The sequence below is a fragment of the Cryobacterium sp. TMS1-13-1 genome (assembly GCF_004403125.1).
In the GTDB taxonomy this organism is placed as follows: Bacteria; Actinomycetota; Actinomycetes; order Actinomycetales; family Microbacteriaceae; genus Cryobacterium; species Cryobacterium levicorallinum.
On the sequence record NZ_SOGX01000008.1, the window covers coordinates 1 to 56,385 of the forward strand.

At 65.4% G+C, this 56,385-nt stretch carries 52 protein-coding genes and 2 pseudogenes (1 of these 54 only partly in view); 34 read left to right on the forward strand and 20 right to left on the reverse strand.

What is annotated here, in order from left to right; genetic code table 11:
• Positions 1–545: 545 nt before the first annotated feature.
• On the reverse strand, positions 546–1,382 hold the full coding sequence (locus tag E3T31_RS06840; protein WP_134468092.1) for an SDR family NAD(P)-dependent oxidoreductase: 837 nt from the start codon (positions 1,380–1,382) through the stop codon (positions 546–548).
• A gap of 60 nt (positions 1,383–1,442) precedes the next feature.
• Here E3T31_RS06840 and E3T31_RS06845 point away from each other — a divergent pair, with 60 nt between their 5' ends.
• Positions 1,443–2,594 carry a cation:proton antiporter gene (locus tag E3T31_RS06845; RefSeq protein ID WP_134468093.1) on the forward strand — a complete coding sequence of 384 codons (1,152 nt, stop codon included), beginning with the start codon at positions 1,443–1,445 and terminating at the stop codon, positions 2,592–2,594.
• Here the strand turns inward: E3T31_RS06845 and E3T31_RS06850 are convergent.
• The 3 genes from E3T31_RS06850 to E3T31_RS06865 form a co-directional block, all read right to left on the reverse strand.
• Complete coding sequence (locus E3T31_RS06850) at positions 2,591–2,992, reverse strand: DUF3592 domain-containing protein (RefSeq protein WP_233195416.1); 402 nt, start codon at positions 2,990–2,992, stop codon at positions 2,591–2,593. The genes E3T31_RS06845 and E3T31_RS06850 overlap by 4 nt on opposite strands.
• Before the next feature lie 475 nt (positions 2,993–3,467).
• Positions 3,468–4,184, reverse strand: a complete 717-nt coding sequence (locus E3T31_RS06860) for a GntR family transcriptional regulator (RefSeq protein ID WP_166788414.1) — start codon at positions 4,182–4,184, stop codon at positions 3,468–3,470.
• A gap of 121 nt (positions 4,185–4,305) precedes the next feature.
• On the reverse strand, positions 4,306–6,084 hold the full coding sequence (locus E3T31_RS06865) for a gamma-glutamyltransferase family protein (protein ID WP_370304351.1): 1,779 nt from the start codon (positions 6,082–6,084) through the stop codon (positions 4,306–4,308).
• Between the two features lie 267 nt (positions 6,085–6,351).
• On the opposite strand from E3T31_RS06865, the gene E3T31_RS06870 reads away from it, so the two are divergent.
• Both E3T31_RS06870 and E3T31_RS06875 read left to right on the forward strand, forming a co-directional pair.
• The gene (locus E3T31_RS06870) at positions 6,352–7,128 is read left to right on the forward strand and encodes a sulfite exporter TauE/SafE family protein (RefSeq protein ID WP_134468096.1); all 777 of its coding nucleotides are present in this window, start codon (positions 6,352–6,354) and stop codon (positions 7,126–7,128) included.
• A 35-nt stretch (positions 7,129–7,163) separates the two neighbouring features.
• Positions 7,164–8,057 (forward strand): amidohydrolase family protein, encoded by an 894-nt coding sequence (locus tag E3T31_RS06875; RefSeq protein WP_134468097.1) that lies wholly within the window; start codon positions 7,164–7,166, stop codon positions 8,055–8,057.
• Positions 8,058–8,078: 21 nt separating this feature from the next.
• Here E3T31_RS06875 and E3T31_RS06880 read toward each other — a convergent pair whose 3' ends face one another.
• Both E3T31_RS06880 and E3T31_RS06885 read right to left on the reverse strand, forming a co-directional pair.
• Positions 8,079–8,840 (reverse strand): SDR family NAD(P)-dependent oxidoreductase, encoded by a 762-nt coding sequence (locus E3T31_RS06880; RefSeq protein ID WP_134468098.1) that lies wholly within the window; start codon positions 8,838–8,840, stop codon positions 8,079–8,081.
• A 55-nt stretch (positions 8,841–8,895) separates the two neighbouring features.
• Entirely contained in the window at positions 8,896–9,894 is a 999-nt protein-coding gene (locus tag E3T31_RS06885; RefSeq protein WP_134468099.1) for an acetamidase/formamidase family protein, read from the reverse strand.
• Positions 9,895–10,203: 309 nt separating this feature from the next.
• Here E3T31_RS06885 and E3T31_RS06890 point away from each other — a divergent pair, with 309 nt between their 5' ends.
• From E3T31_RS06890 to E3T31_RS06905, 4 genes and pseudogenes are all read left to right on the forward strand, one after another.
• Positions 10,204–11,325: a Fic family protein gene (locus E3T31_RS06890; protein ID WP_241977720.1), complete on the forward strand. Its 1,122-nt coding sequence runs from the start codon at positions 10,204–10,206 to the stop codon at positions 11,323–11,325.
• Between the two features lie 493 nt (positions 11,326–11,818).
• The gene (locus E3T31_RS06895) at positions 11,819–13,225 is read left to right on the forward strand and encodes a DUF6421 family protein (protein ID WP_134468100.1); all 1,407 of its coding nucleotides are present in this window, start codon (positions 11,819–11,821) and stop codon (positions 13,223–13,225) included.
• Complete coding sequence (locus E3T31_RS06900; protein WP_174844857.1) at positions 13,225–13,890, forward strand: SDR family NAD(P)-dependent oxidoreductase; 666 nt, start codon at positions 13,225–13,227, stop codon at positions 13,888–13,890. The genes E3T31_RS06895 and E3T31_RS06900 overlap by 1 nt, the downstream gene beginning before the upstream one ends.
• Before the next feature lie 110 nt (positions 13,891–14,000).
• Positions 14,001–14,884: pseudogene (locus E3T31_RS06905) on the forward strand (ABC transporter ATP-binding protein).
• On the opposite strand, the gene E3T31_RS18275 reads toward E3T31_RS06905, so the two are convergent.
• Positions 14,874–15,032 carry a hypothetical protein gene (locus tag E3T31_RS18275; RefSeq protein ID WP_241977763.1) on the reverse strand — a complete coding sequence of 53 codons (159 nt, stop codon included), beginning with the start codon at positions 15,030–15,032 and terminating at the stop codon, positions 14,874–14,876. The pseudogene E3T31_RS06905 and the gene E3T31_RS18275 overlap by 11 nt on opposite strands.
• Between E3T31_RS18275 and E3T31_RS06910 the strand changes: the two are divergent.
• The 4 genes and pseudogenes from E3T31_RS06910 to E3T31_RS06925 all read left to right on the forward strand — a co-directional run bounded on the left by E3T31_RS06910 (position 14,968) and on the right by E3T31_RS06925 (position 19,315).
• Positions 14,968–15,826 (forward strand): annotated as a pseudogene (locus E3T31_RS06910) (ABC transporter permease). The gene E3T31_RS18275 and the pseudogene E3T31_RS06910 overlap by 65 nt on opposite strands.
• Before the next feature lie 31 nt (positions 15,827–15,857).
• On the forward strand, positions 15,858–16,940 hold the full coding sequence (locus E3T31_RS06915) for a low specificity L-threonine aldolase (RefSeq protein ID WP_092447941.1): 1,083 nt from the start codon (positions 15,858–15,860) through the stop codon (positions 16,938–16,940).
• Positions 16,937–18,622, forward strand: a complete 1,686-nt coding sequence (locus E3T31_RS06920; RefSeq protein WP_134468101.1) for a long-chain-fatty-acid--CoA ligase — start codon at positions 16,937–16,939, stop codon at positions 18,620–18,622. Before E3T31_RS06915 ends, E3T31_RS06920 begins: the two co-directional genes overlap by 4 nt.
• Before the next feature lie 102 nt (positions 18,623–18,724).
• Positions 18,725–19,315, forward strand: a complete 591-nt coding sequence (locus tag E3T31_RS06925; protein ID WP_134468102.1) for a nitroreductase family protein — start codon at positions 18,725–18,727, stop codon at positions 19,313–19,315.
• Here the strand turns inward: E3T31_RS06925 and E3T31_RS06930 are convergent.
• The 3 genes from E3T31_RS06930 to E3T31_RS06940 are packed head-to-tail and all read right to left on the reverse strand — an operon-like array spanning position 19,312 to position 23,105.
• Positions 19,312–19,782: a hypothetical protein gene (locus E3T31_RS06930; RefSeq protein ID WP_134468103.1), complete on the reverse strand. Its 471-nt coding sequence runs from the start codon at positions 19,780–19,782 to the stop codon at positions 19,312–19,314. The genes E3T31_RS06925 and E3T31_RS06930 overlap by 4 nt on opposite strands.
• A 32-nt stretch (positions 19,783–19,814) precedes the next feature.
• A complete protein-coding gene (locus E3T31_RS06935) occupies positions 19,815–20,864 on the reverse strand; it encodes a zinc-dependent alcohol dehydrogenase family protein (RefSeq protein WP_134468104.1) in 1,050 nt (349 codons plus the stop codon).
• 60 nt (positions 20,865–20,924) lie between these two features.
• The gene (locus tag E3T31_RS06940; RefSeq protein ID WP_134468105.1) at positions 20,925–23,105 is read right to left on the reverse strand and encodes an ATP-dependent Clp protease ATP-binding subunit; all 2,181 of its coding nucleotides are present in this window, start codon (positions 23,103–23,105) and stop codon (positions 20,925–20,927) included.
• Positions 23,106–23,375: 270 nt separating this feature from the next.
• On the opposite strand from E3T31_RS06940, the gene hisC reads away from it, so the two are divergent.
• The 7 genes from hisC (at position 23,376) to E3T31_RS18280 (ending at position 28,769) form a co-directional block, all read left to right on the forward strand.
• Entirely contained in the window at positions 23,376–24,443 is a 1,068-nt protein-coding gene (gene hisC / locus E3T31_RS06945) for a histidinol-phosphate transaminase (RefSeq protein WP_134468106.1), read from the forward strand.
• Between the two features lie 71 nt (positions 24,444–24,514).
• Positions 24,515–25,510 carry an ABC transporter substrate-binding protein gene (locus tag E3T31_RS06950; RefSeq protein WP_134468107.1) on the forward strand — a complete coding sequence of 332 codons (996 nt, stop codon included), beginning with the start codon at positions 24,515–24,517 and terminating at the stop codon, positions 25,508–25,510.
• A gap of 13 nt (positions 25,511–25,523) precedes the next feature.
• Complete coding sequence (locus E3T31_RS06955; RefSeq protein WP_134468108.1) at positions 25,524–26,423, forward strand: ABC transporter permease; 900 nt, start codon at positions 25,524–25,526, stop codon at positions 26,421–26,423.
• A 7-nt stretch (positions 26,424–26,430) separates the two neighbouring features.
• Positions 26,431–27,222, forward strand: a complete 792-nt coding sequence (locus E3T31_RS06960) for an ABC transporter ATP-binding protein (RefSeq protein ID WP_134377852.1) — start codon at positions 26,431–26,433, stop codon at positions 27,220–27,222.
• A gap of 267 nt (positions 27,223–27,489) precedes the next feature.
• On the forward strand, positions 27,490–27,735 hold the full coding sequence (locus tag E3T31_RS06965) for a CopG family transcriptional regulator (protein WP_134442346.1): 246 nt from the start codon (positions 27,490–27,492) through the stop codon (positions 27,733–27,735).
• A complete protein-coding gene (locus tag E3T31_RS06970; protein ID WP_241977721.1) occupies positions 27,729–28,076 on the forward strand; it encodes a type II toxin-antitoxin system PemK/MazF family toxin in 348 nt (115 codons plus the stop codon). The genes E3T31_RS06965 and E3T31_RS06970 overlap by 7 nt, the downstream gene beginning before the upstream one ends.
• Before the next feature lie 567 nt (positions 28,077–28,643).
• A complete protein-coding gene (locus tag E3T31_RS18280; protein ID WP_241977722.1) occupies positions 28,644–28,769 on the forward strand; it encodes a type II toxin-antitoxin system PemK/MazF family toxin in 126 nt (41 codons plus the stop codon).
• A gap of 25 nt (positions 28,770–28,794) precedes the next feature.
• Here the strand turns inward: E3T31_RS18280 and E3T31_RS06980 are convergent, their stop codons facing one another.
• Genes E3T31_RS06980 through E3T31_RS06995 form a run of 4 tightly spaced genes read right to left on the reverse strand, consistent with a single transcriptional unit; the run spans position 28,795 to position 32,029 of the window.
• On the reverse strand, positions 28,795–29,565 hold the full coding sequence (locus E3T31_RS06980; protein WP_134468109.1) for an alpha/beta fold hydrolase: 771 nt from the start codon (positions 29,563–29,565) through the stop codon (positions 28,795–28,797).
• A gap of 8 nt (positions 29,566–29,573) precedes the next feature.
• Positions 29,574–29,897, reverse strand: coding sequence for a biotin/lipoyl-containing protein (locus E3T31_RS06985; RefSeq protein WP_134468110.1), 324 nt, complete (start codon positions 29,895–29,897; stop codon positions 29,574–29,576).
• On the reverse strand, positions 29,890–30,972 hold the full coding sequence (locus E3T31_RS06990; RefSeq protein ID WP_134468111.1) for an alpha-ketoacid dehydrogenase subunit beta: 1,083 nt from the start codon (positions 30,970–30,972) through the stop codon (positions 29,890–29,892). Before E3T31_RS06990 ends, E3T31_RS06985 begins: the two co-directional genes overlap by 8 nt.
• Positions 30,965–32,029 carry a thiamine pyrophosphate-dependent enzyme gene (locus tag E3T31_RS06995; RefSeq protein ID WP_134468285.1) on the reverse strand — a complete coding sequence of 355 codons (1,065 nt, stop codon included), beginning with the start codon at positions 32,027–32,029 and terminating at the stop codon, positions 30,965–30,967. Before E3T31_RS06995 ends, E3T31_RS06990 begins: the two co-directional genes overlap by 8 nt.
• A gap of 258 nt (positions 32,030–32,287) precedes the next feature.
• On the opposite strand from E3T31_RS06995, the gene E3T31_RS07000 reads away from it, so the two are divergent.
• From E3T31_RS07000 to E3T31_RS07015, 4 genes are all read left to right on the forward strand, one after another.
• Positions 32,288–32,803 (forward strand): Lrp/AsnC family transcriptional regulator, encoded by a 516-nt coding sequence (locus E3T31_RS07000; protein ID WP_134468112.1) that lies wholly within the window; start codon positions 32,288–32,290, stop codon positions 32,801–32,803.
• Between the two features lie 184 nt (positions 32,804–32,987).
• A complete protein-coding gene (locus tag E3T31_RS07005) occupies positions 32,988–36,428 on the forward strand; it encodes a DEAD/DEAH box helicase (protein WP_134468113.1) in 3,441 nt (1,146 codons plus the stop codon).
• 169 nt (positions 36,429–36,597) lie between these two features.
• On the forward strand, positions 36,598–37,920 hold the full coding sequence (locus tag E3T31_RS07010) for a glycosyltransferase 87 family protein (protein WP_134468114.1): 1,323 nt from the start codon (positions 36,598–36,600) through the stop codon (positions 37,918–37,920).
• On the forward strand, positions 37,917–38,510 hold the full coding sequence (locus tag E3T31_RS07015) for a histidine phosphatase family protein (RefSeq protein ID WP_134468115.1): 594 nt from the start codon (positions 37,917–37,919) through the stop codon (positions 38,508–38,510). The genes E3T31_RS07010 and E3T31_RS07015 overlap by 4 nt, the downstream gene beginning before the upstream one ends.
• A 113-nt stretch (positions 38,511–38,623) precedes the next feature.
• On the opposite strand, the gene E3T31_RS07020 is transcribed toward E3T31_RS07015, so the two are convergent.
• The 5 genes from E3T31_RS07020 to dnaK form a co-directional block, all read right to left on the reverse strand.
• Positions 38,624–39,790, reverse strand: coding sequence for a class I SAM-dependent methyltransferase (locus E3T31_RS07020; RefSeq protein ID WP_134468116.1), 1,167 nt, complete (start codon positions 39,788–39,790; stop codon positions 38,624–38,626).
• A 75-nt stretch (positions 39,791–39,865) separates the two neighbouring features.
• The gene (locus tag E3T31_RS07025) at positions 39,866–40,282 is read right to left on the reverse strand and encodes a heat shock protein transcriptional repressor HspR (protein ID WP_134468117.1); all 417 of its coding nucleotides are present in this window, start codon (positions 40,280–40,282) and stop codon (positions 39,866–39,868) included.
• Positions 40,283–40,284: 2 nt separating this feature from the next.
• The gene (locus E3T31_RS07030) at positions 40,285–41,286 is read right to left on the reverse strand and encodes a DnaJ C-terminal domain-containing protein (RefSeq protein WP_134468118.1); all 1,002 of its coding nucleotides are present in this window, start codon (positions 41,284–41,286) and stop codon (positions 40,285–40,287) included.
• Positions 41,279–41,917: a nucleotide exchange factor GrpE gene (locus tag E3T31_RS07035; RefSeq protein WP_134468119.1), complete on the reverse strand. Its 639-nt coding sequence runs from the start codon at positions 41,915–41,917 to the stop codon at positions 41,279–41,281. Before E3T31_RS07035 ends, E3T31_RS07030 begins: the two co-directional genes overlap by 8 nt.
• 9 nt (positions 41,918–41,926) lie before the next feature.
• Positions 41,927–43,801 carry a molecular chaperone DnaK gene (gene dnaK / locus E3T31_RS07040; RefSeq protein ID WP_092447963.1) on the reverse strand — a complete coding sequence of 625 codons (1,875 nt, stop codon included), beginning with the start codon at positions 43,799–43,801 and terminating at the stop codon, positions 41,927–41,929.
• Between the two features lie 205 nt (positions 43,802–44,006).
• Here dnaK and E3T31_RS07045 point away from each other — a divergent pair, with 205 nt between their 5' ends.
• The 3 genes from E3T31_RS07045 to E3T31_RS07055 all read left to right on the forward strand — a co-directional run bounded on the left by E3T31_RS07045 (position 44,007) and on the right by E3T31_RS07055 (position 47,268).
• Complete coding sequence (locus E3T31_RS07045; RefSeq protein WP_134468120.1) at positions 44,007–45,317, forward strand: MFS transporter; 1,311 nt, start codon at positions 44,007–44,009, stop codon at positions 45,315–45,317.
• Between the two features lie 220 nt (positions 45,318–45,537).
• The gene (locus tag E3T31_RS07050; RefSeq protein ID WP_134468121.1) at positions 45,538–46,518 is read left to right on the forward strand and encodes a Gfo/Idh/MocA family protein; all 981 of its coding nucleotides are present in this window, start codon (positions 45,538–45,540) and stop codon (positions 46,516–46,518) included.
• A gap of 69 nt (positions 46,519–46,587) precedes the next feature.
• Positions 46,588–47,268 carry a FadR/GntR family transcriptional regulator gene (locus E3T31_RS07055; RefSeq protein ID WP_134468122.1) on the forward strand — a complete coding sequence of 227 codons (681 nt, stop codon included), beginning with the start codon at positions 46,588–46,590 and terminating at the stop codon, positions 47,266–47,268.
• Between the two features lie 6 nt (positions 47,269–47,274).
• On the opposite strand, the gene E3T31_RS07060 is transcribed toward E3T31_RS07055, so the two are convergent.
• Positions 47,275–47,940, reverse strand: coding sequence for a transaldolase family protein (locus E3T31_RS07060; RefSeq protein WP_134468123.1), 666 nt, complete (start codon positions 47,938–47,940; stop codon positions 47,275–47,277).
• 131 nt (positions 47,941–48,071) lie between these two features.
• On the opposite strand from E3T31_RS07060, the gene E3T31_RS07065 reads away from it, so the two are divergent.
• The 9 genes from E3T31_RS07065 to E3T31_RS07105 form a co-directional block, all read left to right on the forward strand.
• Positions 48,072–49,043 carry a ribokinase gene (locus tag E3T31_RS07065; RefSeq protein WP_134468124.1) on the forward strand — a complete coding sequence of 324 codons (972 nt, stop codon included), beginning with the start codon at positions 48,072–48,074 and terminating at the stop codon, positions 49,041–49,043.
• A gap of 4 nt (positions 49,044–49,047) precedes the next feature.
• Positions 49,048–49,920 (forward strand): GntR family transcriptional regulator, encoded by an 873-nt coding sequence (locus tag E3T31_RS07070; protein ID WP_134468125.1) that lies wholly within the window; start codon positions 49,048–49,050, stop codon positions 49,918–49,920.
• A 72-nt stretch (positions 49,921–49,992) separates the two neighbouring features.
• Positions 49,993–50,580 (forward strand): glucose-6-phosphate isomerase family protein, encoded by a 588-nt coding sequence (locus tag E3T31_RS07075; RefSeq protein WP_241977723.1) that lies wholly within the window; start codon positions 49,993–49,995, stop codon positions 50,578–50,580.
• The gene (gene xylB, locus E3T31_RS07080; RefSeq protein WP_134468126.1) at positions 50,577–52,076 is read left to right on the forward strand and encodes a xylulokinase; all 1,500 of its coding nucleotides are present in this window, start codon (positions 50,577–50,579) and stop codon (positions 52,074–52,076) included. The genes E3T31_RS07075 and xylB overlap by 4 nt, the downstream gene beginning before the upstream one ends.
• A complete protein-coding gene (locus tag E3T31_RS07085; RefSeq protein ID WP_134468127.1) occupies positions 52,076–53,032 on the forward strand; it encodes an NAD(P)-dependent oxidoreductase in 957 nt (318 codons plus the stop codon). Before xylB ends, E3T31_RS07085 begins: the two co-directional genes overlap by 1 nt.
• 2 nt (positions 53,033–53,034) lie before the next feature.
• Positions 53,035–53,688, forward strand: coding sequence for a bifunctional 4-hydroxy-2-oxoglutarate aldolase/2-dehydro-3-deoxy-phosphogluconate aldolase (locus E3T31_RS07090; RefSeq protein ID WP_134468128.1), 654 nt, complete (start codon positions 53,035–53,037; stop codon positions 53,686–53,688).
• Complete coding sequence (locus E3T31_RS07095) at positions 53,685–54,599, forward strand: shikimate dehydrogenase (RefSeq protein WP_134468129.1); 915 nt, start codon at positions 53,685–53,687, stop codon at positions 54,597–54,599. Before E3T31_RS07090 ends, E3T31_RS07095 begins: the two co-directional genes overlap by 4 nt.
• A complete protein-coding gene (locus E3T31_RS07100; RefSeq protein WP_134468130.1) occupies positions 54,596–55,549 on the forward strand; it encodes a phosphotriesterase in 954 nt (317 codons plus the stop codon). The genes E3T31_RS07095 and E3T31_RS07100 overlap by 4 nt, the downstream gene beginning before the upstream one ends.
• 86 nt (positions 55,550–55,635) lie before the next feature.
• Positions 55,636–56,385 carry the 5' portion of a LacI family DNA-binding transcriptional regulator gene (locus E3T31_RS07105; protein WP_134468131.1) on the forward strand. 213 nt of this gene lie beyond the right edge of the window, so the window shows 750 of its 963 coding nt (coding positions 1–750); the start codon lies at positions 55,636–55,638; its stop codon lies beyond the right edge, outside the window.

Sequence of the window (56,385 nt, forward strand, 5' to 3'; positions counted from 1 at the left end):
CCCGGCTGGGGAGTGTCGCCGCTCTGGCTCATAGAAGAAGTGTACCAAAACCCGAGGCCCAAGTCGAGAGATTCTCAGATATGTTTGGATTTATGTGCGAATATGCATTCGGGCAGACCCCGCGTTCTCGAGACCGGCTCAGGCCAGTCCATGGCGGTCTCGGCAAGCTCAACCAACGGCAGTAGCCGGGGTCTCCAGACCGCTCGGAGCGGGAGTTGGCGGGCTCGGCGGGCTCGGCGGGCTCGCCCAGAATGGTCGAGTTCCGCAGACCGGTCGCCGTGAGCGATGGCACGCTCAGCACCGAAAGACGGGGGCTTCGAGGCCACGGGCGGTCCGCGTCGCCCGATGTACCGCACGGGAGCGGGCGCAATGAGGCTGGGGCCCGGTCCGTCAACGTGGTCACCTTCCTGCTGGAAGAGTGACAACAATGGGAGTGCGAGTGCCCCAGCTGCAAAGAGCAATATTCAGCTTTCTGCGCCGTGCAAACTTAATGTTTGTCGAAATTCACACTATCTTCGGCGATCTCGCGCGGCGAACGGGGGCCACTACCCGCGACCGACCCACCGATCCATCGAGCGGTACACGCCGAAGGCGCGACCGGCGACGGTGTCCCAGGCTGCCAGCGGCAGCACGCCGCGCAGCACCTTTGACAGGCTGACCGTCCAGGGCAACAGTAGCTGCGGCTTGCCGGCGAGCATGGCCCGCCAGACCCGATCGACGACATATTCCGGGGTCATCAGCGGGGTGAGCAGCGGCCCGCGCGCGCCCTCGAACATGCCGGTGTCGATGTAGCTCGGGCAGACCGTGGTGACCTTGACGTGGCCGTGGCCCTGTTGCACGAGCTCGAGCCGCAGCGAATCGCTCCAGCCGATCAGGGCGGCCTTCGAAGCGGCATAAACGCTCATGCGCGGGTTGCTGAGGGTGCCGGCGGCCGACGCGATATTTACGATGCGTGACTCACGCCATCCGCTCGCAATCATGGCCGGGAGAAACTCTCGGGTGATGTACATCGGGGCGAGCGCGTTGATCTGCATGGTGGGGCGAGTGTCTGCGCCGTTGTCGTGCTCCCAGAAATATTTGCCACGCACGATTCCGGCGTTGTTGATGACGACGTCGGGGTTGCCGATCTCGGTGCGCACGCGCTGTGCGGTCTGCGCGATGGCGCCGAGATCGGCGATATCCACGACGTAGGGCGCGATCCGGGTGAGCCCGTTGGAGCGTTCCGTCAGGAGGGCAGCAGTTTGGGCGAGCGCAGCACCGTCGCGGTCCCAGAGGATGACGGCTTTGGCCCCCTCGGCAACGCAGCGTTCGGCATACAGGCGGCCCATGCCGCTGGCTGCTCCGGTTATCAGCACGTTGGCTCCGGCGACGGTTCGACTCATACCCCCATCATGCCGTCTGCAGCAGTACTACGCTCGATCTAGCAACAGGAGGAGGCGCGGATGGACTTTCAAACCCTCGCGATCATCTCCGTGGTCGCGTTGCTCGGGCCGCTCCTGGCGATGCCGCGCCGTTGGAATATCCCGGTCGTCATTGGCCAGCTCGCCGCCGGCGTCATCGTCGGTCGAACCGGCTTCGGCCTCGTCGAGGCCGCCGACCCCACTCTGACCCTGTTAGCGGATGTCGGATTCGCGTTGATCATGTTCGTGGCCGGCACGCACGTGCCGGTTCGTACCGGCGCGATTCGCGCGGCGCTCTCGGCGGGCCTGGTGCGGGCGATTCTCGTCACGGTCTCGGCGAGCGCCCTCGGCGTGGCCATCGCGATGATGTTCGGAACGAATCACGCACCTCTGTATATAGTGCTGCTGGCTTCCTCGTCGGCCGCGCTCGTGCTGCCACTCATCCACTCCCTGGGGCTGCGCGGGCGCTCGATGCTCGAACTCACGGCACAGGTTGCGATCGCGGACATCGCGGCCATCGTGGCGCTGCCCCTGGCCATCGACCCGCCGGATGCGGGCCGCGCGGCGCTCGGCGCCGCCCTGATCGCGGCGCTGGCCGTGGCCTTGTACCTCTTGTTGTCCCGTTTGGAACGAAACGGCTCCCGCGCACGGTTGCACAAGCTCTCGGCGAAACGCAAGTTCGCCCTCGAGCTGCGCATCCAACTGGCCATTCTGTTTGCCCTCTCGGCGGTGGCCGTGTTCAGCCATGTCTCGGTCATGCTCGCCGGTTTCGCGTTCGGGCTCGCCGTCGCAGCGGTCGGCGAACCGCGCCGCCTGGCCCGCCAGCTCTTCGCCCTCGCCGACGGATTCTTCGGCCCTCTGTTCTTCGTCTGGCTCGGCGCTTCGCTCGCGCTGCGCGACCTGACCGACCACCCGCAGATGATCGCCCTCGGCCTGACACTGGGCCTGGCGACCCTGCTGACCCACGCGACCACCCGGGTGCTGGGCCTGCCCCTGTCGTTCGGACTACTGTCGGCGGCCCAGCTCGGTATACCGATCGCGGCCGCGACGATCGGTACCCAGCTGCACGTGCTCGCCCCCGGGGAAGCGGCGGCGCTGCTGCTCGGCGCACTCGTGACCATCGCGGTGACCGCGGCGGCGAGCGGATGGGCGCGGCCGCGCGCAGCATCCGCTGCCGAAAAGACGGTCGGTTAGACGAACATCAGCACGATGCCGGTCACGCCGGCGAGCACGCCGATGCCGAGCAAGACCAGGCCGATCAGGCGCAGGCCCTTGCCGTCGAGTTCGGGGTCGTGTGTGCGGCAACGCTCGGGGTGGCGGTTGCGAAACCACACACGCACGTCGTCGCCAGGCACTAGGTGGTGCGTCTCGTGCGTGTCGGCCGGGCATTCGTGTACATCGCCGTCGCCATCAAACCAGCGGATGACCGTGGCCGGCCCCGACGCGGCGATCACCGCGGTCGTGCGGGTCCAGCGGCCGCTGATGCCGCGCACGGACAGGCCGACAATGTAGAGCAGCGCTCCGATGATGAGGCCGACGAGGGTGAGGATCTCGCTCATGATGCCGGCGAAGTCGAGAGCGTGCACTGTCACCGCCGTCCGTTTATTGTTGTGTTCCTGGCTCCAGAGTAACGTTTGACGCCCCGACCAGGCGGCAGTCTAGGCATGAAACCATGCGATTCGGGCTGTTTGTACCCCAGGGCTGGCGACACGATCTGGTCGGAATCAAACCGGCCGAGCAGCGGGCAACCATGAGCGGTCTGGCCGCCCACGCCGATGCCGGTACCTGGGAATCCATTCGGGAGAGATGGGCATTGGAGCTGTCTGGGACGAGCACGAGTGGCGAGCCTATGGTTACGGGGTTTCCCCGACCCGGCGAGTGCCTGGCCCGCCTCGACGAGGGCGTGCAAATCGTAAAGCAGGCCCGGACCACCGGAGCGTCAAACTCTCGCAAATATCCGATAAATGGAGTGTTGGGGACAATGCTGATCTGCAGTGTGTTCCTCGTGTGACCTCCTTTCGCCGGGAAAAATAGGCCTGCTGCGCGCTCTTGTCACGGTTGCGCTGGCTAGTTGGGTAGGCCAGTGCCATCCACCGTGTCTTGGTGATCACGGATCGTCGCTGCGGTCTGCATGACGTGAGCCATCATGCACACCGCTGCCCGGTCGCCGTCGTGGTCGCGCAGCGCCTCGTAAATCTGGCGGTGCTGGTCCCACGAACCGGCGGCCCGGGTCACGACGACCTGGTAGAAATACCAGCGAATTCGTCGTTGCAGCACCCCCAGCATTCGGGCAATCACCGAGTTGTCAGCGGCCTCCACGACAATATTATGAAACCGGTCGTTCAGCTCTAGCAGGTGTTTGGCGTCCTGGGCCGCGATCGCCGCATCACCATGCCCCAGCAGCTCCTGGAGCCGGGCTAAATCGACGTCTGAAATATTTTCAGCGGCCAATCGTGCGCAGTCGCTTTCCAACAGTGAGCGGGCGTGGAAAACCTCCTGCACTTCCTTGTCACTGGGGGCGTGCACGAAGGCACCCTTCTTGCCCGCCCGATGTTCGACGAATCCGTCGTGCACGAGCCGTTGAATGGCCTCACGCACCGGGTTTCGGCTCACGCCCAGCTGCCTGGCGACTTCGTCTTCACGCAGGTGGGAACCCGGTGCGATGACACCGTCGACAATGGACTCTTCCAACACCTCGTAAACCCGTTCGCCCAGGGTTTGGGCGGCTTTCAGCAAGCCGAGAGTGCGCAACTCATCCCCTTTCGACTCTAAGACATCCCACACTTCAACTACTCCTCTTCGGCCATTCCTCCGTAGCGGACCGCCAGCTGCCGCCGTCCGGCGCGCACAACATTTGTTGATTATGCCGCAGTTCTCGGGGCGCCTCGTTCAGTGCCCCGTGCGACTAGCGCCCGACGGCGTAGCCCTGGTTGCCCCGAGGGTTGGCCGCAGCCTTAAGCCAGCCGCCATCGCGCGCCACAGCGCTCACTCGCCCTTCGGACCACGGCTCACCGACCACGACGACGTGACCGCGATCCCGCAGCTCGTCAAGCACGGCCGAATCAAACCGACTCTCCAGATAGACCTCGGCTGGATGCGCATCCCGCGGGAAGAAGGAGTTGGGCATGTGCGTGGAGTGAAAACCGGGGGCATCGATACCCTCCTGCAGATTCATATCGCCGTGCACGAGGTTCAGGAAGTAGTTCAACGACCATTGATCCTGCGCGTCGCCGCCCGGGGTTCCGAACGCGAGCCAGGGCTTGCCGTCGCGCAGGGCGAAGGACGGCGTCAGCGTGGTTCGTGGGCGAGCGCTCGGGCGCAGTGAGTTCGGCAGACCTTCCTGGAGCCAGAACATTTGAGCGCGGGTGCTGAGGCAGAAGCCCAAAGCGGGGATCGTTGGGGACGATTGCATCCAGCCGCCACTGGGCGTGGCCGAGATCATCATCCCGTTGGCATCGACCACGTCGACGTGGCAGGTGTCCCCCCGGGTCTCCCCCGATTTGGCGATCGTCGGCTCGCCGGATCCGATCAAATTCTCATATCCGGCTGGAGATGCCGGGTAATGCGGCAGTCGTGCCTGGGCGCCGCCGGGGTTGCCGGGGCGGAGTTCCACGGAGGCCGTGTCGGTGATCAGCAGGCGACGCTGCGCGTTGTATTCCGGGCTGAGCAGAGCCGCCATGGGCACGTCGGTGAAATTCGGGTCGCCGTACCAGGCCTCGCGATCGGCAAACGCGAGTTTGCAACTCTCCAGGATGGTGTGCACCCAGTCAGCGGAGCCGGGTCCCATCGCGGTCAGATCGAAGCCTTCGAGCAGCGCCAGTTGCTGCAGAAAGACGGGTCCCTGCCCCCAAGGGCCCGTCTTGCAGACGGTGTAGTTGTGATACTCGTAGGTGAGCGGCTGTTCCACCGTCGGCTCCCACCGGGCCAGGTCGTCGGCGGTCAACAGCCCCCGATGACGCTCCCCCGAGGTATCCATCACCTCGTTGTCGGCGCAGAAGTCACCGATGGCTTCGGCGACAAAACCGCGGTACCAGCAGTCCCTGGCCGCGCGGATTTGCGCTTCTCGCGACCCGCCGGCAGCTTCGGACTCCGCGACTATCCGGCGCAGGGTCGCGGCCAGCACAGGATTCCGGAAACAGCTTCCGGTTGCGGGCACCTGTCCGCCCGGCAGCCAGGTCGCCGCCGAGGTGGGCCACTCGGCCGTGAACAGTTCCTGCATCGCTTCGATGGCAGCGGATACCCGTTTGAGCAGCGGATGTCCCTCCTCGGCATACTGGATGGCCGGTTCGAGCACCTGGCGCAGCGTCATGGTGCCGTGCAGTTCCAAGAGGAGCGTCCACGCCCCAAAGGCACCCGGCACGACCGCGGGCAGCAGGCCCGTCCCCGGCATCACGTCCAGGCCCAACCCGGTCACGGCCTCGATCGTTGCCGCAGCCGGCGACACGCCCTGACCGCAAATGGTGGATACCTGCTGGTCGGTTTCCGACCAGACCAAAATCGGAACCTCGCCACCGGGTCCGTTGAGGTGCGGCTCAACAATTTGCAGCACGAAGCCGGTGGCTACGGCGGCATCGGCGGCATTGCCGCCGCGCTCGAGGATGCTCATTCCGGTGGCCGAGGCGATCCAGTGGGTGGAGGCCACCATGCCGACGTTTCCGACGAGTTCAGGACGGGTTGTAAACAAGATTCGTGTCTCCTTGGCTGATGCGCGGTGCGCCATTTTCTGCGGTGACGAGGTGGCAGGCGCTCTGATGTTCGGGGCTCGTTATGCCGAGCAGAAGCGGCACCTCGGTTCGGCAGCGATCTATCGCAACCGGGCAACGGGCGTGGAACGGGCATCCATTTATTTCTTCGGTCGGACTCGGCAGGTGGAAGGAGTGAAATAGTTCGTCTGTTGTCTGGATACTGTATACGGTATAGAGACAGATCGTCTACGAATAGGACAGCACCCATGGAAATTGAGATAAGCCTGCTCAATGGCTCGATTATCTTCGTGGCGGGGATCGTGGCCGGAATCATCAACGTGGTGGCTGGCGCGGGCACGCTGATCACTTTTCCGACCCTGCTCGCCCTTGGCATCCCTCCGATCACCGCGAATGTGTCGAACACCGTTGGCCTGGTACCGGCCTCCGTCACTGGCGCCTATGGCTACCGTCGCGAGCTCCAGGGGCAGTGGCGCGCCGTGGGGCTCATGGCCATCTTCTCCGCCATCGGCGGGATTGTCGGCGGCGTCCTGCTGCTGGTTCTGCCGGCATCCGCATTCTCCATTGTCGTTCCGTACCTGCTGCTTCTTGCCGGTCTGCTCTCCGCAATACAGCCGCGCATCGCGCGATTCGTGCGGCGCAAATCCGACGTAGCCCATGCCGACACCCGCCCGGTGACGATTGGTCTTATCCTTGGCGTGCTGGCGACCGGCGTGTACGGCGGCTATTTCGGTGCAGCCCAGGGCGTTGTACTTCTGGCCCTCCTCGGGATTCTCTGGTCGACCGACATGCACCGCGCGAACGGGGCCAAGAACGTTCTGGCCGGTGTCGCCAACGTCGTGTCGGCGGTAATCTTCATCTCCAGCGGCACGGTCGATTGGATGATTGCCCTCCTGATCGGCGTCGGCTCGGCCCTCGGCGGCTGGCTCGGCGCCAGAATCGGGCGGCGCCTGCCGGCCCCGGTGCTGCGCACGATTCTCGTGATCGTCGCGCTGACGGCCGCGGTCGTGCTGCTGGTCACCTAATTACTTCGGTCAGGCAATCTGACACACTGGGTGCAATGAGTCTCCATGACAATGAGGTGCCGGCCTGGTGGCGGGGGCTAGGCCTGCCCGGGCTGGTCGACCTGCACACGCATTTTCTCCCCGAGCGGATGCTGCGGCGCGTCTGGGCTCATTTCGACGAGATCGAGCCGCTCATCGGCCACCCGTGGCCGATTCGGTACCGCGAGGACCAGGAGTCGCGGCTCGCGACGATTCGCCGGCTCGGCGTGCGACGCTTCACCGCGCTGTCCTATGCGCATCGTGCCGGGATGGCGGCTTCCCTGACCGATTTCTCACTCGATCTCGCGAAAGAGCATACCGACTGCGTTCCGAGCGCCACGTTCTACCCGGAGGAGGGCGTGCTCGACCAGGTGCAGTCCGCCCTCGACCGCGGCGCCCGCGTGTTTAAAATTCACGCGCAGGTCGGGGCTTTTGATCTGCGCGAACCGATCCTCGACCCGGTTTGGGGGCTGCTCGCCGACGCCGCGATTCCGGTCGTGATCCATGTCGGCAGCGGGCCGGTGGCCCGGCCGGGGATCACCGGGCCGGACGCGCTTGCGGGAGTGTTGGCGCGGCATCCGCTACTCACGGCGGTCGTCGCGCATCTGGGCGCCCCGGAATACGGCGAGTTTCTCGATCTCGCCGAGCGGTATCCCTGGGTGCACCTCGACACCACGATGGTGTTCACCGACTTCTTCGAGCAACTCGCGCCGTTCAACCCCGCCCTACTCTCGCGGCTGGCGGACCTGCCCGACCGCGTGGTGCTCGGCAGCGATTTTCCCAACATTCCATACCCGTATGCGCACCAACTGGAGGTGCTTGAACGTCTGCGCGACCGGGAGCCGCGACTCGACGACGACTGGCTACGCGCCGTCTGCTGGTACAACGGCCTGCGCCTGATCGGCGAGTAGTTCGGTAACAAACTCAGGACGTTAAAATTGGATTCCGCGGGTGAGCGCACCATCGATCAGCAGGTTCGCGCCCGTTGTTCGGCTCGACACCGGGCTGGATAGAAACACGACGCTCGCTGCAATCTCCTGCGGCGTGCCCATGCGACCGGTCGGGTTGAGCCCTACCGCCTCGGTGAAGAACTCGGCGTCGCTGGTCTCGAGGCTCTCCCAGACTCCACCCGCGTGGTACGTATTGCCCGGTGAAACCGTATTTGCACGGATTCCTTTCGCTGCAAGCTGGTAGGCGACACCGGCAATGTAACCGATGATGGCCGTCTTCACCGTGCCATACGGACCGCTCGCGAAGTCCACCTCGCGGCCGGATACGCTCGACAACGCCACTATCGACGGCGCGGTGCTCTGCTCCAGAAATGGGATCGATGCCTTCACGAGGTTGACCGTTCCCATCAGATCGACCTCGATCGAGTCCGTCCAGTTGGCCGCCGTATCTGGAATGGCGAGGGCGCTCACGTTGCTCACCACCATGTCGATGCCACCGAAGCGCTTGGCGGAGTCGGCAACCCATCGCCCCAGAGCCTCGCTGTCGCGTACGTCGAGCACCGTGCCGACGACAGTGGCTGGGCCATTGGCGAATTCGGATTCGGTAGCGGCGACTTCCGCCGCACTGCGGGCACAGAAGGCAACGTTGGCGCCCTCGGCAACGAAGGCATCGACGATCGCGCGCCCGATGCCCTTCGTGCCGCCGGTGACGAGTGCGGTTTTTTGGGCGATGCGCAGATCCAAGGTGGGTCCTTTCGGTGATGCGGGTTCGGAGCGAGTGAGAAAGTCTCGGAGCAGGTCAGCGGATGGCGGCCCGCTCGCGCAGGTCGCGGTGCATCCCGTCGAAAGCGTGAACGGTGGGGAATAGCGATTTGCGCACCTTCACGACGACGCTGTAATTGGGGTCGACCACGTTGGCAATGGGTGCCTCGGAGGTCTGGCTGAGCAGTTGGTAGGCATCCATTTCGTGCAGATCGAAGAGCTCGCTGAGCCAGCGGATCATCTCGAGCTGAGCGATCCGCCAGGAATCTTCCATGGGTCGGGACGAGCCGACGACCATCCAGTAGTCGTCGGTTTCCAGGCGCGGCCATAGCGGAGCGCGGCCCTTGATCAGGTCGACCAGAATGACGGAGTTCATTGCACCTTCGACGGCGGTACCGCAGCTCTCACCCTCGCCCTGCCGGTAGTGACCGTCGCCGATAGAGAATAGAGCGCCCTCAACGTTTACACCGAGAAAGACGGTGGTGCCGGGCTTGATCTCGGGGGTATCCATGTTGCCGCCAAAACGCTCGGGCACGAGGGAGGAGCGCACCTCGCCCCCTGATGGGGCTACTCCCACCGTGCCGAGCATGGGTGCGAGGGGCAGTGCTACCTCAAAATCGCTAAAGCGGGATTGGAAGCCGACGGTGCCGGCCAGCGTATCAACCTCGTAGATCCAGGTAGCTTCGGGCAGCGCCTGTTGCAGCATGGCGGTACGGTCGGTGCTCGTCATGCCGCCAAAGAAGGGGATGGCAGCCGAGGCTCCCCAACTGCGCGCCGGGGTGAGATCAATGATGTGAATGGCCAGGGTGTCGCCCGGTTCGGCCCCGTCCACGTAGAAGGGGCCGGTCTGCGGGTTGAGGTAGCGAAAGTCGAGCACGTGGCTGGCGACGTCGCTGACGCTCGTCAGTGCGTGGTTGAACGCGTCCTCCGACCAGAGGTTGAGCAGGGTCCCTGGCCGCACCCGGTGGCTGGGCGCCGCGCCGCCGAAGGTGTACACGAACTGGCTGCGATCCGGGCGAAAGTCGAGGGAGTCCATAATGCAGCTTATCGCGGCGATATATGCCCACGTCGTCACCATATGCCGATACCTGCATGGCGTGCGTTGGCGGCGGTCGACCTGCTTCAATCCGCGGCGGGGAGTAGAAAATCGCTCAGACCGGATGCCCCGCCGACGACGTAATACCCGTCGCCAGAGTCGGTCCCACCCATGAGCACGTCCCGCGCGGCGCGTTAGTCGGCGCGCTGCTCGCGGGTGGTCGGTTGAGTACGTCAATATGATCGAGTGCGTCCCGCCCCGCCTGGCCGACCACAACATTCGAGTTGCGGCCGTGGGAGCGATCAGGGGATGAGGTTGGTTCTCGTCGCCGCATCCGGGCCCTATAGGGCCACGGTTCCCCCACTCATCGAGGACCTTCCGACGACCCTGCCCGCTGATCTAGTTGCGCTTTCCGACGATGCGGGGCGAGAACTGACTCGCTTCGATGCCGAGGTGGGCACCTTGTCCGCCCCGTTCTCGTCGATACTCCTTCGCACCGAGAGTGCATCCAGCTCTGAGGCGGAAAACCTCACCTCCAGCGCCAAGCAGGTGGCCCTGGCTGAAATCGGTGACGCATCCTCCGGCAATGCGAAGCTTGTTGTCGCAAACGTCGCCGCGATGCAAGCTGCCATCGCTTTGGCCGACGGCTTAAACCTCGAAGCCGTTCTCGCCATGCACCGTGCGCTGTTGGAGAAGTCGAATCCCCTAATTGTCGGACGCTGGCGGAACGAGCAAGTGTGGATCGGCGGTGGTTCAATTTCTCCGCACAACGCCTCGTTCATTCCCCCGCACCAGGACCGAGTCCCCGAATTCATGGATGACGTAATGAAGTTCGTGCGTCGCAGCGATCTCCCTGTGATCGCGCAGGTCGCGATAGCGCATGCTCAGTTCGAAACCATCCATCCCTTCCCCGACGGCAACGGTCGTACCGGGCGCGCCCCAGTGCAGGGGATGCTGCGCGCAGGCGGCGTCACCAAAAACGTGACCGTCCCAGTCTCCGCCGGTCTCCTCGGCGACACCGAGGGCTACTTCGCTGCACTCACTGCTTATCGCAATGGGGATGTGCGTCCGATTATCGAGACGATTGCGGAAGCCGCGTTCGCTGCCGTTATAAACGGTCGCAGGCTGGACAAGGAAATCACGTCGATCACCGCCGGATGGGACGCAACGGTACAAGCGCGCAGCGACTCCTCTGTGCATGGTCTGAAAATCCTGCTGCTGCGGCAGCCGATCGTAACCATCGCGATAGTCTGCCGCGAGCTCGGAGTCAGTGAACCAGCCGCAGACACCTGCATCAAAAAGCTCGTCGATGCCGGCATCCTGTCTCAGTCGACAGCAGGCCGACGCAATCGCCACTGGCAGGCGACAGAACTCCTGAACGCGCTGGACGATTTCGGTGCCCGCGCACGTCGTCAACGCTTGGGAAACTGAGGGCTCAGATTTCGCAGTACGTGTCGCGCGCGGAACTCACGACTCCCCTCTGGCTTGCTCCGCGCGATAGAACGGGACCTCGAAGGGATTCTGGGGAAGGGGTGACTCCGGTGAGCTACACAGTACAAGTCACACGCGAGGGAGGCCGAAGCTCGGGCGATGGTCACCGACACGTCCGAACGCGCGGTCGAACTGGCCGACGCAGGTTATTCGATTCGCAATATCGGACGCCTCCTCGGCATCACAAAGGGCCGCGTTTCCCAAATCGTCCCCGGCAGGCCTATCAGAGCCTGAGTACGCACGCTCCACTCCGGTGCACGGCCACGTCGGCATGAAGTGCGCGCACGCGAGCGGAACGTCGATTCTCGGCGCCCAAACCCGGCATGAGCGACGATTTGTTGCGAAAAATCGCAAGAAAACGCCGCTCTGCGCCCGATATTCTGAAGGAGCACGCCCGCCGCAATTGCGGCACTCACGCGAATCGGAGGTTCCCATGTCGATATCTGTTGAAAAAACACACGTAGCTAACGCTCTGGTCGGAGAGCCCGAGGTTCTCGAAGACGGCGTCGATCTCGCCCAGCATCCGTCCTGGCTCGACCTCAAGGCCGCGGCGACCTCGCTACAGGGCCTGCAGTCGCAGGACGGCTCGATTGCCGACGCCGCGCGGCATGCGGATGCTGACGTCTCCGTTTCGCGCATCACCGCCGCGATCACCGACCTCGCGCCGCGCTTCACACACGATTCCACCTATCTCGAAGCCCTGATCGTGGACTTTGGCCGCTGGGCCGCTGAAGGATTCGGCGTGCCCGACTTCTACGACTCCCTGATGGCTTTTCAGCCGCAGCAGCACCGCATCAACGGGCTGCGCCACCTCGTGGTCTTCCCGATGTACACGCAGAACGGCAGCGCCAACCGCCTGGTCGAAGCCGTGCTGATCGAGGTCATCTGGCCGGAATTCATCGGTGAACTCGAGGCCGGGTACACGAACAAATTGTTTGTACCGATTCGTTTTCTCGATTTCACCCCGGGGTACGACACCAACTCCGCGGTGTTGTTTCCCGAGACCGTTGCGATGCGCGAGATTCCCACGTTCACCTGGGGGGCGATCTTCGCCGACCGCGAAGCCGCCCGTTTTCGCCGGGTCGTGCGCGCGGCCGCCGAGATCACCCGGCTCGAGTTGCCAGCCGATGCGGCTCTGCTGCTCGACGACCAGCACCTCACCGAGGAGACCTTCGTGATGTGGGATCTCATCCACGACCGCACCCACATGCGCGGAGACCTGCCGTTCGACCCGTTCATGATCAAGCAGCGCATGCCGTTCTTCCTCTATTCGCTCGAGGAGCTGCGCTGCGACCTGACCGCCTTTCGCGAATCGGTCACGATCGAGCGCAGCGAACTCGCCAGCCCCGAGGCGCGTCGGCACGCGAAACTGGTGCAGTACGCGGTCATCTTCGACCGCATCTTTCGGTTCGCGATCACCGGCAACCGGGTGCGCAACTATGACGGCCTCGGCGGGCAGCTGTTATTCGCCTGGATGCACCAGCACGGGGTGCTGCACTGGACCGACACGCGGCTCACCTTCGATTGGGAGGCCGTGCCCGAAGTGGTCATCGCACTCGGAGCGCAGGTCGACGAGCTGTACTGGGCGTCGATCGACCGACCGAAGAAGGCGCACTGGCTCGCGGCCTACGAAATAATCTCGAAGACGCTCACGCCGAATCCGGCGTCGACCTGGGCCCGCGGGCTGCCACTCGAGGTGCTCGCCGGCGCCCCGAAGGGCTACACCGACCAGGTTCTCGACGACGAATTTCCGCTGTCGATGTTCTTCGAAGCGCTGGAAAAGAAAATGCGCACGGTCATTGAGTCGACGGCCGGTATCACCGCCAGCGCGGTCGACTGATGAGTGCCAGTCTGGCCGTCGCTGGCCGAACCGTGCTCATCGCCGGGGCGACCAGCACGGCCGGCCTGGCCGTTGCCTCGTCACTAGCGGATGCCGGCGCGCGCGTCGTCGCCGTCGGCTCCAATCTCGCCCGCCTCCAGTCCGTGCTCGCGGTCGCGCCCGAGGCCGCGCTCTACGAGTGCGACCTCACTGACTTTGCCGCGGTCACCGCGCTGGCCTCAGCGATCGGCCCGATCGACGGGCTGATTCACCTGGTAGGCGGATGGCGCGGCGGCGGCGGTTTGGCCGGTCAGACCGACGCGGACTGGGATTTTCTGCACTCGCACGTGGTCACCACGCTGCGCAACACCACCCGGGCGTTCAACGCCGACCTGCTGGCCTCGTCGGCCGGACGGCTCGCGATCGTGTCGAGCGTGTCGGTGGACCAGCCTTCAGCTGGCGGCGCGAATTACGCGGCCGCGAAGTCCGCGGCCGAAACGTGGGTACGCGCGGTCGGAGCGGGGTTTGCGAAAGCCGGGGTCACCGCCGCGGCTGCGATCTTCGTCGTACGTTCGCTGGAGGGACTCGAAGCCGAGCTGGCTACCCGGGTGACGGGGCTGTGGGACGAGGCAGCGGCATCCGTCAACAACAGCCGGGTCCTGCTCAAGGCCGACACCGAAACCTAATGCTGTGAAACACAGGCCGCGCTGCCGAAACCGGCGCACGCGCCGGCCGGCGGATGTGTCGCGCCGGCCGCCCGCGCTACCGTGAAGTCACGCACAACGAAGGGGCGGGCATGCTCGACATTCGGGGAGCCACTAAGAGCTACGGAACCCGGCAGGTGCTCAGTGACGTGAGTTTCACCGTCGGGGACGGCCGCATGACCGGCTTTATCGGCGCGAACGGGGCCGGCAAGACCACGACGATGCGCATCATTCTCGGTGTGTTGTCGCCCGACTCGGGCACCGTGCTCATCGACGGGGTTCCGGTTACAGCGAGTGATCGCCGCCGGTTCGGTTACATGCCCGAGGAGCGCGGCCTCTACCCGAAAATGAAGGTCGCCGAGCAACTCGTCTACCTGGCGCGTCTGCACGGGCTGTCACCGGCATCCGCTCGCCACAACGCCGCAGCCCTGCTCGAGTAGCTCGGCCTCGGCGAACGGGCCGGCGATACCGTCGAGTCGCTCTCGCTCGGCAACTAGCAGCGCGCCCAGATCGCCGCCGCGCTCGTGCACGACCCCGAGTTTCTCGTGCTGGACGAGCCGTTTTCCGGTCTTGACCAGCTCGCCGTCGAGGTGGTCATGAGCGTTCTCGCGGGTTACGCGGCGCAGGGCGCGCCCGGCTGTTCTCGTCGCACCAGCTTGACATCGTCGAACGGCTCTGCAACGACCTCGTCATCATCGCCGAGGGTGAAATTCGCGCCAACGGCTCCGGCGAGGCCTTGCGCGACCAACACAGTCACCCCCGGTTTGAGATTCGTACCGCGGGCAACATCAGCTGGATCCGTTCGCAGCCCGGCATCACCGTCGTCGTCTTCGACGGCGATTACGCCGAATTCGAGGCAGAAACGGATGCCGCCAGCCAGGCGGTCCTGCAGCACGCGATCACGCTCGGCGCGGTTCACACCTTCAGCCAGCAGAGACCCAGTCTCGCCACCATCTTCAAGGAGGTCATCGCATGAGCAACGCCACCCGCCCGGTGCACACCGCGCCCACCTTCGCCCAGAGTGTCTGGCTGGTTTCCAACCGCGAGATCGCGGCGCGGCTGCGCAGCAAATCGTTTCTGATCGCGACCGGCATTTTGCTGCTCATCTCGATGGGCTCCGTCATCGTCGGCAGCATTATGAGCCAGAACACCAGCCTGACCAAGGTCGCCGTGGTCGGCGCCGGGCGAGGTTCTCGGCGCGCTCAGCGTGAACCCCGAACTTGCGATTCTCGAACCGGCCGAGCAGGACGGTTTTCTTGCGTACCTCGTGGCGATCGGCTTTGGAATCATCTTTCTCATGTCCGCGACAACCTTCGGCGCCACGATCGAGCAGAGCGTCGTCGAAGAGAAGCAGACCCGCATCGTGGAGATTCTCCTGTCAACGATTTCGGTGCGGACCCTACTCGCCGGAAAGGTGCTCGGCAACAGTCTGATGGCGTTCGCGCAGATCGTCTCGATCGGCTTGTTGGTCTCGATCGGCCTGGCGGTGACCGGGCAACGGGTGCTGCTGGCCGACGTCGGCCCGGCGATCGTGTCGTTCGCCGTGTTCTTCGCCTTCGGCTTCGTGCTGCTCGCCGCCCTCTACGCTGCCACGGCATCGATGGTGTCCCGGCAGGAAGACGTGGGATCAGCGACCTCGCCGGTGTTGTTCCTCGTGATGATCCCGTATTTCATGGTGGTTTTCTTCAACGACAACCCGCTCGTGCTGGCGATCATGTCGTACGTGCCGTTCTCAGCGCCGGTCGGGATGCCGGTGCGCATCTTCCTGGGCCAGGCCGAATGGTGGGAGCCGGTGCTCTCGCTCGTCGTGCTCGCCCTGTCGACGATGGTGGTGATTCTGATCGGGTCGCGCATCTACTCGAACGCGCTACTGCGTATGGGTGCCCGCGTCTCCCCGCGCGAGGCTCTGCACAAGTAGCGGCATCCACTTCGTGCAGACGGCCAGACGAATGCGGGAGGATGGAGGGGTGACCCAACTCCATGATCTTTCGTCCCGCGGTTTCGCCTCCGACAATTACTCCGGCATTCATCCGGAGATTCTGGAGGCGATGACCCGGGCCAATGGCGCCCACCAGGTCGCCTACGGTGAAGACGTCTACACGGCCCGGCTACAGGAGGTCTTCGTCGAACAGTTCGGCGCTGGCGTTGAAGCGTTCCCCGTTTTCAATGGCACCGGCGCCAACGTCACCGGGCTGCAGTCAATGCTGCCACGCTGGGGCGCCGTGATCTGCTCGGCCACCGCGCACATTCACACTGACGAGGGCGGCGCCCCCGAACATGTCGGCGGCTTCAAGCTGCTGCCGGTCGTGACCCCCGACGGCAAGCTGACCCCGGAGCTGATCGACCAGGAGGCTTGGGGCTGGGGCGATGAGCACCGCGCCCAGCCGCTCGTCGTCGCGATCACCCAGACCACCGAGCTCGGCACCGCGTACACCGTCGACGAGGTGCGCGCCATCGCCGATCACGCCCACTCCAAGGGCATGACGCTGCACATGGACGGCGCCCGCATCTCCAACGCCGCCGCCAGCCTGGGAGTGCCGCTGCGCGCCTTCACCCGCGACGCCGGCGTCGACGTGCTCAGCTTCGGCGGCACCAAGAACGGCATGATGCTCGGTGAGTGCATCGTGGTACTGAACCCATCGGCATCCACTGGTCTGAAATTTCTGCGCAAGTCCAACATGCAGCTCTCCAGCAAGATGCGGTTCGTCTCGGCGCAGCTCATCGCGCTGCTCGACGGCGACCTGTGGCTGCGCAACGCCAGCCACGCCAATGCCATGGCGGCTCGGCTGCGCGGCGCGCTCGAGACCGAACTCGCCCAGGGAACCATCACCGGCCTCAACTTCAGCCAGGCCACCCAGGCCAACGCCATCTTCGCCACCCTGCCCGACGGTGTCGCCGACCGGCTGCGCGAATCCTTTCGCTTCTACGACTGGGATGCGTCCAAGAACGAGGTGCGCTGGATGTGCGGCTTCGACACGACCGAAGACGACATCGACCAGTTCATCGCCGCCATCACCCGAGAACTGTCATGACTTTCAAGGATCAGCCCTGGCTCGCCTCTTACGCGCCCGGCGTTCCCGGCACCATCGACGAGACCACCGAAACCCTCACCGAGATGATCGAGGCCTCGGTCGAGACCTTCGCGTCGAACATTGCGTTGGATTTCTTCGGCGCCACGACCACCTTTGAGCAGCTCGGTGAGCAGATCTCCCGCGCCGCCAACGGCCTGCGCAAGCTCGGCGTGAGCCCGGGTGACCGAGTGGCCCTCGTGCTGCCGAACTGCCCTCAGCACGTCGTGGCGTTCTACGCGGTGCTGCGCCTCGGCGCCATCGTGGTTGAGCACAATCCGCTCTACACCGACCGCGAGCTGCGCCACCAGTTTGAAGACCACGGCGCCAAGGTCGCGATCGTCTGGGACAAGGTCTACGACGCCGTCCGTGCTTTTCCCAGAGATATGGGCATAACGGATGTCGTCACCATCGACCTCACGCGCGCCATGCCGTTCTCGAAACGGCTGGCCCTCAAGCTGCCGATCAGGAAGGCCCGGGACGCTCGCGCCTCCCTCACCGCCGGGCCCGGAAAGGGCGCGATCAGCTGGGACTCCCTCGTCGGAACCCGCAAGCTGCATGCCTCGCATCAGCGCCCACTGCTCGAGGACACCGCCGTTTTGCAGTACACGAGCGGCACGACCGGCACCCCCAAGGGCGCCATTCTGAGTCACTACAACCTGCGCGCCAACGCCGCCCAGGGCTCCGCCTGGGTGGCGGGCCTACGGCCCGGCGAGGAAACCGTGTACGGCGTGCTGCCCATGTTCCACGCCTACGGCCTCACGCTGTGCCTCACCTTTGCGATGAGCATCGGTGCCCGCCTCGTGCTGTTTCCCAAGTTCGACGAGAAGCTCGTGCTCGACGCCACCAAGCACGCACCGCCCACCTTCCTGCCGGCGGTGCCGCCGATCTACGACCGCCTGGTCACGGCCGCTGCGAAGAAAAAGGTGAGTCTCGCCGGCATCCGTTTTGCTATTTCTGGTGCCATGAACCTGCCGGTGTCGATCGTGGAGCGCTGGGAGAGCGCGACCGGCGGGCTCTTGGTCGAGGGCTACGGCATGACCGAGGCGTCGCCGATCGTGGCCGGCAACCCGATCGGCCCGAGCCGCCGCCCCGGAACGGTCGGCGTGCCCTTTCCGAGCACCGACATTCGCGTGGTCGACCCGGAGGACCCGACGGTTGAGCGCGGCTTCGAGGAGGAGGGCGAGCTGCTCGTGCGCGGTCCGCAGGTGTTCTCGGGCTATTGGGACCGCCCGAGCGAGACCGCCCAGGTGTTGCTGCCCGGCGGCTGGCTGCGCACCGGCGATATCGTGCGGGTCTCCGCCGACGGCTTCATCACCGTCGTCGACCGGATGAAGGAACTCATCATCACCGGCGGATTCAACGTGTCGCCGTCTGAGGTCGAAGAAGCCCTGCTCTCGCACCCCGACATCGTCGATGCTGCCGCGGTCGGCCTGCCGAGCGCGAACGGCGGCGAAGACGTCGTGGCCGTGGTCGTATTGGCTGCCGGTGCCGAACTCGACGTGGCCGCGGTGCGCGAGTACTGCCGCACCCGGCTCTCGGCATACAAGGTGCCGCGCCGCATCGTCGAGGTCGACGACCTGCCGCGCAGCCTCCTCGGAAAGGTGCTGCGCCGCGAGGTGCGGGGCCGGCTGCAGGGCAAGTAGACCGGTCGGGCTCGGTCGCCCCGGAATAGTGTGCGGGCGGCAACGTTGTAGCGAGTGGGTCAGCGACGCCCCGCCGATGTTTCTCGTTCAAAGGATTCGCCCATGACCCTCATCACCAACACCTCGCGTCGCGCCGACACCGAGTCGCCGCTCATCGAGATTCTGGCCGAGCGCTGGAGCCCCCGCGCATACGACAAGACCGCGGTCATCGACGAGGCCACCCTCACGACCGTGCTCGAAGCGGCCCGCTGGGCTCCGTCGGCGAGCAACATCCAGCCGGCTCGGTTCATTGTTGCCCGCCGCGGCTCGGCGAGCTTTGCGAAGATCAACGATGCTCTCATGGGCTTCAACAAGGCGTGGGCCGACACGGCATCTGTTCTGATCGTCAGCGTGGCGAAGCTGTCGATCGATGAGACCCGCGAGAACCCGTGGGCACGCTACGACCTCGGTCAGGCCGTTGCCCACCTGTCGATCCAGGCCCAGCACGACGGACTGCACACCCACCAGATGGGCGGATTCGATGGTGCAGCCATCGCCGCAGCGTTCAACCTCACCGAGGATCAGGCCGTCGTCACCGTCACGGCGCTGGGAGTGCTTGGCAATGCCGACGATCTCACCGCCGAGCTGCGCGAACGCGAAATTGCCCCGCGCAGCCGCAAGCCCCTCACCGAGCTGCTGCTCGTCAACGACTAGCTCGCAGCGCGTGGCCCACGGAGTAACAGCGTCGGAACCAACGAACCGACAATGATCAGGGCCGTGAGCCACGCGAGGTGTACGTCGAGTGGGAACGGCCAATACATGGTCACCCCCACGCCGGCAAGGGTGACAACGAGCGCCCCCAGGGCCGGCCCCCAGACTCTCCGCCACGCCACCACGAGGGCGGCGGCGGGTAGCCAGTAGGCGACTTGGCTGCCCGCGCCCATGCCCCGAACCATGTCGGCCGGTGCCAGCAGAAACGACACGGCATCGACCCAGGGCCCGAAGAACATCGCGGCGCAGTGAAAAACCAGTGCAAGCCCGCTGACGAACGCCACCACAGCCCCCAGCAATCCCACGCGCACCGAACGTTCTCGCAGCAGCGGGTGCCCCACCACGAGCCGCAAAATCGCGGAGGCGATGGCGATGGCCAGTAACCCTCCCCAGAGGAACGGTTGGTTCACAATTGTCCCTCCAGAGCGGGCCAGACGGTGGGTCAGGGGCGGAGCAGCACCTTAATAGCGCGGCGCTCGTCCATCGCGGCGTAGGCCTCGGCCACCTCGGCCAGCGGCAGCTGCAGGTCGAAGACCCGGCCCGGGTTGATCTGGCCGGAGAGAACCTCGGGCAGCAACTCCTCGACATAGCTGCGAACGGATGCGACACCACCGTTCACGCCCACGTTTGTTCCAAACAGGGTGCGGATCGGCAGTTCGGCGCCGCCGTTGGGTACGCCGACGTAGCCGACCATTCCGCCGGGGCGAGCCGATCGGATGGCCTGGTCCATGGATTCCTGGGTTCCGACGCACTCGAGCACACAGTCAGCGCCGACGCCGTCGAACAGGGCCTGCACGGCGGCAACGCCCTCATCGCCGCGCGCCTCGATGATGTCGGTCGCACCGAATTCGCGGGCGACGGCCTGGCGGTCGGCGTGGCGGGACATGGCCACGATGCGGCTCGCGCCGAGGCGCTTGCTCGCGAGAATGGCGCAGAGTCCAACAGCTCCGTCACCGACGACGACCACGGTGCTGCCCGGCTCCACGCCGGCCGAGACGGCCGCGTGGTGTCCGGTGCCCATGACGTCGGCGAGGGTGAGCAGGCTCGGAATGAGGTCATCGCTCGGAACTGTCGGTGTGGCAACGAGCGAACCGTCGGCGTGGGGAACACGCACGCGCTCGCCCTGGGCTCCATCGGCGAATCCGCCGAGCTGGTCGTCCGCGCCCCACCAGCCGCCGTTGAGACAGGAGGTGCTCACACCGTTCTGACAGTTGACGCAGGTGCCGTCGCAGTCGTAGAAGGGCGCAATGACGAAGTCACCGACCTTGACGGTCGAGACGTCGGGACCGATGGCTTCGACGATGCCGACGAATTCATGGCCGATCCGGTGCGGTTCCTTGGTGGGGGCGATACCCCGGTACGGCCACAGGTCTGACCCGCAGACGCAGGCCGCAGTCACGCGAACGATGGCGTCGCCACCGGTCGAGAGTACGGGTTCGGGAACTTCTTCGAGGCGAACATCCCGTTCGCCATAAATCACAGTTGCGAGCATGAATTAAGCGTAACCCGCGACTCTGAACATCTCCCTTTTACACGCGAGAGCGGGAATCGGCTAGAGCAGGTCCTCCTCGAGGGGAACGTCCAACAGCGCGGGGGCGGATGCGACGGTGAGCGAGTCGCCGTCGGCTTCCAGACCCACGAGCACCGTGTCGCCGTCGCGAATCTCCCCGGAAAGCAGCGCCCGGGCCAGGCGGTCGTCAATCTCACGCTGCATCAGGCGCCGCAAGGGACGCGCGCCGTAGATCGGATCGTAACCGCGTTCGGCCAGCCAGCGGCGGGCATCCGGTGTCACTGCCAGCTCAAGGCGACGCTCCGCCAGGCGCTTCTGCAGCCGGTCTACGTCGAGCTCGACGATTTCGCCAAGCTCATCGGTGGTGAGCGAGGAGAACACCACGATGTCGTCGAGCCGGTTGACGAACTCGGGCTTGAAGGCCTGCCGCACGAGGCCTTGCACGGCCTGTTCCTTCTGCTCCACCGACAGGGTCGGATCGACCAGAAACTGCGAACCAAGGTTCGACGTGAGCACGAGGATTGTGTTGCGAAAATCCACCGTGCGACCCTGGCCATCGGTGAGGCGGCCGTCGTCGAGCACCTGCAACAGCACGTCGAATACCTCGGGATGCGCCTTCTCCACCTCGTCGAACAGAATCACCGAGTACGGGCGACGCCGCACGGCCTCGGTGAGCTGGCCGCCCTGCTCGTAGCCGACGTAGCCCGGAGGAGCTCCGACCAGGCGCGACACCGAGAACTTCTCGCCGTATTCACTCATATCGATGCGCACCATGGCTTTTTCATCGTCGAACAGAAACTCGGCGAGCGCCTTGGCGAGCTCGGTCTTGCCCACACCGGTCGGGCCGAGAAAGAGGAACGATCCGGTCGGTCGGTCGGGGTCAGAGATTCCGGCGCGTGAACGCCGCACGGCGTCGGCGACCGAGCGCACCGCCCGCTTCTGCCCGATCAGACGGTGGCCGAGCTCATTCTCGAGGTTCAGCAGCTTGTCGGTTTCGCCCTGCAGCAGGCGGCCGACCGGAATGCCGGTCCAGGCGGCGACGACAGCGGCGATGTCCTCGCTCGTGACCTGGTCGTTGACCATGCGCGGTCCGACCGATTCTTCCTTCTCGGCAGCGGCGAGCGCCCGTTCCATCACCGGAATATCGCCGTAGAGCAGCCGAGACGCCTTTTCGAGGTCGCCTTCCCGCTGAGCCCGGTCCGATTCGATGCGCGCGGTGTCGAGCCGCTCGCGCAGTTCGCCGACCCGGTTGAGCGAAGCCCGCTCGTTGTCCCAGCGCGCCTGCAGTTCTTTAAGGCTGGCCTGGCGCTCGGTCAGATCATCGCGCAGTTTCACGAGCCGCGCTTTCGAGGCGTCGTCCTTCTCCTTCTTCAACGCCAGCTCTTCGAGCTTGAGCCGGTCGACGCTGCGGCGCAGCTCGTCGATCTCCACCGGCGAGGAGTCGATCTCCATGCGCAGCCGACTCGCGGCCTCATCGATCAAGTCGATGGCTTTGTCGGGCAGCTGGCGGGCGGTGATATACCGATTCGAGAGGGATGCCGCGGCCACGAGGGCAGAATCGGCAATCGTCACCTTGTGGTGGGCTTCGTAGCGCTCCTTGAGCCCGCGCAGAATGGCGACGGTGTCTTCGACCGAGGGTTCGTCGACGAGCACCGGCTGAAAGCGGCGCTCGAGCGCGGCATCCTTTTCAATGAATTCGCGGTACTCGTTGAGGGTCGTAGCGCCGATCAGGCGCAGTTCGCCGCGGGCGAGCATGGGCTTGAGCATGTTGCTGGCCGCGACGGAGCCCTCGCCGCCGCCCGCGCCCATGAGCGTGTGCAGTTCGTCGACGAAGGTGATGATCGCTCCGTCGGCGTCATTGATCTCCTTGAGCACGGCCTTGAGCCGTTCCTCGAACTCGCCGCGATACTTGGCGCCAGCCACGAGGGCGGCCAGGTCGAGCGAGACCAGCTGTTTGTCCTTGAGCGAGTCGGCAACGTCACCGGCCACGATGCGCTGGGCCAGTCCCTCGACCACGGCGGTCTTGCCGACGCCGGGTTCGCCGATCAAGACCGGGTTGTTCTTGGTGCGCCGGGTGAGCACCTGGCTGATCCGGCGAATCTCGGCGTCGCGCCCGATCACCGGGTCGAGCTTGCCGCTGCGGGCGATGTCGGTGAGGTTCACCCCGTAGAGCTCGAGGGCCGTCTTGGCGTCTTGCTGCGGTGGTTGCTGACCGGCTTGCATGAGCTGTCTCCTCTAAAGTTGAGCCTTGCTGGCTCAAGTTTAGTCCCCCCAGGCTGACCGCCGAAATAGGTCGCCGAAAATTACAAAACTGAACAACTTGTTCGGCCAAGCCCGCTGAAAACCAGTCAGATAGTGCAGTTTGTGACGTGCTGATTGGTCGAATTGTCAAACTTCTGCTGCATCACTACGCTCTAAACCAGACCCGTCATTGCCGACGCTTTACTCGACGCGCATGTCTGGCACACCCGTCCCGAGTGAGGTTGAAAAGTTATGGTGCAGCAACGCGAAGCCATCAGCAGACTGCCCGCCTACAAGCAGGGCGCCGCAGCGGGCGATTCCGGAGCGTTCAAGCTCTCCTCGAACGAGAACCCGTTTGCGCCGCTCGCCTCGGTGACCGAGGCAATCGCATCCGCTCTCGGGGAGATTCATCTGTACCCGAGCATGGCCGTCGCCGAAGTCACCGACCGTATTGCGGCCCGGTTCGACGTCTCGAGCGACAACGTGGCCTTCGGTGCCGGGTCGGTCGAGGTGCTATCCCAGATCATCCACACGAGCGCCGGGGCCGGTGACGAGGTCATCTTCGCCTGGCGGTCATTCGAGGCTTACCCGATTCTGGTGCAGGTCGCCGGTGCGACGCCGGTGCCGGTCGCGCTCACGAGCGATGAGTGCCACGATCTGAACGCTATGGCCGATGCCATCACCGCGCAGACGCGACTGATTTTGGTCTGCAACCCCAACAACCCGACCGGCGCCTTCGTCACCAGCGAGGAACTGCACGCCTTCCTGGCCCGGGTCCCCGAGAACGTGCTGGTCGTCATCGACGAGGCCTACGTGCACTTCAACCGTGACGCCTCCTCCGCTGTTGGCATTGATTTCTTTCGCCGTTACCCCAACGTGGCCGTGCTGCACACCTTCTCCAAGGCGTACGGCCTGGCCGGCCTGCGCATTGGCTACGCGATCGCGCCGACCGCTGTTGCCGCGAACCTGCGCCGAGCGGCCCTGCCGTTCGGCGTAACCGCGCTCGCCCAGCGCGCGGCCCTCGCCTCCCTCGACGCGGAGGCCGAGCTGACCGTGCGCATCGACCAGATCGTCGCCGAACGCACCCGGGTGCTCGGGTCATTGCAGGCGAGCGGATGGCGCGTAACCGACTCGCAGGGAAACTTCGTCTGGCTCCGCACCGGCGACGACACCGACCGGGTGAACGTCGTGTTCATCGCCGAAGGCATTCTGGCCCGCGCTTTCCCCGGCGAAGGCCTGCGCGTGACGATCGGCACGACCGAGCAGAACGACCGCTTCCTGGCCGCCGCCGCGGCAGCCCTGGCGCCGGCCACCGTCTAACACCCCCTCACCGTTCGGCCGCAGGTTCCCGCGCGCCGTAGCAGCATGAATTCAAAGGAGAATTTCCCAGCATGAAACACACTAAATCCCTGTCAGCCCTCGCCCTCGTTGCCGCCGGCGCCCTCGCCCTCAGCGGCTGCGCGGCCAGCGAGCCGGCAGCATCCACTGCAGATGACATGATCACGATCGGCATCAGCCAGATCGTGCAGCACCAAGCACTCGACGACGCCCGGGAGGGCTTCAAACAGGCCTTTGCCGACGCCGGCTACGTCGAGGGCACCGACATCGCCTTCGACGAGCAGAACGCGCAGGGCGAGCAGGCCACCGCGAGCACCATCGCAGCCAAGTTCGCCGCCGACAAGGTCGACCTCGTGCTCGCGATCGCCACGCCCACCGCGCAGGCCGCCGCTCAGACCATCATCGACATCCCCGTACTGTTCACCGCGGTGACCGAGCCGGAAGAAGCCGGACTGGTCGAGAGCTGGGAGAAGCCGGGCAGCAACATCACCGGCACCAGTGACCTGAACCCGGTCAAGGAGCAGCTCGAACTGATTCAGGAGATTCTGCCTGACGCCCAGTCGGTCGGCATCATCTACAGCTCGGGCGAGGTCAACTCCGACGTGCAGGTTGAACTCGCCAAGGAAGCAGCGAAGGACCTCGGCCTGAGCATCAAGGAAGCCACCGTCACCAACTCGAGCGAGGTCGCCCAGGCCACCGAGTCGCTCGGCGACGTCGACGCCATCTACATCCCCACCGACAACCGCGTCACCGAGGGCCTTGAAGCCGTCATCCAGTACTCCGAGGCGAACCAGATTCCGCTGTTCGGCGCCGAAAACGGCCAGGTCGAGCGTGGCGCCATCGCGACCTACGGCATCAGCTACACCGACCTCGGCTACCAGACCGGCCAGATGGCCATCCGCATCCTCGAAGACGGCGAAGACCCCGCCGATATGCCGGTCGAGACCCTCGACACGATCGAGTTCATCCTCAACCCGGCCGCTGCCGAGCGGATGGGAGTGACCCTCACCGAGGAACTCATCGCCAAGGCCGACCGAATCATCGAGTAGAAGGACTAACCAGATGAATGCGGCTCTCGAACTCGGCCTGCTCTACGGAATCATGGCGTTGGGTGTCTACCTGACGTTTCGAATCCTCAACTTTCCCGACCTCACGGTCGACGGAAGTTTCACGACCGGGGCCGCGGTTGCCGCGTCGCTCATCATCAATGGCGTGCCCGCTCCCCTCGCCACCCTCGCCGGGGCGGCGTCGGGAGCGGTGGCCGGCCTGGTCACCGGTGTGCTTTACACCAAGGGCCGCATCGACGGCCTGCTCGCCGGCATCCTGACGATGATCGCGCTGTGGTCGATCAACCTGCGCATCATGGGCAAATCCAACCTGCCGCTCTTGCGCGAAGACACCCTGATGACCCCGCTGCGGGACGCCGGTCTGCTCGGCGGAGCCTGGAGCATCCTGATCTTCGCCGTCGCCGCCCTCATCATCAAATTTGCCATCGACTGGTTCCTCAGTACCGACCTCGGCCTGTCGATTCAGGCGACCGGCAATAACGAGCAGATGATCCGCAGCCTCGGCGTCAACACGCACCGCACCACGATTCTCACCCTCGCGATCTCGAACGGGCTCGTCGCGCTCTGCGGCGCGCTCATCGCTCAGTACCAGGGCTTCGCCGACGTCAGCATGGGCATCGGCCTCATTCTGGTCGGACTCGCCTCGGTCATCGTCGGCCAGGCCGTCTTCGGCCGGCGCACCATTTTTCTCGCCTCCCTCGCCGTCATCGGCGGCGCCGTCATCTACCGCCTGGTGATCTTCTTCGCTCTCGGCGCCGGGCTCAACCCCAACGATATGAAGCTCATCTCAGCGCTGCTGGTCGTCGCCGCACTGCTGCTGCCGCGCTGGGGCTTCCTGAAACGCGTGCCCTCGCTGCGCCAGATGCGTTCCGCCGCCGCAGTGAAAGCGAACTAGGAGTCTCATGCTGCTCATCGAGAACATCACCAAGACCTTCTTTCCCGGCACGGTCAACGAACGCGTCGCCCTCAACGACGTGTCACTGCAGCTGAACACCGGTGATTTCGTCACCGTCATCGGCAGCAACGGCGCCGGAAAATCCACCCTGCTCAATATGATCAGCGGCAAACTGCCGATCGATTCCGGCGACCTGTCGATCGACGGCAGTTCAGTCAAGCGGATGCCCGACTACGCGCGAGCCGCGTACGTCGGCCGCGTCTTCCAGGACCCGATGGCCGGCACAGCGCCCGACCTGAGCATCGAGCAGAACCTGGCGCTCGCGCTTCGCCGTGGCAAGCGTCGCGGGCTGGCCTGGGGCGTCACGCACAAGCGTCGCGAGTTCTTTCGCACCGAGCTGCTCTCGCTCGAACTCGGCCTCGAAAACCGGCTCAAGGCCCGGGTCGGGCTGCTCTCCGGCGGCCAGCGCCAGGCGCTGTCACTGCTCATGGCGAGCTTCACCCAGCCGCGCATCCTGCTGCTCGACGAGCACACGGCCGCGCTCGACCCGCAGCGGGCCGAACTGGTCACGACCCTCACCGAGAGCATCGTCGCCAAGCACCACCTGACCACGCTCATGGTCACCCACAACATGGAACAGGCGCTGCGCCTTGGTAACCGGCTCATCATGATGCACGAGGGCCAGATCATTCTCGACGTCGACGCCGAGCGCAAGGCCACCATGACCGTGCCCGACCTGCTCGCCGAGTTCGCGAAGATCAAGGGCGCCTCCCTCGACGACCGGGCGCTGCTCGGGTAGCTTGCGAGGATAAGGAGCGCCGACCCGGCCCTGCGGAATTGCGCAGGCCGGTCGGCGCTTCGTGGGTCAGGGACTCAATCGCGGCTGGCGCGGCGGCGTCTGAGCCGGACAGGCGGTCTATAACGACCTTGGTGACGACGAGCAGGCCGTGGTCCGGTTGGACCTCCAGCGCATCTTTACTGGCACACCATTTTGAGCGGATGCAGTCCACCAGATTGAGCACCACGCGTCACACACGAAGACGGTATGACGGGTTATACTTGCGTCATGAAGACTGCGATCTCGGTTCCCGATGGCGATTTCGAGCGCTTCGAGCGCATCGCGGGCAAGCACGGCATGAACCGGTCGGAGTTCTATCGACTCGGCGCGCAGCGCCTGGCCGACGAGCTTGAGGGTGGCTCCGAGCTGACGGCAATCGCTGACGCGGTGCTGGCACGAACGGGACAGCCTTCCGGAGACGGAGCGTTCCTGCGTGAATCTGAGCGCCTGATCCGCGAAAAGTCCGAATGGTGACGGCGCGCGGGGATGTCGTCTGGGTCGATTTCGGGTCGTCCCGCGGCTCCGAACAGGCGAAAGTTCGCCCTGCGGTCGTTGTTCAGGAGGACTGGCTGTTGGCCACGAACATCACCACGGTACAGGTCGTCCCGTTGACGTCGAACACGGGACTGGAAGCATTCCCGGGGAACGTCCTGATACCCGCCGAGGCCTCCGGACTTGAGAAGGACTCCGTCGCCATTGTCTCTCAGGTCGGTCCAGTCAGCCGGGAATTCCTCGACCCCTATCCCGCCGGGCATGTACCTGCGTACCTGCTCGCCGAGATCGGCGCGGGCATTCGCCTCGCACTCGGTTTATAGAGCCAGAACGCCCCGCGGCGGCTAACTTAGCCGTCTGACTGAATGCCCTTCGGGCAATTCGCCGCCGCAGAACCCAGGCTATGAGCGACCAGAGCGCGATGGCTTCGCTGATCAACACTCCCGCTATCCGCAATCCCGGTGTCGTCAGCGTAAGTGCGAACAGGGTGCAGAGAGCGAACCGTGGTGGAGCCACGTGCTGTGGTACGGCGCCAGAGTATCCGCATTCACCCGGCGCCGTTCACAACTGCGGATACTTGTGGATCATCAGCTGAACGATGGCACGGGAGACGAAACGAACTCAAATGTGCAAGTTCTCTTGGAGTACAAACTGTTGCAAGACTTCGCTCACGATACGCACTGACCTAGAATCCGGAAGACGTCGCCGCTTCTCGCAAACTTGCGGCCGAGATGGACGCTCTTCGTGCGTGGCGACCTCTACCGTCTGAAGACGCCTAGTGACCCTCGTGGACACGAGCAAACTGGGGCGCGGTTCGCTGTGGTCCTGCAGTCCGACGAGGTGAGGCGTCATTTCGCCCCGAGGTCGAAATCAACGGCACGAAGACCAGAGTGTTGGTCGAGCAACTGACAGCGGTCAATCAGGAAATCCGGCTGGGTGAGTTCGCCGGTCGTTTGAATGGCTCGAAAATGCGCGCCATAGACGCGGCTCTGCAGAACCTGCTGGGTCTGGACTGACCGCTCGTTGCGGGGGGGCGTTCCGCTACGACTGGTAGCGGGCGAGAAACTCGATCGCGGCCTGCTTGAAGGCGCGCGAGCTCACCGCGTTCATGTGGGTGCGGGCGGGCAGCCACAGCATCTCGGAGTCGACGGCGAGCGCCGCGAGCTCGGCCGTGCCAGTCGCGAGCACGTCACGGTCCCCGGTGACGAATAGAAGGGGCCGCGAGGGAACGGATGCGCCCGGCTCGAACCGTTCCCCCTTAATCGCAGCGACCAGCCGCAGCAGGGCGGCGGTGTTGGCACCGGGTGCGAGCTGCATCAGGGTCATCAGCGAGGCGGTCGACTCGTGCGCGATCTCACTGGAATCCGACAGAAACAGGGCGGCAGCGTCGAGATCGAAGTCGGCGAGCGGATCCTCGGCACTCATTCCGCCGAGCACCGCGCGATTAACCAGGTCGGGCCGCTCGGCGGCGAGTTCCCAGACCAGGCGGGATCCGAGCGAGTAACCAACCAGGTCGACGCCGGATGCGGGCTGGCCGGCCTCGCGGGGCCGGGCGCCGGCCAGGGTGAGCACCTCGAGAACCGCCGCGCGCAGGCGGCTGGGGGCGTACGCATCCGTTTCGGTCGGTGCAGCGCTTGCGCCGTGACCGAGCAGATCGATGGTGATGACGCGCCGGCCGGCGCTAACGAGGTCACGCACCCAGCCGGTCGCCTCCCAGTTGAGGGTGGTGGACGAGGCGAAGCCGTGCACGAGCAGCACCGGGGCAAGGCCCGCGTCGAGTTCGGGTTCGTGCTGGCGCCAACTGGTGAGCATGTCTAGTCCTAGTCGAGAACGGCGGTGAGGCGCACGCGGCGTTTCGGCGCGGCCTCGGCCGGCACGGTGCCCACGATTCCGGCGGAATCGTCGGCGACCTGAAAGGTGATCAGCGGTGTATCGACGAGCACCACGTCGCCGGGTTCGCCGTGCAGCGTGAGCACGATGCCAGCGATCGGCGAGGGCAGTTCCACCGATGATTTCGTGGTCTCAACCTCGACGAACGGCTGGTTGCGTTCGACCTGGTCGCCCACCGTGACGAGCCATTCGAGCACGGTCGCCTCGAGCAGTCCCTCACCGAGATCGGGCAGGGGAAATGAGATTTCAGCCACGGCGGTACTCCAATACACGCTGAACTCCGAAGAGAATGCGGTCAATGTTCGGGATGTACTCGTCTTCAAGATCGCCAGACGGGTACGGCACGTCGAAGCCGGTCACGCGCTCGACCGGCGCCCGCAGCGTGTCGAAGCAGCTCTGCGAGACGAGCGCGGCCACCTCGGCGCCGAGGCCAATGGTGCGCGGCCCCTCGTGCACGACGATGGCGCGACGCGTGCGTGAAACGGATGCCGCCAGCCCCGCTTCGTCGATCGGCTTCAACCAGCGCAGATCGAGCACCTCGAGTTCGATGCCATCTTCCGCGGCCAGCTCCGCCACCTGGAGGCAGCGGGAGACCATTGAGCCCCACGCGATGAGGGTCGCGTGCTTGCCCGGGCGGGCGATCACCAAGCCCTCGAGGGAGGCGCGGCCGGTGAGCGGGCCATCCGTCCCCCCGGAGATGCCATCACCGACCACGTTGTCGACCAGGTTGACCCCGGCCTTGTTCCAGTAGCGCGCCTTGGGCTCCATGAAGATGACCGGGTCGGGCATCGAGACGGCGTGCTTGAGCAGGTGATAGGCCTGCTGCGGGTTGGCGGGCGACACAACCTTGAGCCCTGGCACGTGCGCGAACAGCGATTCGAGGCTCTCACCGTGGTGTTCGGGGGCGCGGATGCCGCCAAAGCTCGGCACCCGCAGCGTCACCGGCATCGGCAGGCGTCCGCGGCTGCGATAGTTCATGCGGGCCAGCTGGGTGATGATCTGGTTCACCGCCGGGTAGGCGAAGCCGTCGAACTGCACCTCGGGGATCGGGTGAAAACCGGCCATGGCCAGCCCAATCGCGGTGCCGAGAATGCCCGATTCTGCGAGCGGGGTGTCAAAGACCCGGTTCGCGCCGAAGCGCTGCTGCAGGCCGTCGGTGACCCGAAAGACTCCGCCGAGCACGCCAACATCTTCACCGAAGATGAGGGCGCGCTCATCCGTTTCGAGAATCTCACCGAGCGCCCGGTTGATGGCCTGCTGCATGGAGAGCTGCAGGAGCGGGGTCTCCCGTACACGTTCAAGGACGGCGCCGTTCATAGACTCAGACATGCTCGGATTCCTCTCTCCACTGGCGCGCCTGGGCGCCGAGCGTCGGGGTTGATTCTTGAAAAACGAAGTCGAACATTTCGCTTCCGGGGCGGCTTTCGAGGGCCACGACACCGTCGCGAATCTCGTCGGCACGCGCCTGGGCGTCGGCGTCAGCCGCGGCGAAGAAGGCAGAGTCAGCCACGTTGTCGGCCAGCAGCACCGCGCGAAACCGGCTGAGCGGATCTTCGCCGCCGTCGGCTTTCTCGTCCTCGAGGGTGCGGTAGCGACCGGGGTCGTCGCTCGTGGAGTGCGGACCGCGCCGGTAGGTCATCGCCTCGACCACGACCGGGCCGAGGCCCGCGCGGGCGTGGGCGACCGCGCGTCGGGTGGCGTCCAGCACGGCGAGCACGTCGTTGCCGTCGACCTGCACGGCTGGCATGCCGTAGCCGGCAGCGCGTGCGGCCACCGAGCCGCCGGCCACCTGCTGTTCGGTCGGCACCGAGATGGCCCAGCCGTTGTTCTGCACGAAGAACACCACCGGCGCCTTCAGAATGGCGGCGAAGTTCATGGCCTCGTGCACGTCACCCTGCGAGCTCGCGCCGTCGCCGAGAAAGGCCAGGCCCACGCCGAGGCCGGTTGTTGAACCGGATGCCGCACCGCCCGTTGCCGCAGCCGTCCCGTTCAGGGTCTGCCCGTGCGCCCAGCCCACCGCGTGCAGAACGGATCCGCCGACAACCGCTTGAAAGGGCGCGAAGTGGGTGGCCCCGGGGTCGTAGAGCCCGCCGTGCCAGATCGCTTTGTGGGTCGACATGTACTCGACCATGTTCACGCCGACCGTGTAGGCCACGCCCATCTCGCGGTAGGTCGGAAAGATGAAGTCCCGGGTCTTATCGACGCCGAAGCCGGCACCGACCTGGGCTGCCTCCTGGCCGAGCATCGGCGCGTAACCGGGAATGAGACCCTGGCGCTGCCACGCCACGGCATCGCGGTCGAGCTGACGCACGTTCGCCAGCATCCGATACAGGTCGCGCAGCTGATCCGGGGCGAGGTCGCCGACATCCGCACTCTGCATCTGCATCTGCATCTGCCCTGAACGCAGGGGAAGGGTGTCGAGGGCGCGAGTCGCCATGCTGGCTCCTTCTGATCGTTGACTGGGCGGGCTACAGCAAAGTTAGTGACTTTGCCGAGCGTCTGCCACAGTGACCATTTGAAGTGCACACTCTGTGAATAATTGTGTGCATTTTCGACGAAATACCATACAGTTGGTATACCCCCCCCCCCCCCNCCCCCCCCGCTCGGCAGCGATGCCCGACCGGACCACCGAAAGGTCACGCTCATGGATGTCGACTCGCTGGATGCCCGACTCGTCACACTGTTCTGCGAGCGGCCGAAGCTCTCGGTGCTCGAGGCCTCGCGGCGGCTCAAGGTGGCCAGGGCAACCGTGCAGGCCAGGCTCGACCGGCTGATGAGCCGCGGGGTGATCAAATCCTGGGCGCCGACCCTGAACCCGAGCGAGTTCGGCTACCCGGTCACCGCCTACTGTTCGCTCACCGTGCGGCAGGACTCTGGCCACGCGGTTGTCGTTGCGGCCCTCGCCAAGATTCCCGAGATTCTGGAGTTGCACACGGTCTCCGGCGACAGCGACATGCTCGCCCGGGTCGTCGCCCGGTCGAACGCCGACGTGCAGCGCGTGCTCGACCTCATCGTCGCCACCCAAACGGTCGTGCGCTCCTCGAGCGTGATCGTGCTGCAGACCCACATCGAGGCGCAGGCCCTCGCCCTGCTTCAGGCCACTGCCGCCGGCACTATCTCCACTCCTGGCACGCCGATGCCGCCCGTCGATCGTGGCTAATTCAGGATAATTTCGGCGAGCGACCCCGCGGCTTCCGAACCAATGCGGCGCAACTCCCCCGGCTCAGGAAATTTCCTGAATTAGCCACCAGGCAGCCCCGTGAGACACCACGCTGAGCTGAGCCACTCAGGCTCGCGTGAGACAATGAGGGTTGGTCCCTTTTTCTTACGGAGCTCCCTCACCTATGGCCCATTCCCTCAGCACTCACGAGATCGCCCGCATCGTCGGCAGCCAGTCGTTCTCGCGCGGTGAACGGTACGCCCGCAACGGACACGTCACCGAACAGTCCTGGGCCCCGTCGGGAACACACCTCACCGGACGCGTGAGCGGCACCAGTCCCCAGCCGTACACCGTGCTGGTCTCGTTCACCCTCAATGCGGCCGGCCAGGCCGTTCGAGCCAGCGGAACGTGCACCTGCCCGATGGGCAGCAACTGCAAGCACGTCGCCGCCCTGCTGCTGGCGAGCCGCAGCACGCCCGCGGAGCTGAATGCCGAGCGCGCGGCGTCCAACGTGCGTACCATCGGCGACCGCCGCACCCCCGTCTTCGAGTCGACCTTCGTGCCGGCCGCGTATCAGCCGCCCACCCCAGCCCCCGTCGTTCCCATTCGCCCGCCGGTCCCGGCCTGGCGCGCCGCCCTGGCCCCGCTCGCGAAGCCGAGCGGCGCCGAGACGGTCACGAGCACGGCCCTCGCGCTGCAATTCGACCTGCTTGATCCCGCCTACAGCCCGAACCGCCGCACCGGGCCTCGCCGCCTCGGCGCACGCCCCATGGTGATGGGCAAGAAGGGCAAGTGGATCCGCGGCTCCCTCACCTGGGACAACCTGTCCTGGACGCCCGGCACCTACAACCGCGCCCACCGAAAAATCCTGAACGCCCTCTACGCCCTCTCGGCCACCGGGCAGCGTTATTACAGCTACACCGACCACTGGCTCTACCTCGACAACTTCGAGAACAAGGCCCTCTGGGATCTGCTGCACGAGGCCCAGCTGAGCGGTCTGCCACTCGTCTGCGCAACGGATGCCCAGAATCCCGTCCTCCTCTCCCCCACGCCCGCCTCGCTCGAGGTCGACATTCGGCGGGACGATGACGGCCTGCAGCTGACCCCCTTGCTCGTGTTGAACGAGAAGCTGCACCGCGGCGCCGAATTCGGTTTTCTCGGCGATCCGGCGCACGGTGCCTACACTTGGACCGCCCCGGCCGACCCGCTCGCGACCGGCAATCAGCTCATCCTCGCCCCGCTGACTGCCACGGTGAACTCCGAGATCCGCGCCTTGGCCGTGACCGGCGGCTTCGACATTCCGGCCGACGACGAGGTGGCCTTCCTCACCGACTTCTACCCCTTTCTTCAGCAAAAACTCGTGCTGACCAGCCATGACGCGTCATTCGAGCTGCCGAGGACCGCGCGCCCCCAGCTGCACCTCACCATCTCCCATCAAACGGATGCCCGCATCACCCTGGCCTGGGAGTGGCACTACGTCGCGCCCACCGACCAGGCCGCAGCCGCCCCGACCGACGCCGTCGAAATAGAGCCCGCCCCCGTGCTCTACCGCCACCCGCTGCGCCCGACACCCAACGACACCCGCTTTCGCGACGCGACCCGCGAGAGCGACACGCTGCGAGACGTCGAACGCGCCATCAGCTCGTTCGAGCAGCTCTGGCAGCCAGCCAACCCACTGGGCGCGGCCCTACTGCTCGAACACGCCGAGCTGCAGGGCGCCGTCATGATCACCTTCCTCGGTGAAGCCGTACCCCGGCTCGCGGAAGATGGCGTCATCGTGCAGGTCTCCGCCGACGCGCCGAGCTATCGCGAGGCCGACGAAGCGCCCGTGATCAGCCTCGCCACCACCGAGAGCACCGATAACCGCGACTGGTTCGACCTCGCCGTCACCGTGTCGATCGAGGGCGAAGACATTCCCTTCGACGACCTGTTTCGGGCGCTGGCCACCGATCAGGACCTGATGATCCTCGACAGCGGAACCTATTTCAGCCTCGACCGGCCCGAGCTACAGCAGCTGCGCCGCCTGATCGAAGAGGCGCGCGGCCTGCAGGAGAGCAATGCCGGCACTCTCGGCCTCAGCCGCTTTCAGGCCGACCTGTGGGATGAGCTGCAGCTGCTCGGTGTGGTCGCCGAACAGGCCGCTACCTGGCGCAGCGCCGTCGAGGGCCTGTCGGACGCCGCGCCGATCGCCGAACGCCCGCTCCCGCCGGCCGTGCACGCCACCCTGCGCGCGTACCAGCAGACCGGGTTCGACTGGCTCAGCTTTCTCTACGACCACCAGCTCGGCGGCGTCCTCGCCGACGACATGGGGCTCGGCAAGACCCTGCAGGCGATCGCCCTGATCGCCCACGCCCGGGACAGCGAACGCGCGCAGCCGGGCACCGTGCGCAAGCCGTTCCTCGTCGTCGCGCCCACGAGCGTCGTCTCCAACTGGGCCACCGAGTGCGCCCGGTTCGCTCCCGACCTGTCGACAGCAGCCATCACCCAGACCGCCGGAAAGCGCGGCTCCCGCCTGCAGGATGTGATGGGTGAAGCGGATGTCGTGATCACCTCCTACACGCTCTTCCGCCTCGACTTCGAGGAATACAACGCCCAGGACTGGGCCGGACTGCTGCTCGACGAGGCCCAGTTCGTGAAGAACCACCAAAGCAAGGCGCACGTCTGCGCCCGCCGGCTGCGCACCCCGTTCAAGCTCGCCATCACCGGCACGCCGATGGAAAACAACCTGATGGAGCTGTGGTCGCTGCTCTCCATCACCGCGCCCGGCCTGTTCCCGAGCCCGAGCCGCTTCGCCGACTACTACCGCAAGCCCATTGAAACGGATGCCGACGGTGAGCGGCTCACGCAGCTGCGCCGCCGCATCCGTCCCTTCATGCTGCGCCGCACCAAAGCCCAGGTGGCGAGCGACCTGCCCGAGAAGCAGGAGCAGGTGCTGGAACTCGACCTGCACCCGCGGCACCGCAAGGTCTACGACATGCACCTGGCCCGGGAACGCCAGAAGGTGCTCGGCCTGATCGAGGACATGAACGCGAACCGGTTCGAGATCTTTCGCTCGCTCACCATGCTGCGCCAGCTCAGCCTCGATGCGAGCCTGTACGACAAGAAGTACGACAGCGTTCCCTCGACCAAGCTCGACGCCCTACTTGAGCTGCTCGAAGACACCGTCGCCGAGGGCCACCGCACCCTCATCTTCAGCCAGTTCACCCAATACCTCGGCAAGGCGCGGGACCGGCTCGATGCGGCCGGCATCAGCTACTCCTACCTCGACGGCAAGACCCGCAACCGGGCCAAGGCCATCAGCGACTTTAAGGAGGGCTCGAGTTCGGTCTTCCTGATCAGCCTCAAGGCCGGCGGATTCGGCCTCAACCTCACCGAGGCCGACTACGTCATCCTGCTCGACCCATGGTGGAACCCGGCGACCGAGGCACAGGCGGTCGACCGCGTACACCGCATCGGCCAGACCAAGAACGTCATGGTCTACCGATTGGTGTCGAAGGACACCATCGAGGAGAAGGTCATGGCCCTCAAGGCAACCAAGGCCCGCCTGTTCGAGAGCGTCATGACCGATGGCGCCCCGGCCGGCACCGCCCTGACCGCCGCCGACATCCGAGAGCTCCTGGCCTAACCCCCTCCACCCCCTGCGGTCGGGGCCCGGGCCCGGAAAGCGGGCCCATGATAGGTCATGGGCCCGCTTCCACAACCTGGGCCCGGGGAATGACCACCCGTCACCAGAAGTTCACTCGCCACCCCTAGACTGCCCGCGACTCCCCACCCCGCGCTGCAGAAACGGTGACATGTCTAGAACCTTCGATTGGATCGACGCCCGCCTCACCACGGCGCTCACCCCGAGCCGCCGTCTCACCCTGCAACGACCGCGCACTCTGGCCCTGGGGTTCCTGGGCCTGCACGCGGTCTTTCTCGTCGCGCTGCTCCCCACCATCCTCACCGGCCGGGTGCTCGGTGATCTCCCGCTCTACCGACGATGGGCCGAACTCGGCCTAGGCAACGGTTTCTGGCAGGGCCTCGACGTGGCCTGGGTGTATCCGATCGGGGCACTGCTGCCGATCGCGTTCGCCGGCATCGCCGGGCCGCTGCTCTACCAATTGCTCTGGTTTCTGATGACGACAGCGCTCAATGCCGTCGCCGTCGGAGCCCTGACCGATTGGGGACGCCGCCGCAGCGGCTACAAGCCGGCCTGGTACTGGTTGCTGTGCTCGTTCCTGCTGAGCCCGGTCGGGCTGTTACGCCTGGAAGGAGTCACCGCACCGCTCGTCATCGTCGGGCTCGTGCTGCTCGCGCGTCGACCGGTCATCGCCGCGCTCCTGCTGGCCCTCGCCACCTGGATCAAGGTCTGGCCCGCCGCCGTTTTCCTCGCGGTCGTCACGGTATCGTCGCGAAAACTGACGATGGTCCTGACCGGAGCGGCGTTGTCGGCGGGGGTGGCGGCATCCGTTTGGCTGCTCGACGCTGCGCAGTTTCTCACCGGATTCGTCACCGAACAGACCGACCGTGCGCTGCAGCTCGAGGCTCCGGTCACGACTCCGTGGGTGTGGCTGGCCTCGCTCGGCCAGCACGACACGGTCATCTACGAAAACTTTGCCATCGCGACCCGCGAGGTGAGCGGCCCCGGGGCCGGTCTCGTCGCCTCCCTGATGACCCCGGTCATGTTCGGTGCCATCGCGGCGATCTTCGTGCTGATGGTCATTGCTCAACGTCGACAAGCGGATGCCGCCGAGCTGCTGCTGCTCGGTTCCCTGGCCCTGGTCAGCGCATTCATCGTCTTCAACAAGGTCGGGTCGCCGCAATACATGCTCTGGCTGGTGCCGATCGTCGCGGTCGGCGTTGGCCGCAGCTGGGCGGCCTGGCGGGTGCCCGCCGTGCTGATGCTGGCCATTTCAGCCCTGACGACGTTGATCTTTCCGATCTTCTACCTGCCCCTGATCGAGGGCAACCTATTTTCGCTGCTGCTGCTCACGGCGCGCAACGGGCTGCTCGTCGCACTCTGCGGCTGGTCCATCGTCGCGCTCGCACGGTTGGCCCACACCGCACCGCGGAGCGAGGCCGCCGCTGGCGCGCGGCGCGCACTCCCAGTCGGCCAAGGCAGAATAGACGGGTGACCACGACGACGACCTTCGCCCTCATCCGCCACGGCCAGACCGATTGGAACGCCGCCGCGCGCATCCAGGGCGCCACCGATATCCCGCTGAACGACGTGGGGCGCGGTCAGGCAGCGGATGCCGTCGCTCCCCTGAAACGCTACGACTGGGATTTCATCGTCTCGTCCCCGCTCTCCCGTGCCGCGGAAACCGCCGACCTGATCGGCGAGCGGCTCGGCCTCGACACTGCCCGCCGCCTCCCGGCACTGATCGAGCGCAACTACGGGCCGGCCGAGGGTTTGAGCGCTGGCGCCGAACTCGAAGCCCTGCGTTTTCCCGGCGGGTTCCACGGTGCCGAGACCGAGCAGGCCGTCGCCACGCGCGGCATCGACGCCCTGCGCGACCTCGCCCGCGAGCACCCCGGAGCGCGCATCATTGTGGTCGCGCACGGCACGCTCATTCGTTTGAGCCTCGAAAACGCGCTCGACCAACCCATCGGCAGCATTACCAACGCCTCGCTCAACGTCGTGCAGCACCACCACACACACGCTGATGGATCGACCGCTTGGCAGCTCGACGTTCTGAACGGCGAGCCGCTCGTACGCGCCTGATCGCGCCCGAAGTATCACCACAGACCGGCAGACCAGTGTCTGCCGGTCGTCACCATCCGCTGATCGAGCTTGCCGCGATCGCCATAGGACCGCCGTAAGCCGCCCCGAAAAAGCTAGCGACCGGTCGACACCGTCACCGTGAACTTGGTGTTGCGGCCGACTTGGCGGGTCGAACCGACGATGCGGGTCAGCATCGGACGGTAGCCGAGGTGCGTGTTCCAGACCGTCCACAGTTCGCCGCCGGGCGCAAGCACTCGGGCCGCGTCAATGAACAGCTTCTCGGCCAGGCCCGCGTGCACGGATGCGCCGATGTGAAAGGGCGGGTTGAGCAGAATCAGGTCTGCGGAGTCATCAGCCTGGCCGGACAGGCCATCGGCCCGCACGACGGTGACCCGTTCGGCGAGCGCGTTGGCGTCGACGGTGGCACGAGCGGATGCCACGGCAACGGCCGACTGGTCCGTCGCGAGCACCCGCAGCAGGGGTCGCTGCGCCGCGAGCGCCGCGGCGAGCACGCCGGTGCCGCAGCCGAGGTCGATGGCGCGCTCGGCATCGGGCTTCATCCGGTCGAGTACCTCGAGCAGCGCCCGGGTGCCGATGTCGATGCTGGTTCCGGCGAACACTCCGCCGTGGCCGCGCACCACGAGGTCGAAGTCCTCATGTTTCTCGCTGTGCGGCCAGTCGGTCGTCGACGTGGCGAGCGGCGAGGAGGCGATGAGCACCCGGGACTTCTGGCGAGCCGGGCGCACGTTGAGGGCACCGAAGTGACGGCGCAGCACCTCGTTCATGCTCACGGTCATGTGCTTGATGCGGCCGCCGGCGAAGACGATCACGTCGGGGGCGGCGTACTTGGCGATGGCGCCAGCGATCTCATCGAGGGCGTCGAGGCTTTTGGGCAGCTGCAGCAGCACGACGTGGGCGTCGGCCAGCAGCTCCTCGCCGAGCGGAAGGGAGCGGTAGGCATCCGTCAGATTGACGCCCGAGGCGTTGCTGTCAAGCGCGTACTCGCCCGAGAGGGCGTCCTGATAGACGCGAATGCCGCGGGCATCGTGCAGTGCGGCGGCGCCGAGGGTGAGGGCGCCATAGCGGTCCTCGAGCACGACGACTCCACCGCTGCGGTAGGCGGCGATCGCACCGGCGGCCTCGTCGAGGATGAGCCGGTCGCTGGCGTCGACGGCGAACAGGTTCTCGGCCTCGATGTCGGGGCGACGTCGCAGCCGATCGAAGTCGAAGTCATTGGTGTTCCGCGGCGCGGACTGGTCGTGCGTGCCCGATTCGGACATGGTTCCCCCTGAAAGTGGTGCCGGTGCAACCAGTTCGTGCTGTGAAAGCGAAACGTGGAGCTAGGTGTTGTAGAACTACGTGTGGTCTCGCGGCCGCCAGATGACAATCTGGTTGCTGCGTCTGGTGCGGGTGCCCGCCTTCATTGAAATGACGTCGCCGGCCGAGCCAGCCGCGAAAACGCGGCGGCCCGGACGGTTCAGTAGTTCGTCGGCGAGCGTCGATTCCAACTCGCGCACACGGTTTTCGAGCCCGCGCACGTGATCCTCGAGTTCGAGGATACGACGGATGCCTTCCAGACTCACACCTTCTGAGCCCAAGAACGCAATTTCACGGAGCTTTGCCACGTCGAGCATGGAGTAGCGACGGCTCTTTCCGGGGGTGCGTTCCGGGCTGACCAGGCCCAGGCGATCGTATTGGCGCAGGGTTTGCGGGTGCATTCCCGCAAGCTCTGCTGCCGTGGAAATCACGAAAACCCGGGTGGTCTCGTCCATGATCAGCCCTTCGCTCGCGCGATCAATTCATCGCGCGGATTTTCCTTGGGCAGTGCCTCGGCGAAGGCTGCGAGCTTTTCTTCCGCATCCTTCGACAGGTGCGAGGGAACAGCGACCTGCACAACAGCAAGCAGGTCGCCGGTGCCCTTCGCCGTGGTGACGCCGCGACCCTTGACCCGCAGCACGCGGCCACCGGGAGTGCCAGGGGCAACGCGCAGTTTGACCGGGCTGCCACCGAGGGTGGGCACCTCGATCGTCGCACCGAGGCTCGCCTCGACGAAGGTGACCGGCACGGTCACCCGCAGGTTGAGACCATCCCGTTCGAACACCGGGTGCTTGCGCACGGTGATCGTCAGCACGATATCGCCGGTCTCTCCGCCGTCGGGGCTGGGCTGGCCCTTGCCGCGCAGGCGAATCTTCTGCCCGTCGGCGACGCCGGCTGGCACCTTGACCTTGATCGGCCGGCCGTCCTGGGTCTGCAGACTGATCTGGTCGCCCTGGGTAGCCGTGATGAAGTCGATGGTCGTCGACGCGATCACATCGCGGCCTCGGGTAGGCGCGCCCGATCCGCGGTAGCCGCCGGTGGGGTTGCCGAAGCCGCCCCCACCGCCGCCACCTCTGCCGAACATACCCCCGAGGATATCGTCGAAGCCGCCCTGCTCGAAGGTGTAGCTCTGCTGACGGCTTCCGCCGCCGAACATGCCTCCGAAGGCGTCCTCGAACCCGCCGCTCTGGGCCCGGCCGCCGGGCGCGGCGAACCGCGCCCCGCTGCCCATGGCCCGAACGGCGTCATATTCCTTGCGCTGGGCTGGGTCATTCAATACCGAGTGCGCCTCGCTGAGCTCCTTGAACTTCGCCTCAGCGGCGGGGTTCCCCGGGTTGGAATCCGGGTGGTACTTACGCGCCAGCTTGCGGTACGCCTTCTTCAACTCGGCCGGCGTGACATCTTTCGATACCCCGAGAACCTTGTAGAAGTCCTTGTCAAACCAATCCTGGCTAGCCATCGCTCGGTACCTGAACGACGACCTTGGCCGCGCGCAGCAGCGTGGAGCCGAGGTAGTACCCCGTCTCCGCGACGTCGCCCACGGTTTCGGTGTCGACGGCGGCACTCGGCTGCTGGAAGATCGCCTCGTGCATGGTCGGGTCGAAGGGTTCGCCGACCGTGCCGAACGAGGTCAGCCCGAGCCGTTCAACGCTCGAACGCAGTTTGGCTGCGATCGTGGCGAAGGCCGAGTCAGGCACGAGATCGCCGTGCTTCTCAGCACGGTAGATGTCGTCGAGTACCGGAATCAGCACCTTGACGATATCCCCGGTCACGCGCTCTTTCTCGATGGCCCGGTTGGCTTCGGTGCGCCGACGATAGTTGGCGTACTCGGCCGTCACGCGCTTGAGGTCGGCGAGGTGTTCGCTCGTCGGCTCAGCAACTTCGCGTTCCGCCGCGTCCAGAATGTCCTGAACGGTCAGTTCGTCTTCTTCGATCCCGTCGGCCGTACCGTCGGCTACAGCACTGTCAGGTTCAGCAGCGGATGCTGCATCAGCAGCGGCCGCGGCCGCGCCCGCGCCCGCAGCGGCGGTGCCGTCATCGGGCACCCCCGCAGCGGACGCGTCGTTGTCTGGATGTTTCTTGTCAGCCATGGTTGCGGCCTACTTCTTCTTCTCGTCTTCGTCGTCGTCAACAACCTCGGCGTCGACAACGTCTTCGTCCTTGTTCTCTTCGGCAGGAGCCTCGTCGGTGCTGGTCTCATCAGCGCCGGCTGCGGCATCCGCCTGGCTGGACTTGTAGATGGCTTCGCCGAGCTTGCCCTGGCTTTCGTTGAGCTTGTCAAACGCGGTCTTCACCGCGTCGTCGTCGTCGCCGGCGAGAGCGGACTTGAGGGCGTCGACATCAGCCTGCACCTCATTCTTCACGTCCTCGGGGAGCTTGTCGACGTTGTCCTTGATCAGCTTCTCGATCGAGTAGGCGAGCTGCTCGGCCGTGTTGCGGGTCTCGGCGACTTCGCGCAGACGCTTGTCTTCTGCGGCGTGCTCTTCACCCTCGCGCACCATGCGCTCGATGTCTTCCTTCGCGAGCGAGGAACCGCCCGTGATGGTCATCGACTGCTCGGTTCCGGTGCCCTTGTCCTTGGCGGACACGTGCACGATGCCGTTGGCGTCGATGTCGAAGGTGACCTCAACCTGCGGAATGCCGCGCGGCGCCGGCGCGATGCCGGTGAGCTCGAAGGTTCCGAGGTTCTTGTTGTCGCGGGTGAACTCACGCTCGCCCTGGAAGACCTGGATCGCAACGGACGGCTGGTTGTCGTCGGCAGTGGTGAAGGTTTCGCTGCGCTTGGTCGGGATGGCCGTGTTGCGCTCGATCAGGCGCGTCATGATGCCGCCCTTGGTTTCGATGCCGAGGCTCAGCGGGGTGACGTCGATGAGCAGAACGTCCTTCCGCTCGCCCTTCAGCACGCCGGCCTGCAGCGCGGCGCCGACGGCGACGACCTCGTCCGGGTTGACACCCTTGTTCGGGTCCTTGCCGCCGGTCTCGCTCTTGACGAGCTCGTAGACGGCGGGCATACGGGTGGAACCACCGACGAGAACGACGTGGGCGATGTCACCGACCTTGACGCCGGCCTCACGAATGACGTCCTGGAAGGGCTTCTTGGTGCGGTCGAGCAGGTCCTCAGTCATCTTCTCGAACTGGGCGCGGGTGAGCGTCTCGTCGAGGTTGGCCGGGCCGTTTTCGGTCAGCGACAGGTAGGGCAGCTGGATACTCGTCGACATGCTCGAGGAGAGTTCCTTCTTGGCCTGCTCAGCGGCTTCTTTGAGACGCTGCTTGGCGATCTTGTCCTTGGACACGTCAACGCCGGTGGTCTCCTTGAAGCGCTTGATCAGGTGATCAACGATGCGCTGGTCCCAGTCGTCGCCGCCGAGGCGGTTGTCGCCGGCGGTCGAGCGCACCTGGATGGTGGAGAAGTCGTCGTCCTTGCCCACCTCGAGCAGCGACACGTCGAAGGTTCCGCCTCCGAGGTCGAAGACCAGGATGAGCTCGTCTTCCTTGCCCTTGTCGAGACCGTAGGCCAGCGCGGCGGCGGTCGGCTCGTTGATGATGCGCAATACGTTGAGTCCGGCAATCTCGCCGGCCTCCTTCGTGGCCTGACGCTCGGCGTCGTTGAAGTACGCGGGCACGGTCACGACGGCGTCGCTGACCTTCTCGCCCAGGTACTGCTCGGCGTCACGCTTGAGTTTGGCGAGGATACGCGCGCTGATCTCCTGCGGGGTGTACTTCTTGTCGTCGATCGCGACGGTCCAGTCGGTGCCCATGTGGCGCTTGACGCTGGAGATGGTGCGGTCGACGTTGGTGACGTTCTGGCGCTTGGCGGTTTCTCCGACGAGAACTTCGCCGTCCTTGGTGAATGCGACCACCGAGGGGGTGGTGCGCAAGCCCTCAGCGTTGGCGATGACGGTGGGTTCTCCACCTTCGAGCACGGACACCACCGAGTTTGTGGTTCCGAGGTCAATACCTACTGCACGAGCCATCTGGGTTGTTCTCCTTCAATCATGTGCGAAACGAACTGCTAAGTAATCTCAAGACTTGAGCCTCGATGACTCAAGTATTCCAGAGCCGTTTCGTCCCTGTCAATTTCTGCGGCTGAAAGTTGAGTGTGAGTGGCTCAACTTTGATTTCAGGCGCCGTCCGAGTCGCTAAAGCCTGATGTTTACCAGCGAGCAGTAGATTGTGCACATGACCGAGACCGTCGCCGCAGACCAGGGAACCACTCCAACGCGCGGTCGGGTGGTCGCCTGGGCATTCTGGGACTGGGGCTCGGCATCGTTCAACGCGGTCGTCACCACCTTCGTCTTCAGTGTTTATCTCACCGGTTCGGCATTCGGCGACGAAGCTGTCGTTTCGGCGCAATTGGGCTGGGCTCTCGCCATCGCCGGACTCCTCGTCGCCGTGCTGGCACCGATCACGGGGCAGCGCTCCGACACCTCGGGCCGGCGCAAATTCTGGCTCGGGGCCAACACCTTCGCCGTCGTCGGCCTCACCACGGCGATGTTCTTCGTTGAGGCCAGTCCCAGCTATCTGTTGCTCGGGCTCGTACTGCTCGCCGCCGGCAACGTGTTCTTCGAGTTCGCCAGCGTCAACTACAACGCGATGCTCGGCCAGGTGTCGACCCCCCGCACCATCGGCAAGGTCAGCGGCTTCGGCTGGGGCATGGGGTATCTGGGCGGTATCGTGCTGCTGCTCATCGTCTACTTCGGGTTCATCGCCCCCGAGGTGGGATTGTTCGGCGTGACGAGCGAGAACGGCCTGGCCGTGCGGGTCACCATGCTGGTGGCCGCCGCCTGGTTCGGGCTCTTCGCGCTGCCGGTCTTGCTCCGGGTCCCGGAATACCGCGCCCCCGCGGCCGAGCGGCGAGTCAAGGTCGGCTTCCTCCAGAGCTACGTCGTGCTCGCCCGCGACGTCAAACGCCTCTGGACCACGAGCCGGCAGACCGTGTACTTTCTGCTGGCGAGCGCTATTTTTCGCGACGGCCTGGCCGGCGTGTTCACCTTCGGCGGCGTGCTGGCGGCATCCGTTTTCGGCTTCTCACCGGGCGACGTCATCATTTTCGCCATCGCCGCCAACGTGGTGGCCGGCATCGCCACCATGGCGGTCGGGGTGCTCGACGACCGCCTGGGGGCGAAGCCGGTGATTGTGACGGCCCTGGTGGGCCTGCTCGTGAGCGGCATGCTGGTCTTCCTGCTGCACGACGGCGGCCAGATCGTGTTCTGGACCGCAGGCCTCGCCCTGTGTCTGTTCGTCGGGCCGGCCCAATCTGCCAGCCGCACCTTTCTCGCCCGGCTCATTCCGGCCGGACGCGAGGGCGAGGTGTTCGGGCTCTACGCCACGACCGGCCGCGCCGTGAGCTTTCTGGCACCCACCGCCTTCGCCGTCTTCGTGTCGATCTTCGGCGCCACCTACTGGGGAATCCTCGGCATCATGCTCGTGCTGCTGCTCGGCCTGCTCCTCCTCCTGCCGGTCAAGGCATCCCAGCAGCAGATCGCCTAGCGCGGGGCTCCGCGCCAGTTCTGGCTGGTGCGATGACCGGTAACGGGCGCGGTGAGCGGATGCCGGCGCGCGCGTCAGGCGTTGAGGCTCCTTGCTAGCATTGCCGTGAGTGTGCGGTTCAGCAATTCATCAGGGCTTTTGCTTCTCGCACGTCACAATCCCGGCATCGCCGCCGGCGCATGGCTCAGCGCTCAACGACAGCTTTCGGAAAGAAGACATTGTGCTCCGTATCGGCATTCTGGGTGCGTCAGGAATCGCCCCCGCAGCTGTCATCCACCCGGCTGCGCGCCGAGAAGACGTCGCCATAGTCGCCGTCGCCTCGCGCCGTGCATCAGCCGCCGCCGCCTACGCAGCAACTCACGGCATAGAACGTTCCTACGACGACTACCGCGCGTTGCTGGCCGACCCCGACATCGACCTGGTCTACAACTCCCTGCCCCCGTCCGAACACGCCGAATGGTCGATCGCAGCCCTCGAAGCCGGAAAAGACGTCTTGTGCGAGAAGCCGTTCGCCATGAACGCGCTCGAGGCCCAGAGGATGCTCCAGGCAGCCGAAACCACCGGCCAGCGACTCATCGAGGCCTTCCACGACCGCTACCACCCGCTCAGCCTCGAAATCGATGCCCTGATCGCCTCGAAGCGATTGGGCGAAATCGTCTCGCTGCGGGCAGATTTCTCCGTCAGCAATGCTTTCGAACCGAGCGGCATCCGTCACGATCCGAAACTCGGCGGTGGGGCGCTGATGGACCTCGGCTGCTATCCGCTGCACTGGGTGCGCGCACTGATGAATGAGGAGCCCGCCGTCGTCAGCGCCGTGGCCGTAACGAATCCGCTCGGCGCTGACATCAGTATCGACACGGAGCTACATTTCCCGTCGGGGACAACCGCGCGAGTCACAGCGAGCATGAACGCCGGCCCGACCGAGATATCGACGCTCGACATCGTGGGCACCCTCGGCACCCTGCACGTGAACAATCTCGTCTTTCCCTCCGCGGGCCACAGCATCAGCGAAACCATCGACGGGGTAACGCGGGTGAGCACCGTGCGCGGCCGCACCACCTACGATCACCAACTCGACGCGATCATCGTGGCCCTAATGAATCACACAGCGCTGCCCACGGAGGGCGCTGACTCGCTGAACAATATGATCGCCATCGATGCCATCTACACCGCGGCCGGACTCGATCGAAGCTTCATCTAGGAAAGCCCGGCAGCTCCGCGCTCAGTTTCTCACTCCAACGGGAACTTCTCCCAAAGGTAGGATCTTTTCATGGCTGTGACCGATGAAGCGATTCTCAAGATCAAGGACATGATCTTGTCGGGTGAAATCAAACCCCGTGACAAGCTTCCCCCGGAGAAGGAGCTGAGCGAGCGGCTGGGGCTCTCGCGGAGTTCCCTGCGGGAAGCCGTCAAGGCGCTTGAGGTGATCCGAGTGCTTGACGTGCGGCGAGGCGACGGCACCTACGTCACGAGCCTCGAGCCACGCCTCCTTCTGGAGGCGATGACATTCATCACCGATCTGCACACGGACTCATCCGTCCTGGAGCTTTTCGCGGTGCGCCGCATCCTGGAGCCGGCCGCAGCGGCACTCGCCGCCGTGCGAATGAGCGCCCAAGAGTTGGCCGAACTGCGTGCGCTCCTGGAACTGGTGAACGAATCGACCGATGTTGAGGGTCTCGTGGCGGCGGACATCCACTTTCACGGCGCCATAGCGGCGGCGGCCGGAAATGCATACCTGGCAAGCCTGATCGACTCGCTGTCAAGCCACACGATTCGAGCCAGAATCTGGCGCGGTCTCACTCAGGAACACTCCGTCGAGCGCACGCTGGCCGAGCACAAGGCGATCGCGGACGCTCTGGAACGCCACGACGCCGACCTGGCGCACGCCCTGACCACCGTTCACATTTCGGGCATCGAACAGTGGCTGCGCGACGCGGTGACCGCCGCCTGACGCGAACTACGCGCGCTGCAAACCGCGCGCGACGGCCGCCTCGAACTCCATGCTCGAACGTTCGCTCACGTCGTGATGCAACACCGCCAGGATGACCGCCGGGGCCGCCGTGAAATACGGCACCCCCACCACCGCGAGCGCCACGATGGCATCCGGCGTGCGCAGGCTCGCTGCCAGCACATCGGTGCCCGACCCGGCCACCAGGGCCGTCATCTCCGCAATTTCGGCGATGCCGTCAAGGCCGCTATCCTGCATGCGTCCGAGGTAGGGCGCGATATAGCGCACGCCTAACGTTGCGGCCATGAGCGCCTGGGCCGGTGAATACACCGCCGTCAGGAGGACCGTCGCACCGGATCGGCTGAGCTCGGCGGCGGCAACGAAGCCATCGCGCGTGGCGGGGACTTTGACGACGGCCTTCGGTCCGAGCGCGAGGATTCCCTCGGCAGCGTGCAAGAGTTGCCCACGGCTCTCCCCCCAGGCTTGGAAGAACACTTCGTGCGCACCCTCGGAGACCCAGCGCGCATAGAGTTCCGGGGCATCCGCAACAGAGCGGTGAGCTCGCTCGAGAATCGTGGGGTTCGTGGTCACGCCATGCACGAGTCCATCGCGAAGCACCTCGCTAACCTCATCGACGCGTGCGCTGTCAACATAAAAGCGACGTTCTCGGCTCATTCGGGAGCTTCCTTTCGATCCGCCGGCTCTGGCCGATACTCGACATTAGCAACGAATCAGCAGGATCTGTCCTGACCTGTCCGGTAATGTAATTACACGTGAGAGCCGCGCCAGCGGTGCGAAAGGAAGCAATGAGCCAGACAGAGTCGTCGGCATCTCAGAACGGTGGAGTCCTGATCGTGGGGAGCATCACGGCCGACCTCACGACCTTTTCCCACCGACTTCCCGCTCGGGGCGAGACCATTCTGGGGGATGATTTCACGCTCGTGCTCGGCGGGAAGGGCGCCAATCAGGCCATCGCCGCTGCTCTCGCGGGAAGTTCGGCGTACATGGTCTCGTGCGTGGGCACCGATCTGTTCTCGCCGCTGCTGACCGAAGGCCTCCAGAACGCCGGGGTGAACACCGACCACGTTCGCCGCGTGGCAGGCCCCAGCGGAATCGCCCATATCCGGGTCGATGATTCCGGAGAGAATGACATTGTCATGGTGCCTCTCGCGAACGCCTCCCTCAGTGAAGCCCAGATCGATGCCGCGTTCAGTGCCCGGGCCGGATCATCCACGGTCCTGCTGACCCAGCTCGAAATTCCGTGGGCGCTCACTCAATATGCAATCCGAAAAGGGCACGCGGCCGGACTCACCGTCATCCTCGACCCGGCTCCCGCAGCCGAGCTTGACGGAGCGATCTGGCCGCTGATCGACATCGTCACCCCCAACGAAACCGAGGCCCGACTGCTGACCGGCATCAATGTGACCGACGCTGATACCGCCGCCGTCGCCGGACGCTGGTTCACCGACCGGGGCGTTCGGTACGCACTGATCACCATGGCAGGATCCGGCGCACTGCTGGTGTCCGCCACCGAGGTCAAACGTTTCGACGCGATTCCCGTCGAGCCGGTCGATACGACGGCTGCCGGGGATGCCTTCGCCGGCTACCTCGGCGCGGCTCTCGCACTCGGCCACGATCTACCAGCCGCCATCGGCCGCGCCATGGCAGCAGGCGCACTCACCGTAACCAAGCGTGGCGCCTCGCCAAGTCTCCCGCTTTGCGTTGACGTCGAGACATTGCTCCGCGAGCGCACCGCTGTTCGCGTCATGGAAGCGTGACCCGATGAACGACAAGGCGCACGCCAATCCGCACCCGGCTGACGCCGAGCCCCACACTCCCCCCGGTATCGATCGACTAGCTGCAACTCCCATGTACCACCAGCTCAAAAGACGAATCATCGACGACATCGCGTACCAAGGGCTGAAAGCAGGAGATATTTTGCCGGGCGAGCACCGGTTATGCGAGCAATTCAAGGTTTCCCGCACGGTCGTGCGGCAGGCGCTAGCCCAACTGGAATACCAGGGGGTGATCGAGCGAGTCAAGGGCAAAGGCACCTTCGTCGCTCGCCAGAAGGTTCCGGAAAGCCTGGTGCACACGCTGACCGGGTTGTACGAAGAAGTCGCCGCCCGCGGGGGACACGTTCGCAGTGAGGTGCGCCGGCAAGAGATCATCGCGGCAGACGACGACGTTGCCGATTCTCTCGGAGTGCCGCCCCAGTCGCCGGTCGTCGTGATCGAACGACTGCGGTTCGTCGACGAAGAACCGTGGTCCTGGACGACGACATACCTACCGCACGACATCGGCTCGCTGGTCGTGCATGAAGATCTTCGGGATCAATCGCTCTATGCCCTGCTGGCCACCCACGGAATGCGCGCGGTGCGCGGTGTTCGGTCCGCTGAAGCAGCATCCGCTGATCGCGCGCAGGCAGCACTGTTGAAGGTCGGAATCGGCAAGGCTTTGCTTGTTCTGCGCAGCATCAGTTACGACGAAAATGAACAGCCAATGGAGTATTTCATTGCCTATCACCGCGGTGATCGCAGTCGATTCGAGTTTCAATTGAGCGCGTCCTCGGCCACTCAGAGCACGGCTGCACTGCGCCATACCGGGATCCTGGCCCAGGACGCCGCTCCTTCAACGAAGGAATACAACCTGTAATTACACGTGACGTGTAATTACAGGTTACGCTAAACCGGCAGCACCGCCGCTGCCGCTGAGCCAGGAGACGACGTGTCTGATTACTCCGAACTGCCCGTTCCGCCCATGAGCATCCGTTTCGACCAGGCTGCCGGCACTCTCACCCCTGCGGGTCCGACTCTCACCCGGCGCATGTCCGACCTCGAAGGGCTGTTCCTCGACCAGGAAGCCTGGAGAACGGCTCTCGACCACGGCGATCCGATCGTCTACTCCGTCGTGTCGAGCCCCGTCCCCGAAATCGACCGCGAACTCCCGCAGTCGATCACGACCATCCAGCCGGGTGTGACCGGCGGTGAATTTTGGATGACCAAGGGCCACCAGCATCCCAACCATCAGGGTGAGATCTACCTCGGCATTTCAGGTCACGGCGGCCTGCTCATGTTCGACGGGACCAGCACGAGGTGGGTGGACATGACCCCGGGCACCATCGGCTACATTCCGCCGGGCTGGGCTCATCGCAGCGTCAATGTCGGCACCGAAGAATATTCGTTCCTCGCCGCCTATCCCGGCGGTGCGGGTCATGACTATGGCTGGGTCCTTGAGCACGGGCTCGGCCAGCGTGTATGCACGGAGAACGACGGCGTTGTCTTTTTGGACTACTTCACGGGCGCCCGGCCGTGATCATCTCCCACGACCTCGGCACCACCGGGAACAAGGCGTCGTTGCACCTCGCCGACGGGCACCTGGTGACCTCGGTCACCGTGAACTACAGCGCCCGCTTTGCCGACAACGGAGTCGCCGAGCAGAACCCCGAGGACTGGTGGAGGGCCGTGGTGGAAGCCACTCGCGGGCTCCTGGCCCGGTCTGGCACTGACCCGGCACAGGTGACCGGCCTGGTGGTGAGCGGCCAGATGATGAGTGCCGTACTGCTGGATGCCGCGTATCAGCCCGTGCGTGCGGCGCTCATTTGGGCCGACACCCGCAGCACGGCCCAAACGGAGCATCTGGAGCGCGTCATCGGTCAGGAGCGCGCGTACGCCCTGCTCGGGCATCGCCTCAATCCCACGTACTCCCTGGAAAAAATCATGTGGGTGCGCGACAACGAGCCCGATACTTTTTCTCGGGTTCGCCATTTCTGTCTCGCCAAAGATTTCGTCGTGCACCACCTCACCGGGCGTCTGGTCACCGACCGGTCCGATGCATCAGCCACCAACGCCTATGACCAGAATCGTGGCGAGTGGTCGGAGGAGATGCTGGAGGCCGCGGGGCTTGACCGGCGTCTTTTCCCCGACATCCTCGACGCCACCGCCGTCGTCGGTACCTTGACCCCCGAGGCGGCGAGCGAGACCGGATTGGCTCCCACGACTCGTGTTGTGCTGGGCGGCGGCGACGGCCCGATCGCGGCGGTCGGCGCCGGCATTGTCGCGCCGGAAGACGGTGCCTACGTGTGCCTGGGCACCTCGTCCTGGATTTCGTTCGCGAGCGCCACGCCCGTGCACGACCCGCTGCAGCGAAACATGACCTTCGACCATGTGGTTCCGGGCCGGTACGTGCCCACGGCGACAATGCAGTCCGGCGGCGGCGCCCTGGCCTGGGTGTCGGAACTCCTCCACCCCGAGCCCTCCAGTCAAGATCTCGCGACCCTCGTCTCGGCGGCATCGACGGCATCCGCTTCGTCGAGCGGGCTCTACTTTTTGCCCTACCTGCTCGGCGAGCGCTCGCCCTACTGGAATCCGGACGCTGCCGGATCCTTCATCGGAATCAACCGTCATCACGGACGCGCCGAAATGACGCGGGCCGTTCTCGAGGGCGTCGCCTTCAACTTGTTCACCTGCCTGCAGGCCTTCCGGGACTCGGGTTCCGCCATCGAGCGCGTCGATGCGATCGGCGGCGGGGCCGCCAGCGACGTCTGGCTTCAGGTCCTCGCGGACGTCTGGGGCATCCCCGTGCGACGTCGCACCATCGTCGAAGAGGCAAACAGCCTCGGCGCCGCGGTCACGGCGGCGGTCGGGCTCGGACTTGTCGATGACTTCGGCGCGGCGCGCGGCCTCTCGGAAGTGTCCGCGGAATTCTCACCTGACCGTGATCGTCACGCCGACTATCTCGACCGCCATGCCGTTTTCGTCGAGGGCTATGAGTCTCTCCAGCCCTGGTTCGCCACCCGGGCGGGACGCTGATGGGCACCGTTCTGGTCACCAGCCGGTCCTTTTCGTCGGGCAGCATCGACGAAGCCGGCCGTCTATCGGACGCCGGCCACACGGTCGTCATCGGCCCGGCCAGCCATGATCTCGTCGTTCTGCGGGGCCTCCTGCAGAACGCCGTCGGGTGGATCGCCGGAACCGGGGTGGTCACCCGGGAACATCTCGACGCGGCGCCACATCTGCGCGTGATCGCCCGTTACGGGGTGGGCATCGAATCCGTCGACGTTGCCGCGGCAGAAGAACGTGGAATCGTCGTCACCAATACGCCCGGCGCCAACAGTGACGCGGTCGCCGACCATGCCGTCGGCCTCATGCTCGCGATCTTGCGCGGCACGACGGCGGGAGACCGCCGCGTTCGAGCCAACGACTGGACTGTGCTCCGCGGGCGAGAGCTCGGCGCCCTGACCATTGGCATCGTCGGATTCGGCCGGATCGGGAAGGGTGTCGCCCGTCGCCTCCGTGGTTTCGGCTCGCGCATCGTCGCGCACGATCCATGGCTGAGCGATGAAGCCATCATCGATCGTGGCGCGACGCCGATCGGAGTCTCCGCCATGGCCGCGGAATGCGATCTGGTCACCCTGCACAGCCCCGGCGGCACGTGCATCGTCACCGACGCCTGGCTTGCCCGCGCCCGGCCGGGGCTCATCGTCGTCAACACGGCGCGTCCGGAACTCGTCGATGAGCCGGCCCTCGCGCAGGCACTTCGTTTGAAGCGAATCGCCGGGTTCGCCGCCGACACGCTCGTGGGAGATACCCGGGGGCTGGTTTCCCCCCTATTGGCGGCCGACCTGCAGGACCGGGTGATCGTCACGCCGCATTTCGGCGCCCAGACTACCCAGGCCGTCGACAGTATGAGTTCGATGGCCGTGAGCAACCTGCTCTCCGTTCTCGCCGGCGATTCCCCCGCCAATCCCGTCTCCACGAAAGCGTGATCATGCAGAATTCTTTGAGCCGACTGCTCAGCATCCGTGTACTGGCCGTTCTGCGCGCCCCCTCTGCCGAGGGAGCCCTGCGGGCAGCGGATGCACTCGTCGCCGGCGGGGTCACCGGGCTGGAGATCACCTACTCCACCCCCGACGCGCCCGCAGTCATCAGAGAGCTGTCCGCCCGGTACGGCGACGCCGTCTACCTGGGCGCGGGTACGGTCACGACCGCCGAAGACGCGCTCCGAGCAGCGGATGCCGGCGCAGCCTTTCTGGTCAGCCCCGGTACCCGGCCAGAGCTCACCGCGGCCATGAAGGCTACCGGGTTGCTCGTGATGACCGGTGCGCTCACGCCGAGTGAGATCATGGCCGCCATGGAATACGGAACCGACGTGGTGAAGATATTTCCTGCTTCACTCGGCGGCCCGGCCTTTCTCCGGTCACTTCGCGGGCCATTCCCCGCCGTGCCGTTCATGCCGACGGGCGGTGTCACTCCGGGCAACATCGGCGCCTGGTTCGATGCCGGAGCGATCGCAGTCGGAGCCGGCAGCGATTTGGTCTCTGCCGCCGATCTCGTGGCCGGACGCTACGACAATATCGAACGCTTGGCCGCACAATTCATGTCGGCCAGCGCCCGCCTGGACTCGGCAAAGGCACGGGCATGAGCGGCTACCTGGGGTTCATCGGGGTGAGCACCGAAAAGTCATCGATCATGAAGATCTTTCCGGCGTGGGCCGATATTCTCGGTCTGCCGACGCGCACCCTGATCGGTCACGACCTGGCGATCGATGCTACGCCTCAGCAATACGTTCACCTCGTAGAGCAGATCAGGGACGATCCGAACCATTTGGGCGCCCTGGTGACCACCCACAAGATGGGTCTGTTTGCGGCAACCCACGACCTGTTCGACGAGCTCGACGAGTTCAGCACCCTCGGAGGTGAGCTGTCGAGCATTTCCAAGAGGAATGGTCGACTCATCGGCCACGCCAAGGACCCCCTGACGGCGGGGCTGGCCGCGCGGGAATTCCTCCCCGACGATCACTTCACCCGCACGGGCGGGCACGTGGTGTGTCTGGGTGCCGGCGGCGCCGGCGGCGCCCTCTCCTGGTACCTGGCCGGGCGCGCCGACCGGCCGGAGCTGATCGTTGTCACCGATACGGATCGGCGTCGACTTGACCATTTGCGCGCGGTGCACCTCCGCCGAGGGATTCCCGCCGAGCTGATCCGTTTTATTCTGGTCGAAAGCCCCGAAACCACGAGGAACGTGCTTACCGACGCCCCCGCGCACAGCCTCATAGTCAATGCCAGCGGGCTCGGGAAGGACCGCCCGGGCAGCCCTGTTCCGGGCGGCACGCGGTTTCCCGAGGCCGCATATGTGTGGGAGTTCAATTACCGCGGCACCTTGGAGTTTCTGGTGCAAGCGCGTGAGCAAGCGGATGCCGCGCAACTTACCGTCGTTGACGGCTGGCGATACTTCATCCACGGCTGGTCGCAGGTCATCGCCGAGGTGTTCAATATCGAGCTCACCGACGACCGAATAAGTGATCTGTCTGCGGCCGCGCTGGCAGCACGATGAACCTCATTCGCAGCGTTCTCGGCGATGTCGATCCGGCCGCACTCGGCCGGGTCAACTATCACGAGCACCTCTTTCAGGTCAGTCCCCTTCTGGTCGGGGAGGAGTTGAACGACGAGGCGGCATCCGGAAGCGAAGCCCGGCTGTTGCGGGCGAGCGGGTTTGATGCCATGGTCGACGCGACCCCCGTCGGGCTCGGCCGGGACCCTGAAGCGGTGGCCCGAATCAGCTCCTCCTCCGGGCTCACCGTGATTGCCGCGACCGGCGCCCACCGCGATGCCCATTACGCGACCGGCCACTGGCTTCGTCAGTTGGATGCCCGAAGTCGCGCCGCCCTGTTCCTGACCGACCTGCAGGTCGGCATGCCGACACGCGACCGTCACCCGAGACGGGCCCTCACCCCGACCGGCGATCCCGTGCGCGCCGGCCTGCTGAAGGCCGGTATCGATTACTGGTCGATCTCGCCGTTCGAACGGGACACGCTTGAGGCCGTCGCCATCGCTCACCGAGCATCCGGGGCACCGATCATGGTGCACCTGGAATACTGCACGGCGGCCCACGAAGTGCTCGATCTGCTGGAGGGTTTCGGCGTGCCACCGCAACGAGTTGTGCTCGCTCACGCTGATCGCGACCCGAACCCGGCCCTGCACCTGGACCTCGTGGCCCGGGGGGCCTGGCTCGGCTATGACGGCATCGCCCGGCCGCGCACGCACAGTGATGCCGAACTACTGACCCTCACCGAGGTCGTCGTGGCGGGCGGAGGAGGGGACCGGCTGCTGATCGGCGGCGACGTGGCCCGCCGGAGCCGCTACGTCTCCTACGGCGGAATGCCGGGCCTGGCGTATCTGGGAAACCGCTACCTTCCCGCGCTGCGCGCCCGGATCGGGGACGAACAGGTCGAGCGGATACTCCGCAGCAACGCCGCACAATTTCTCACCTGGACACCGGTGTGAGCTGAGCAAGTGCCGCGTCTCTTGCTCGCACGAGGCAGGCACTGAACCGTTCAGTAAGGTTGATCCGCTCACATGAAAGGACCCCCATGGCCACGATTTACGACGTCGCCACACTCGCCGGAGTCTCGCCGGCCACAGTGTCCCGCGTCTTCAACGGAATCACGGTGTCGGCCGAACGCAGCGAGCGCGTCCGCGCTGCCGCCGAGCGGCTGTCGTTCGTTCCGAACCGCACCGCCCGGACGCTGCGCATGCAGTCGTCCGAGGTGATCGCGCTGATCATTCCCGACATCGAAAACCCGTTCTTCACGGCGTTGGCACGCGGCGTGGAAGATGTGGCTCAGCAATCCGGCTACTCGGTCGTGCTCTGCAACACCGATGAGGACGCCGTCAAGGAAGCGCGTTATCTCGATGTCGTCGTCTCAGAAAACATGGCGGGCATCATTCTCGCCGCCGCAACTGATCATGTGGATCTGACCAACCTCACCCGGCGCAAACGCCCGGTCGTGGCCGTCGACCGCAGCCTGCCCGGCCTGGATACCGTGACCGTTGACAACGTCGCCGGCGGACGCGACGCAGCTCGGGCCCTGCTGGACCAGGGCTTTCGGCGGATCGGCTGCATCACAGGGCCCCATGGCGGTGGAACCGCCGAGGCCCGCGCCGACGGGTGGCGAGAGGTCGTCGTTGCCCACACCGCGGCGCCCAACGACGTTGACCGGTATCTGCGGCACGCCGATTTTCGCGTGGACGGCGGCTACGCGGCAATGTTGGAGTTGCTGGATCTGCCGGAACCACCCGACGCCGTCTTCGTCGCCAACAATCTCATGGCGGTCGGCGCC

What these genes read in the sequence shown, in the direction of transcription:
- E3T31_RS07095 (WP_134468129.1), top strand. Translation starts at nt 53,685, where the DNA reads ATGAGCGGCTACCTGGGGTTCATCGGGGTGAGCACCGAAAAGTCATCG.
- E3T31_RS06915 (WP_092447941.1), top strand. Translation starts at nt 15,858, where the DNA reads ATGCGGGAGGATGGAGGGGTGACCCAACTCCATGATCTTTCGTCCCGC.
- E3T31_RS07045 (WP_134468120.1), top strand. Translation starts at nt 44,007, where the DNA reads ATGACCGAGACCGTCGCCGCAGACCAGGGAACCACTCCAACGCGCGGT.
- E3T31_RS06925 (WP_134468102.1), top strand. Translation starts at nt 18,725, where the DNA reads ATGACCCTCATCACCAACACCTCGCGTCGCGCCGACACCGAGTCGCCG.
- E3T31_RS07035 (WP_134468119.1), bottom strand. Translation starts at nt 41,917, where the DNA reads ATGGCTGACAAGAAACATCCAGACAACGACGCGTCCGCTGCGGGGGTG.
- E3T31_RS06920 (WP_134468101.1), top strand. Translation starts at nt 16,937, where the DNA reads ATGACTTTCAAGGATCAGCCCTGGCTCGCCTCTTACGCGCCCGGCGTT.
- E3T31_RS07090 (WP_134468128.1), top strand. Translation starts at nt 53,035, where the DNA reads ATGCAGAATTCTTTGAGCCGACTGCTCAGCATCCGTGTACTGGCCGTT.
- E3T31_RS06955 (WP_134468108.1), top strand. Translation starts at nt 25,524, where the DNA reads ATGAATGCGGCTCTCGAACTCGGCCTGCTCTACGGAATCATGGCGTTG.
- E3T31_RS07030 (WP_134468118.1), bottom strand. Translation starts at nt 41,286, where the DNA reads ATGGCTAGCCAGGATTGGTTTGACAAGGACTTCTACAAGGTTCTCGGG.
- E3T31_RS07100 (WP_134468130.1), top strand. Translation starts at nt 54,596, where the DNA reads ATGAACCTCATTCGCAGCGTTCTCGGCGATGTCGATCCGGCCGCACTC.
- E3T31_RS06900 (WP_174844857.1), top strand. Translation starts at nt 13,225, where the DNA reads ATGAGTGCCAGTCTGGCCGTCGCTGGCCGAACCGTGCTCATCGCCGGG.
- E3T31_RS07060 (WP_134468123.1), bottom strand. Translation starts at nt 47,940, where the DNA reads ATGAGCCGAGAACGTCGCTTTTATGTTGACAGCGCACGCGTCGATGAG.
- E3T31_RS06940 (WP_134468105.1), bottom strand. Translation starts at nt 23,105, where the DNA reads ATGCAAGCCGGTCAGCAACCACCGCAGCAAGACGCCAAGACGGCCCTC.
- E3T31_RS07010 (WP_134468114.1), top strand. Translation starts at nt 36,598, where the DNA reads ATGTCTAGAACCTTCGATTGGATCGACGCCCGCCTCACCACGGCGCTC.
- E3T31_RS06870 (WP_134468096.1), top strand. Translation starts at nt 6,352, where the DNA reads ATGGAAATTGAGATAAGCCTGCTCAATGGCTCGATTATCTTCGTGGCG.
- E3T31_RS06845 (WP_134468093.1), top strand. Translation starts at nt 1,443, where the DNA reads ATGGACTTTCAAACCCTCGCGATCATCTCCGTGGTCGCGTTGCTCGGG.
- hisC (WP_134468106.1), top strand. Translation starts at nt 23,376, where the DNA reads ATGGTGCAGCAACGCGAAGCCATCAGCAGACTGCCCGCCTACAAGCAG.
- E3T31_RS07055 (WP_134468122.1), top strand. Translation starts at nt 46,588, where the DNA reads ATGGCTGTGACCGATGAAGCGATTCTCAAGATCAAGGACATGATCTTG.
- E3T31_RS07025 (WP_134468117.1), bottom strand. Translation starts at nt 40,282, where the DNA reads ATGGACGAGACCACCCGGGTTTTCGTGATTTCCACGGCAGCAGAGCTT.
- E3T31_RS06885 (WP_134468099.1), bottom strand. Translation starts at nt 9,894, where the DNA reads ATGGACTCCCTCGACTTTCGCCCGGATCGCAGCCAGTTCGTGTACACC.
- E3T31_RS07020 (WP_134468116.1), bottom strand. Translation starts at nt 39,790, where the DNA reads ATGTCCGAATCGGGCACGCACGACCAGTCCGCGCCGCGGAACACCAAT.
- E3T31_RS06950 (WP_134468107.1), top strand. Translation starts at nt 24,515, where the DNA reads ATGAAACACACTAAATCCCTGTCAGCCCTCGCCCTCGTTGCCGCCGGC.
- E3T31_RS06970 (WP_241977721.1), top strand. Translation starts at nt 27,729, where the DNA reads ATGGTGACGGCGCGCGGGGATGTCGTCTGGGTCGATTTCGGGTCGTCC.
- E3T31_RS18275 (WP_241977763.1), bottom strand. Translation starts at nt 15,032, where the DNA reads ATGACGGAGCCCATCGAGATGAGCAGCAAAATGCCGGTCGCGATCAGA.
- E3T31_RS07065 (WP_134468124.1), top strand. Translation starts at nt 48,072, where the DNA reads ATGAGCCAGACAGAGTCGTCGGCATCTCAGAACGGTGGAGTCCTGATC.
- E3T31_RS07070 (WP_134468125.1), top strand. Translation starts at nt 49,048, where the DNA reads ATGAACGACAAGGCGCACGCCAATCCGCACCCGGCTGACGCCGAGCCC.
- E3T31_RS07085 (WP_134468127.1), top strand. Translation starts at nt 52,076, where the DNA reads ATGGGCACCGTTCTGGTCACCAGCCGGTCCTTTTCGTCGGGCAGCATC.
- E3T31_RS06935 (WP_134468104.1), bottom strand. Translation starts at nt 20,864, where the DNA reads ATGCTCGCAACTGTGATTTATGGCGAACGGGATGTTCGCCTCGAAGAA.
- E3T31_RS06875 (WP_134468097.1), top strand. Translation starts at nt 7,164, where the DNA reads ATGAGTCTCCATGACAATGAGGTGCCGGCCTGGTGGCGGGGGCTAGGC.
- E3T31_RS06895 (WP_134468100.1), top strand. Translation starts at nt 11,819, where the DNA reads ATGTCGATATCTGTTGAAAAAACACACGTAGCTAACGCTCTGGTCGGA.
- E3T31_RS07005 (WP_134468113.1), top strand. Translation starts at nt 32,988, where the DNA reads ATGGCCCATTCCCTCAGCACTCACGAGATCGCCCGCATCGTCGGCAGC.
- E3T31_RS06980 (WP_134468109.1), bottom strand. Translation starts at nt 29,565, where the DNA reads ATGCTCACCAGTTGGCGCCAGCACGAACCCGAACTCGACGCGGGCCTT.
- dnaK (WP_092447963.1), bottom strand. Translation starts at nt 43,801, where the DNA reads ATGGCTCGTGCAGTAGGTATTGACCTCGGAACCACAAACTCGGTGGTG.
- E3T31_RS06990 (WP_134468111.1), bottom strand. Translation starts at nt 30,972, where the DNA reads ATGTCTGAGTCTATGAACGGCGCCGTCCTTGAACGTGTACGGGAGACC.
- E3T31_RS06960 (WP_134377852.1), top strand. Translation starts at nt 26,431, where the DNA reads ATGCTGCTCATCGAGAACATCACCAAGACCTTCTTTCCCGGCACGGTC.
- E3T31_RS06890 (WP_241977720.1), top strand. Translation starts at nt 10,204, where the DNA reads ATGAGGTTGGTTCTCGTCGCCGCATCCGGGCCCTATAGGGCCACGGTT.
- E3T31_RS07000 (WP_134468112.1), top strand. Translation starts at nt 32,288, where the DNA reads ATGGATGTCGACTCGCTGGATGCCCGACTCGTCACACTGTTCTGCGAG.
- E3T31_RS06965 (WP_134442346.1), top strand. Translation starts at nt 27,490, where the DNA reads ATGAAGACTGCGATCTCGGTTCCCGATGGCGATTTCGAGCGCTTCGAG.
- E3T31_RS06840 (WP_134468092.1), bottom strand. Translation starts at nt 1,382, where the DNA reads ATGAGTCGAACCGTCGCCGGAGCCAACGTGCTGATAACCGGAGCAGCC.
- E3T31_RS06995 (WP_134468285.1), bottom strand. Translation starts at nt 32,029, where the DNA reads ATGCAGATGCAGAGTGCGGATGTCGGCGACCTCGCCCCGGATCAGCTG.